The 54,482-nt window shown below is 73.7% G+C and carries 56 protein-coding genes and 1 pseudogene (1 of these 57 running past the window's edge); 31 read left to right on the top strand and 26 right to left on the bottom strand.

What is annotated here, in order from left to right; translation table 11 throughout:
* Positions 1 to 805, top strand: the 3' portion of a protein-coding gene (locus QQZ14_RS09425; protein ID WP_284534004.1) for a class I fructose-bisphosphate aldolase. It extends 209 nt beyond the left edge of the window; 805 of the gene's 1,014 nt are visible here — the last part of the coding sequence; the start codon falls outside the window, past its left edge; it ends in the stop codon at positions 803 to 805.
* Positions 806 to 815: 10 nt separating this feature from the next.
* Here QQZ14_RS09425 and QQZ14_RS09420 read toward each other — a convergent pair whose 3' ends face one another.
* Both QQZ14_RS09420 and QQZ14_RS09415 read right to left on the bottom strand, forming a co-directional pair.
* The gene (locus QQZ14_RS09420; RefSeq protein ID WP_284534003.1) at positions 816 to 1,235 is read right to left on the bottom strand and encodes a pyridoxamine 5'-phosphate oxidase family protein; all 420 of its coding nucleotides are present in this window, start codon (positions 1,233 to 1,235) and stop codon (positions 816 to 818) included.
* A 137-nt stretch (positions 1,236 to 1,372) separates the two neighbouring features.
* Positions 1,373 to 2,755 (bottom strand): MBL fold metallo-hydrolase RNA specificity domain-containing protein, encoded by a 1,383-nt coding sequence (locus QQZ14_RS09415; protein ID WP_284534002.1) that lies wholly within the window; start codon positions 2,753 to 2,755, stop codon positions 1,373 to 1,375.
* Positions 2,756 to 2,860: 105 nt separating this feature from the next.
* Between QQZ14_RS09415 and QQZ14_RS09410 the strand changes: the two genes are divergently transcribed.
* Positions 2,861 to 3,886: a zinc-dependent alcohol dehydrogenase family protein gene (locus tag QQZ14_RS09410; protein ID WP_284534001.1), complete on the top strand. Its 1,026-nt coding sequence runs from the start codon at positions 2,861 to 2,863 to the stop codon at positions 3,884 to 3,886.
* A 120-nt stretch (positions 3,887 to 4,006) separates the two neighbouring features.
* Here the strand turns inward: QQZ14_RS09410 and QQZ14_RS09405 are convergent, their stop codons facing one another.
* Together QQZ14_RS09405 and QQZ14_RS09400 are read right to left on the bottom strand one after the other, a co-directional pair.
* Complete coding sequence (locus QQZ14_RS09405) at positions 4,007 to 4,600, bottom strand: universal stress protein (RefSeq protein WP_284534000.1); 594 nt, start codon at positions 4,598 to 4,600, stop codon at positions 4,007 to 4,009.
* A complete protein-coding gene (locus QQZ14_RS09400) occupies positions 4,558 to 4,884 on the bottom strand; it encodes a hypothetical protein (RefSeq protein WP_284533999.1) in 327 nt (108 codons plus the stop codon). The genes QQZ14_RS09405 and QQZ14_RS09400 overlap by 43 nt, the downstream gene beginning before the upstream one ends.
* 178 nt (positions 4,885 to 5,062) lie before the next feature.
* On the opposite strand from QQZ14_RS09400, the gene QQZ14_RS09395 reads away from it, so the two are divergent.
* Positions 5,063 to 5,470, top strand: coding sequence for a pyridoxamine 5'-phosphate oxidase family protein (locus QQZ14_RS09395; RefSeq protein ID WP_284533998.1), 408 nt, complete (start codon positions 5,063 to 5,065; stop codon positions 5,468 to 5,470).
* Here the strand turns inward: QQZ14_RS09395 and QQZ14_RS09390 are convergent.
* From QQZ14_RS09390 to QQZ14_RS09380, 3 genes are all read right to left on the bottom strand, one after another.
* Positions 5,436 to 8,012, bottom strand: a complete 2,577-nt coding sequence (locus tag QQZ14_RS09390) for a cation-translocating P-type ATPase (protein WP_284533997.1) — start codon at positions 8,010 to 8,012, stop codon at positions 5,436 to 5,438. The two genes, QQZ14_RS09395 and QQZ14_RS09390, sit on opposite strands and share 35 nt — an antisense overlap.
* Entirely contained in the window at positions 8,009 to 8,929 is a 921-nt protein-coding gene (locus tag QQZ14_RS09385) for a universal stress protein (protein WP_284533996.1), read from the bottom strand. Before QQZ14_RS09385 ends, QQZ14_RS09390 begins: the two co-directional genes overlap by 4 nt.
* A gap of 177 nt (positions 8,930 to 9,106) precedes the next feature.
* Positions 9,107 to 9,997: a universal stress protein gene (locus QQZ14_RS09380; RefSeq protein ID WP_284533995.1), complete on the bottom strand. Its 891-nt coding sequence runs from the start codon at positions 9,995 to 9,997 to the stop codon at positions 9,107 to 9,109.
* Positions 9,998 to 10,243: 246 nt separating this feature from the next.
* Between QQZ14_RS09380 and QQZ14_RS09375 the strand changes: the two genes are divergently transcribed.
* Genes QQZ14_RS09375 through QQZ14_RS09360 form a run of 4 tightly spaced genes read left to right on the top strand, consistent with a single transcriptional unit; the run spans position 10,244 to position 12,974 of the window.
* Complete coding sequence (locus QQZ14_RS09375) at positions 10,244 to 10,837, top strand: flavodoxin domain-containing protein (RefSeq protein WP_284533994.1); 594 nt, start codon at positions 10,244 to 10,246, stop codon at positions 10,835 to 10,837.
* Between the two features lie 29 nt (positions 10,838 to 10,866).
* Positions 10,867 to 12,102: a type III sulfide quinone reductase, selenoprotein subtype gene (gene sqr, locus QQZ14_RS09370; protein WP_284533993.1), complete on the top strand. Its 1,236-nt coding sequence runs from the start codon at positions 10,867 to 10,869 to the stop codon at positions 12,100 to 12,102.
* A gap of 28 nt (positions 12,103 to 12,130) precedes the next feature.
* Positions 12,131 to 12,445 (top strand): TusE/DsrC/DsvC family sulfur relay protein, encoded by a 315-nt coding sequence (locus tag QQZ14_RS09365; protein WP_284533992.1) that lies wholly within the window; start codon positions 12,131 to 12,133, stop codon positions 12,443 to 12,445.
* A 10-nt stretch (positions 12,446 to 12,455) separates the two neighbouring features.
* A complete protein-coding gene (locus tag QQZ14_RS09360; RefSeq protein WP_284533991.1) occupies positions 12,456 to 12,974 on the top strand; it encodes a DsrE/DsrF/DrsH-like family protein in 519 nt (172 codons plus the stop codon).
* Between the two features lie 82 nt (positions 12,975 to 13,056).
* On the opposite strand, the gene QQZ14_RS09355 is transcribed toward QQZ14_RS09360, so the two are convergent.
* Entirely contained in the window at positions 13,057 to 14,790 is a 1,734-nt protein-coding gene (locus QQZ14_RS09355; protein WP_284533990.1) for a sensor histidine kinase, read from the bottom strand.
* 171 nt (positions 14,791 to 14,961) lie between these two features.
* Here QQZ14_RS09355 and QQZ14_RS09350 point away from each other — a divergent pair, with 171 nt between their 5' ends.
* Entirely contained in the window at positions 14,962 to 15,384 is a 423-nt protein-coding gene (locus tag QQZ14_RS09350; RefSeq protein WP_284533989.1) for a pyridoxamine 5'-phosphate oxidase family protein, read from the top strand.
* A 57-nt stretch (positions 15,385 to 15,441) separates the two neighbouring features.
* On the opposite strand, the gene QQZ14_RS09345 is transcribed toward QQZ14_RS09350, so the two are convergent.
* On the bottom strand, positions 15,442 to 16,101 hold the full coding sequence (locus QQZ14_RS09345) for a response regulator (protein WP_284533988.1): 660 nt from the start codon (positions 16,099 to 16,101) through the stop codon (positions 15,442 to 15,444).
* A 153-nt stretch (positions 16,102 to 16,254) separates the two neighbouring features.
* On the opposite strand from QQZ14_RS09345, the gene QQZ14_RS09340 reads away from it, so the two are divergent.
* The 3 genes from QQZ14_RS09340 to QQZ14_RS09330 all read left to right on the top strand — a co-directional run bounded on the left by QQZ14_RS09340 (position 16,255) and on the right by QQZ14_RS09330 (position 18,974).
* On the top strand, positions 16,255 to 16,845 hold the full coding sequence (locus tag QQZ14_RS09340) for a CBS domain-containing protein (protein WP_284533987.1): 591 nt from the start codon (positions 16,255 to 16,257) through the stop codon (positions 16,843 to 16,845).
* Between the two features lie 116 nt (positions 16,846 to 16,961).
* Positions 16,962 to 17,990 (top strand): Acg family FMN-binding oxidoreductase, encoded by a 1,029-nt coding sequence (locus tag QQZ14_RS09335; protein ID WP_284533986.1) that lies wholly within the window; start codon positions 16,962 to 16,964, stop codon positions 17,988 to 17,990.
* A 90-nt stretch (positions 17,991 to 18,080) separates the two neighbouring features.
* Entirely contained in the window at positions 18,081 to 18,974 is an 894-nt protein-coding gene (locus QQZ14_RS09330) for a universal stress protein (RefSeq protein ID WP_284533985.1), read from the top strand.
* A gap of 8 nt (positions 18,975 to 18,982) precedes the next feature.
* Here QQZ14_RS09330 and QQZ14_RS09325 read toward each other — a convergent pair whose 3' ends face one another.
* Positions 18,983 to 19,897, bottom strand: a complete 915-nt coding sequence (locus tag QQZ14_RS09325) for a universal stress protein (RefSeq protein ID WP_284533984.1) — start codon at positions 19,895 to 19,897, stop codon at positions 18,983 to 18,985.
* Positions 19,898 to 20,050: 153 nt separating this feature from the next.
* On the opposite strand from QQZ14_RS09325, the gene ppdK reads away from it, so the two are divergent.
* From ppdK to QQZ14_RS09300, 5 genes are all read left to right on the top strand, one after another.
* A complete protein-coding gene (ppdK, locus tag QQZ14_RS09320; protein ID WP_284533983.1) occupies positions 20,051 to 22,744 on the top strand; it encodes a pyruvate, phosphate dikinase in 2,694 nt (897 codons plus the stop codon).
* Between the two features lie 56 nt (positions 22,745 to 22,800).
* Positions 22,801 to 23,472 carry a hypothetical protein gene (locus QQZ14_RS09315; RefSeq protein ID WP_284533982.1) on the top strand — a complete coding sequence of 224 codons (672 nt, stop codon included), beginning with the start codon at positions 22,801 to 22,803 and terminating at the stop codon, positions 23,470 to 23,472.
* A gap of 210 nt (positions 23,473 to 23,682) precedes the next feature.
* Entirely contained in the window at positions 23,683 to 24,417 is a 735-nt protein-coding gene (locus QQZ14_RS09310) for a hypothetical protein (RefSeq protein ID WP_284533981.1), read from the top strand.
* A 110-nt stretch (positions 24,418 to 24,527) separates the two neighbouring features.
* Positions 24,528 to 25,433 carry a universal stress protein gene (locus QQZ14_RS09305; RefSeq protein WP_284533980.1) on the top strand — a complete coding sequence of 302 codons (906 nt, stop codon included), beginning with the start codon at positions 24,528 to 24,530 and terminating at the stop codon, positions 25,431 to 25,433.
* An 8-nt stretch (positions 25,434 to 25,441) separates the two neighbouring features.
* Entirely contained in the window at positions 25,442 to 26,044 is a 603-nt protein-coding gene (locus QQZ14_RS09300; RefSeq protein ID WP_284533979.1) for a class I SAM-dependent methyltransferase, read from the top strand.
* A 116-nt stretch (positions 26,045 to 26,160) separates the two neighbouring features.
* On the opposite strand, the gene QQZ14_RS09295 is transcribed toward QQZ14_RS09300, so the two are convergent.
* Together QQZ14_RS09295 and mca are read right to left on the bottom strand one after the other, a co-directional pair.
* Positions 26,161 to 26,400: a hypothetical protein gene (locus tag QQZ14_RS09295; RefSeq protein ID WP_284533978.1), complete on the bottom strand. Its 240-nt coding sequence runs from the start codon at positions 26,398 to 26,400 to the stop codon at positions 26,161 to 26,163.
* Positions 26,401 to 26,484: 84 nt separating this feature from the next.
* Positions 26,485 to 27,414, bottom strand: coding sequence for a mycothiol conjugate amidase Mca (gene mca / locus QQZ14_RS09290; RefSeq protein ID WP_446740485.1), 930 nt, complete (start codon positions 27,412 to 27,414; stop codon positions 26,485 to 26,487).
* A 41-nt stretch (positions 27,415 to 27,455) separates the two neighbouring features.
* Between mca and QQZ14_RS09285 the strand changes: the two genes are divergently transcribed.
* Together QQZ14_RS09285 and greA are read left to right on the top strand one after the other, a co-directional pair.
* On the top strand, positions 27,456 to 27,854 hold the full coding sequence (locus QQZ14_RS09285) for a DUF4307 domain-containing protein (RefSeq protein ID WP_284533977.1): 399 nt from the start codon (positions 27,456 to 27,458) through the stop codon (positions 27,852 to 27,854).
* 205 nt (positions 27,855 to 28,059) lie between these two features.
* On the top strand, positions 28,060 to 28,563 hold the full coding sequence (gene greA, locus QQZ14_RS09280; protein WP_284533976.1) for a transcription elongation factor GreA: 504 nt from the start codon (positions 28,060 to 28,062) through the stop codon (positions 28,561 to 28,563).
* Positions 28,564 to 28,618: 55 nt separating this feature from the next.
* Here greA and ilvA read toward each other — a convergent pair whose 3' ends face one another.
* From ilvA to QQZ14_RS09260, 4 genes are read right to left on the bottom strand one after another with little or no spacing between them, the layout of a single operon-like run.
* A complete protein-coding gene (ilvA, locus tag QQZ14_RS09275; RefSeq protein WP_284533975.1) occupies positions 28,619 to 29,833 on the bottom strand; it encodes a threonine ammonia-lyase in 1,215 nt (404 codons plus the stop codon).
* Positions 29,826 to 31,190: an AI-2E family transporter gene (locus tag QQZ14_RS09270; RefSeq protein ID WP_284533974.1), complete on the bottom strand. Its 1,365-nt coding sequence runs from the start codon at positions 31,188 to 31,190 to the stop codon at positions 29,826 to 29,828. The genes ilvA and QQZ14_RS09270 overlap by 8 nt, the downstream gene beginning before the upstream one ends.
* The gene (locus tag QQZ14_RS09265) at positions 31,187 to 32,554 is read right to left on the bottom strand and encodes a glutamate mutase L (protein ID WP_284533973.1); all 1,368 of its coding nucleotides are present in this window, start codon (positions 32,552 to 32,554) and stop codon (positions 31,187 to 31,189) included. The genes QQZ14_RS09270 and QQZ14_RS09265 overlap by 4 nt, the downstream gene beginning before the upstream one ends.
* The gene (locus QQZ14_RS09260; protein ID WP_284533972.1) at positions 32,547 to 33,710 is read right to left on the bottom strand and encodes a cystathionine gamma-synthase; all 1,164 of its coding nucleotides are present in this window, start codon (positions 33,708 to 33,710) and stop codon (positions 32,547 to 32,549) included. Before QQZ14_RS09260 ends, QQZ14_RS09265 begins: the two co-directional genes overlap by 8 nt.
* 271 nt (positions 33,711 to 33,981) lie before the next feature.
* Here QQZ14_RS09260 and msrA point away from each other — a divergent pair, with 271 nt between their 5' ends.
* From msrA to QQZ14_RS09245, 3 genes are all read left to right on the top strand, one after another.
* Positions 33,982 to 34,632, top strand: coding sequence for a peptide-methionine (S)-S-oxide reductase MsrA (gene msrA / locus QQZ14_RS09255; protein WP_284533971.1), 651 nt, complete (start codon positions 33,982 to 33,984; stop codon positions 34,630 to 34,632).
* A gap of 28 nt (positions 34,633 to 34,660) precedes the next feature.
* Positions 34,661 to 35,047: a VOC family protein gene (locus tag QQZ14_RS09250; protein WP_284533970.1), complete on the top strand. Its 387-nt coding sequence runs from the start codon at positions 34,661 to 34,663 to the stop codon at positions 35,045 to 35,047.
* 139 nt (positions 35,048 to 35,186) lie between these two features.
* On the top strand, positions 35,187 to 35,546 hold the full coding sequence (locus QQZ14_RS09245) for a YciI family protein (RefSeq protein ID WP_284533969.1): 360 nt from the start codon (positions 35,187 to 35,189) through the stop codon (positions 35,544 to 35,546).
* Positions 35,547 to 35,567: 21 nt separating this feature from the next.
* Here QQZ14_RS09245 and QQZ14_RS09240 read toward each other — a convergent pair whose 3' ends face one another.
* Positions 35,568 to 37,994: an ABC transporter permease gene (locus QQZ14_RS09240; RefSeq protein ID WP_284533968.1), complete on the bottom strand. Its 2,427-nt coding sequence runs from the start codon at positions 37,992 to 37,994 to the stop codon at positions 35,568 to 35,570.
* Between the two features lie 9 nt (positions 37,995 to 38,003).
* Positions 38,004 to 38,768, bottom strand: coding sequence for an ABC transporter ATP-binding protein (locus QQZ14_RS09235; RefSeq protein ID WP_284533967.1), 765 nt, complete (start codon positions 38,766 to 38,768; stop codon positions 38,004 to 38,006).
* Positions 38,769 to 38,991: 223 nt separating this feature from the next.
* On the opposite strand from QQZ14_RS09235, the gene QQZ14_RS09230 reads away from it, so the two are divergent.
* From QQZ14_RS09230 to QQZ14_RS09220, 3 genes are all read left to right on the top strand, one after another.
* Positions 38,992 to 39,309, top strand: coding sequence for a PspC domain-containing protein (locus QQZ14_RS09230; RefSeq protein ID WP_284533966.1), 318 nt, complete (start codon positions 38,992 to 38,994; stop codon positions 39,307 to 39,309).
* A 65-nt stretch (positions 39,310 to 39,374) separates the two neighbouring features.
* Positions 39,375 to 40,619, top strand: a complete 1,245-nt coding sequence (locus tag QQZ14_RS09225) for an IS256 family transposase (RefSeq protein WP_284533965.1) — start codon at positions 39,375 to 39,377, stop codon at positions 40,617 to 40,619.
* Positions 40,620 to 40,827: 208 nt separating this feature from the next.
* The gene (locus QQZ14_RS09220) at positions 40,828 to 41,304 is read left to right on the top strand and encodes a hypothetical protein (protein ID WP_284533964.1); all 477 of its coding nucleotides are present in this window, start codon (positions 40,828 to 40,830) and stop codon (positions 41,302 to 41,304) included.
* A 12-nt stretch (positions 41,305 to 41,316) separates the two neighbouring features.
* Here QQZ14_RS09220 and QQZ14_RS09215 read toward each other — a convergent pair whose 3' ends face one another.
* The gene (locus QQZ14_RS09215) at positions 41,317 to 42,903 is read right to left on the bottom strand and encodes a phytoene desaturase family protein (protein WP_284533963.1); all 1,587 of its coding nucleotides are present in this window, start codon (positions 42,901 to 42,903) and stop codon (positions 41,317 to 41,319) included.
* A gap of 70 nt (positions 42,904 to 42,973) precedes the next feature.
* Here QQZ14_RS09215 and QQZ14_RS09210 point away from each other — a divergent pair, with 70 nt between their 5' ends.
* On the top strand, positions 42,974 to 44,311 hold the full coding sequence (locus QQZ14_RS09210; protein WP_284533962.1) for an ABC1 kinase family protein: 1,338 nt from the start codon (positions 42,974 to 42,976) through the stop codon (positions 44,309 to 44,311).
* Here the strand turns inward: QQZ14_RS09210 and QQZ14_RS09205 are convergent.
* Positions 44,274 to 45,428 carry an MFS transporter gene (locus tag QQZ14_RS09205; RefSeq protein WP_284533961.1) on the bottom strand — a complete coding sequence of 385 codons (1,155 nt, stop codon included), beginning with the start codon at positions 45,426 to 45,428 and terminating at the stop codon, positions 44,274 to 44,276. The two genes, QQZ14_RS09210 and QQZ14_RS09205, sit on opposite strands and share 38 nt — an antisense overlap.
* 49 nt (positions 45,429 to 45,477) lie before the next feature.
* Between QQZ14_RS09205 and QQZ14_RS09200 the strand changes: the two genes are divergently transcribed.
* Positions 45,478 to 46,323, top strand: a complete 846-nt coding sequence (locus tag QQZ14_RS09200) for a winged helix-turn-helix transcriptional regulator (protein ID WP_284533960.1) — start codon at positions 45,478 to 45,480, stop codon at positions 46,321 to 46,323.
* A gap of 30 nt (positions 46,324 to 46,353) precedes the next feature.
* Here QQZ14_RS09200 and QQZ14_RS09195 read toward each other — a convergent pair whose 3' ends face one another.
* The 5 genes from QQZ14_RS09195 to QQZ14_RS09175 are packed head-to-tail and all read right to left on the bottom strand — an operon-like array spanning position 46,354 to position 49,331.
* Positions 46,354 to 46,866 (bottom strand): DinB family protein, encoded by a 513-nt coding sequence (locus QQZ14_RS09195; protein ID WP_284533959.1) that lies wholly within the window; start codon positions 46,864 to 46,866, stop codon positions 46,354 to 46,356.
* Complete coding sequence (locus QQZ14_RS09190; protein WP_284533958.1) at positions 46,863 to 47,597, bottom strand: VOC family protein; 735 nt, start codon at positions 47,595 to 47,597, stop codon at positions 46,863 to 46,865. Before QQZ14_RS09190 ends, QQZ14_RS09195 begins: the two co-directional genes overlap by 4 nt.
* Positions 47,594 to 47,908: a pyridoxamine 5'-phosphate oxidase gene (locus tag QQZ14_RS09185; RefSeq protein WP_284533957.1), complete on the bottom strand. Its 315-nt coding sequence runs from the start codon at positions 47,906 to 47,908 to the stop codon at positions 47,594 to 47,596. The genes QQZ14_RS09190 and QQZ14_RS09185 overlap by 4 nt, the downstream gene beginning before the upstream one ends.
* Positions 47,905 to 48,552: a YigZ family protein gene (locus tag QQZ14_RS09180; RefSeq protein ID WP_284533956.1), complete on the bottom strand. Its 648-nt coding sequence runs from the start codon at positions 48,550 to 48,552 to the stop codon at positions 47,905 to 47,907. Before QQZ14_RS09180 ends, QQZ14_RS09185 begins: the two co-directional genes overlap by 4 nt.
* Positions 48,549 to 49,331: a TSUP family transporter gene (locus tag QQZ14_RS09175; protein WP_284533955.1), complete on the bottom strand. Its 783-nt coding sequence runs from the start codon at positions 49,329 to 49,331 to the stop codon at positions 48,549 to 48,551. Before QQZ14_RS09175 ends, QQZ14_RS09180 begins: the two co-directional genes overlap by 4 nt.
* Positions 49,332 to 49,374: 43 nt before the next feature.
* On the opposite strand from QQZ14_RS09175, the gene QQZ14_RS09170 reads away from it, so the two are divergent.
* Positions 49,375 to 50,223 carry an ABC transporter substrate-binding protein gene (locus QQZ14_RS09170; protein WP_284533954.1) on the top strand — a complete coding sequence of 283 codons (849 nt, stop codon included), beginning with the start codon at positions 49,375 to 49,377 and terminating at the stop codon, positions 50,221 to 50,223.
* Here QQZ14_RS09170 and QQZ14_RS09165 read toward each other — a convergent pair.
* On the bottom strand, positions 50,220 to 50,804 hold the full coding sequence (locus tag QQZ14_RS09165) for a hypothetical protein (protein ID WP_284533953.1): 585 nt from the start codon (positions 50,802 to 50,804) through the stop codon (positions 50,220 to 50,222). The two genes, QQZ14_RS09170 and QQZ14_RS09165, sit on opposite strands and share 4 nt — an antisense overlap.
* Before the next feature lie 153 nt (positions 50,805 to 50,957).
* Between QQZ14_RS09165 and QQZ14_RS09160 the strand changes: the two genes are divergently transcribed.
* The 4 genes and pseudogenes from QQZ14_RS09160 to QQZ14_RS09145 all read left to right on the top strand — a co-directional run.
* Positions 50,958 to 53,198, top strand: coding sequence for a TIM-barrel domain-containing protein (locus QQZ14_RS09160; RefSeq protein ID WP_284533952.1), 2,241 nt, complete (start codon positions 50,958 to 50,960; stop codon positions 53,196 to 53,198).
* A gap of 6 nt (positions 53,199 to 53,204) precedes the next feature.
* Positions 53,205 to 53,402 (top strand): hypothetical protein, encoded by a 198-nt coding sequence (locus QQZ14_RS09155; RefSeq protein WP_284533951.1) that lies wholly within the window; start codon positions 53,205 to 53,207, stop codon positions 53,400 to 53,402.
* Positions 53,403 to 53,473: 71 nt separating this feature from the next.
* On the top strand, positions 53,474 to 53,860 hold the full coding sequence (locus tag QQZ14_RS09150) for a DUF2695 domain-containing protein (protein ID WP_284533950.1): 387 nt from the start codon (positions 53,474 to 53,476) through the stop codon (positions 53,858 to 53,860).
* 350 nt (positions 53,861 to 54,210) lie between these two features.
* Positions 54,211 to 54,482, top strand: a pseudogene (locus tag QQZ14_RS09145) (HNH endonuclease signature motif containing protein); the annotation flags it as partial.

Here is a 54,482-nt window from a genome sequence, read left to right as displayed (position 1 = left end):
CGAGACCCTGCGGCAGCGGACGACCGACGGGACGCCGTTCCCCGAGCTGATCGCCGGCGCGGGCATGATCCCGGGCATCAAGGTGGACGCGGGCACCACCGACCTGGCCGGCTTCCCCAGCGAGGTCGTCACCGAGGGCCTCGACGGCCTGCGCCGCCGGTTCGCCGAGTACGTCGAGCTCGGCGCCCGGTTCGCGAAGTGGCGTGCGGTGCTCAAGGTCGGCGAGGGACGCCCGACGCGCACCTGCATCGAGACCAACGCCCACCTGCTGGGCCGCTACGCGGCGCTGGCCCAGGAGGCGGGGCTGACGCCGATCGTCGAGCCCGAGGTCCTGATGGACGGCCCGCACACGATCGACCGCTGCGCGGAGGTCACGGTCGCCGTGCTGTGGGCGGTCTACGACCAGCTCGCCGAGCAGCGGGTGCACCTCGAGGGCACCCTGCTCAAGCCGAACATGGTGCTGCCGGGCACCGAGTGCCCCGACCGGGCCGACGACGAGACCGTCGCGGCCCGGACCGTGACCGTGATGCGGGAGTCGGTGCCGGTCGCCGTGCCCGGCATCGTGTTCCTCTCCGGCGGCCAGACCGACGAGCAGGCCACCGCCCGCCTCGACGCGATCAACCGGCACGGCTCGCAGCCGTGGCAGCTGAGCTTCTCGTTCGGGCGGGCGCTGCAGGGTCCGGTGCTGCGCGCCTGGGGCGGCGAGGACGGCAACCGGGAGGCGGCGCAGACCGCGCTGCTCCACCGGGCCGCGCTCAACGGCGCCGCGCGGTACGGCAGCTACCTCCCGGAGATGGAGACCTGACGGGCGGCGCTCAGGACCTGCGCAGCAGGAACCGGCGGCCGGTGACGGCCGTGGGGTTGAGCTCGACGTGGTCGTACTTCAGCGTCGGCACCCAGGGGTGGACGTCCAGGCCGGAGAGCCGGTGCTGCTCGCCCTCGTCGAGGTGGCGCAGGTGGCCGCGGACCAGGACCGACCAGGCGGTGTCCTCACCGAACCAGTCGATCTCGAAGGCGACCTCCGACTCCAGCTCGGCGGCCAGCAGCTTGTTGCCGGCGGCGGTGCGGAACAGGATCGCGCGCCCGTCGACCGCGTAGTTGATCGGGACCAGGTGGATCTCGTCGACGAGCCGGTATGCCAGGCGGCCGACCTCCGCCTCCGAGAGCAGGTCCCAGCACTCCTCGACGGTGAGCTCCACCGTGGGCTGGTCCTCGCTCAGCTGTTGCTGTGCCATCTGCCGCCTCCATCTGTCGCGTCGCCTGCTGGGTCAAGCACACCGGGTGGGTCGCACCGTTGGTCAGAGCACAAGGTCACCGCCGACCCGGCCGACGGTCCCCGGCCCCGTCCGATCCCGTCCAGTCTCACCTGGTTTCAGTCGAGCCGCACCCGCTCGTCCAGCCGCGGCACCACCGCCCGCCACCCGAGCTCGTCGCGGATCCGGCGGGCCAGCGCCTCCGAGCCGGCCGGCTCGCCGTGCACGACGTACACGACCTCCGGCGGCTCCGGCGCCCGGCCGAGCCAGGCGACGATCTCGCCGGCGTCGGCGTGCACCGAGAAGAACGGCACGTCGACGATCTCGGCACGCACCGGCACGTACCGCCCGTGCATCTTGACCTCGCGGGCGCCGTCGAGCAGCTGCCGGCCGCGGGTGCCGACGGCCTGGTAGCCGGTCAGCACCACGCTGTTGCGCGGGTCGGGCAGCTGGTGGGAGAGGTGGTGCACCACGCGCCCGCCGGTGGCCATCCCCGAGGCCGAGACGATGATGCAGGGCTCGCCGGGCCGGTTGAGGCGCATCGAGCCGGCGGCGTCCGGCACGCCCGTGACCCGCAGCGCGTCCAGCGCGGCCCGCACCGCGTCGAGGTCGGGTCGCAGCTGCAGGGACCCGGAGTCCAGGGCCCGGCGGTAGACCGCGAGCGCGCGCAGCGCCATCGGGCTGTCCAGGTAGATCGGCACCCGCGGCACCTCGCCCGCCTCCATCAGCCGGTGCAGCTCGAGCAGCACCAGCTCGGTGCGGTCGACGGCGAACGCCGGCACCAGCACGGTCCCGCCGCGGCCGATCGTGCGGCGCACCGCCGCGGCCAGGATCTCGGGGTCGGGGGCCGGGTGGGTGCGGTCGCCGTACGTCGACTCCACCACGACCGCGTGCGCGGCGGGCGGGTCGGCGGGGGCGCGCAGGATCGGGTGGACGCCGCGGCCGAGGTCGCCGCTGAACAGCGTGCGGCGACCGGCGGTCTCCAGCAGCACCGTCGAGGAGCCGAGGATGTGGCCGGCTGGCCGGAGCACGACCCGGACGTCCGCGGCGACGTCGACGGCGGTCGCGTAGTCGGTCGGCGCGAACAGCGGCAGGGTCCGCTCGACGTCCGCGAGGTCGTAGAGCGGGAGCGCGGGGTGGTGCTTGGAGTAGCCGCCGGCGTTGGCCTGCCGCGCGTCCTCCTCCTGCAGGTGGGCGCTGTCGCGCAGCACGATCTCGACGAGCTCGGCGGTGTCCGGGGAGCAGACGACCGGGCCGCTGAAGCCCTCCTTGACCAGCCGCGGCAGCATGCCGCAGTGGTCGAGGTGCGCGTGCGACACGACGACGGCGTCGAGCTCGGCGGCAGGCACCGGGAACGGCGTCCAGTTCCGCCGTCGCAGGTCGGCCAGGCCCTGGTAGAGGCCCGCGTCGACCAACGTGCGCGAGGTGTCGGTGTCGACCAGGAACTTGCTGCCGGTCACCGCGCCGGCCGCACCCAGGAACGTCAGGACGGGGCTGCTCATCAGCGCCACCTCCTCAGTGGTGGCCCCAGTCTCCCGTCACCCGCCGTCCACCGGCAGGGCCCAAGGGCACTTCCCTCACGGCCCGCGACGCGGCAGCGTGGACCCGTGCCCACGCGGACCACGATGCGCGCCTGGGCGGTCGAGCGGACCGGCCCGATCGCCACCCGCCCGGTCGTCGAGGTCGAGCGCGCCGTACCGACGCCGCTCCCCGGCGAGGTGCTGGTGCGGGTCGAGGCCTGCGGGGTCTGCCGCACCGACCTCCACCTCGCCGAGGGCGACCTGGTGCCGCGCCGGCCCGGGGTGGTGCCCGGCCACCAGGTCGTGGGCCGGGTCGAGGTCGTCGGCGACGACCCCGCGCCCCGGTTCGCGGTGGGCGACCGGGTCGGGATCGCCTGGCTGCGCGGCACCTGCGGGTCCTGCCGGTGGTGCCGCTCGGGCCGCGAGAACCTGTGCCCCGCCTCGACGTACACCGGCTGGGACGCCGACGGCGGCTTCGCCGAGCTCGCGGTCGTCCCCGCGGCGTACGCGTACCGGATGCCCGCCGGGCTGTCCCCCGCCGACGCCGCTCCCCTGCTCTGCGCCGGCATCATCGGCTACCGCGCGCTGCACCGGGCGAACCTGCCGCCCGGAGGCCGGCTCGGCCTCTACGGCTTCGGGTCCAGCGCCCACGTCACGGCCCAGATCGCCCTCGCCCAGGGCGCGGAGCTCTACGTGATGACCCGCGGCGAGGCGGCCCGCGCGCTCGCCCGCGAGCTCGGCGCCGCCTGGGTCGGCGACGCCTCCGACCGGTCTCCTGTGCCTCTCGACTCCGCGATCGTGTTCGCGCCCGCCGGCCCGCTCGTGCCGGTCGCCCTCGAGGCCCTCGACCGCGGCGGCACCCTCGCGCTCGCCGGCATCCACATGAGCGACGTACCGACCCTGGACTACCAGCGGCACCTGTTCCTCGAGCGCGACCTGCGCACGGTCACCTCCAACACCCGCCGGGACGGCGAGGAGCTGCTCGCTCTCGCCGACCGCCTCGGCGTCCGCGCCCACGTGCGGACCTACGGCTTCGACGAGGTCGACCGGGCCCTCTCCGACCTCGCCACCGGCGACGTCAGCGGCTCCGCGGTGGTGACGCTGCCCGGGTAGCCGCCGATCGGGACCTCCAGGTCAGCACCACCGGGCCGGCGGTGCCCCAGCAACCCTTCCCGATCCGGACTCGGTTGCCAGCCCACCGCCCACCCGGCACCAGCCCGAGCGCACCAGCGGTCAGTGCTCCCGGTCGACCACCATCACCGGGCACTCGGCGTGGTGGAGCACCGCACGGATGACCGGGCCGAGGTGCGGCGCCAGGGGGCGCGTGGCCGGGCGCCGGCTGAGGACGAGGACCGATGAGCGCTGCGTCGCCCGGACCAGGGCGTCGACCGGGCGCGCCCAGTGCACGTCGCAGGTCACGGCATCGGCCTCGGTGGTCATCCCGGACAGGGCGGTGTCGAGCTCCTGGTAGGCGTCGTCGAGCCACTGCTTGAGCGGGTAGCCGACGAAGGCGACGCCCTGGTAGGGCTCGGCGATCCAGGCGGCGTGCAGCACCACGAGCGGGCGGCCCGTCTCCCGCGCCATCTCGAGGGCGAAGGGCACCTCGTGCTTGACGTCGAGCGGCTCGTCCACCCCGACCGTGACCGGCAGGTCGGCACCGACCGCGGATGTCCAGGACCGCGGGACGACCAGCACCGGCACGTGCGCGTGGGCCGCGACGCTGGTGGACACCGAGCGGGTCACGAGCCGGCCGACCGGCCCGATCTCGCGGGCCTCGAGCACGATCAGGCGGGTCTCGTTGCCGCGCTCGACGATGCTGCGGGCCACCGGGCCGGCAACCGCCTCGGTCGTGACCGGGACCTGTCCGTCGAGAGCACCCCCAGCCGGTCCGCGGCGTCGGTGAGCACCTGGTGCCCGATCGCGGCGTGCGCACGCTCGAGGGCCTGCTCGTGCTCGGTGCGGGTCGGGAGGCCGACGTGCGAGTGCGCGACGTGCAGCAGCACGACACCGACGTCGTGTCGGACCGCCTCCGCGGCGGCCACCTCCAGCGCGCCGTCCCCGATGCCGTCCGGCCCGACGGCCACGAGCACGCCGATCCCGGTCTCGCCCATGACTGACCTCCTTCGCCACGGGGCCGAGCCCCGGTCCTGGAACCTCTGCCTTCACCATGCTCCGCGCCACGGGCGAGCGGGAGAGACGTAGGTCCTCCGCGCGGAGGGCCGTGGTACCTGACGGCCGCGCTGGCCCGATCGGGTTTACTCGGACTACACCCCGACCGCAGGAGGAGTCATGGACAAGACCGCCCGTGGACAGCTGGTGGACCTCCCGGCCGACGAGTGCTGGCAGCTGCTCACCACCACGCCGGTCGGCCGGATCGCGTGGACGACCTCGACCGGGCCGGAGGTGATCCCGGTGAACTTCGCCGTCGACGGCCGCACGATCAAGATCCGGACCGCGGCGTACTCCGCGATGGTCCAGAAGGCGGACGCCGAGCGCGTGGCCTTCCAGGTCGACCGGATCGACGAGGACACCCACACCGGTTGGAGCGTGCTCGCCCGCGGCCGCGCCGAGGTGCGGTACGGCGACCCCGAGGAGCCGACCGGTCCGGAGCCGTGGGTGCGCGGGCCGAGGTCGGCGACCGTCGTCATCGACGTCGACGAGATCACCGGCCGGTGGTTGAACCCTCCCGAGCAGTGACCTGACGGGAGCCGAGCCGGGCCGCGCCGAACCGCTGCCACAGCGCCAGCACCACTCCGGGTGCGAGGCTCAGCGCCAGCACGAGCAGCGCGTCGGCCGTCGGCACCGTGTCGGTGCGAAGCAGGTCCCGCAGCGGGGACCAGGCGACCGCGAGCACCTGGAGCGCGGCCGCCATCAGCACCGCGACCTCGAGGCCCCGCGAGCGCCACTGCAGCCCGGAGCGCGGTGCCCGCAGCGCGAGGGCGACCCCGAGCTGGGCCAGCCCGAGCGTGAGGAACACCCAGGTCTGGCGCTGGCTGTCGGGGGCCAGCAGGCCGGCGATCAGCGCCACCGTCGCGATCAGCGATCCGGCGACCAGGATCTGGCGGAGCAGGCCCTGGCCGAGCACCGACTGCTCGGGCGGGGGTGAGGGGCGCTTCATGTCGGCCGGGTCCGGCGGCTCGCCGCCGAACGCGACCCCGGGGAGGCCGTGGGTGATCATGTTGATCCACAGGATCTGGCCGGGGCCGAGCGGGATCGGGATGCCGACGAACGGGCCCGCGACGAGCACCATCACCTCGGCGAACCCGCCGGCCAGCCCGTAGCGCAGGAACCGCCGGATGTTGCTGTAGATGCGCCGGCCCTCCCCGACCGCCACGACGACCGTGCGCAGGTCGTCGTCGGCGAGCACGAGGTCGGCCGCCTGCCGCGCGACCTCGGTACCGCGGTCGCCCATGGCGATCCCGATGTCGGCGCGCCGCAGCGCGGGGGCGTCGTTGACGCCGTCGCCGGTCATCGCGACCACGGCACCGCGCTTCTGCCACGCGTCCACGATGTCGACCTTGTGCTCCGGCCGCACCCGGGCGTAGACGCCGATCCGCTCGACCCGGTCGACGTGCTCGCCGCGGCCCACCTCCGCACCCTCCGCGACCTCGGGCCCCTCCTGGGTGAGCGTCAGCTCGTCGGCGATCGCGCGCGCGGTCGCCGGGTGGTCCCCGGTGATCATCACGGTCCGGATGCCGGCGTCGCGGCAGGCCCGCACGACCTCCTCGGCGGTGGTGCGCGGCGGGTCCGCGAGCGCGGCGAGGCCTCGCAGCACCAGCCCCTGGTCGAGGTCGACGGGACGGTCGGGCGCCCGGCGGTCCGCCACCGCCAGGACCCGGAAGCCTCGCTCGGCGAGGCTGGTCGCCGCCTCCTGCGCCGCGGTCGCGGCCTGCCGGTCGGCCAGCAGCCCGATCACCGCCTCCGGCGCGCCCTTGCACACGACGAGCCAGCCGCCGCCGGCGGAGGTGGCCCGGTGGACCGTGGTCATCCGCTTGGTCTCGCTGTCGAACGGCGTCTCGTCGACCCGCTCCCAGGCTGCGGCCGACTCCAGGGCGGCCGGGTCGTGCTTGGCGACCGCGACCAGCAGCGCCGCCTCCATCGGGTCGCCCACGACCGACCACTCCGCTGCGTGGCGGCCGTCGGCGGGCTCGCCGAGGTGCGCGTCGTTGCACAGCACCAGGTCGCGGGCCAGGTCGTCGAGGTCGGCGGGTACGACGTCCCCGTCCTGCGCCACCAGCTCGCCGGCCACGGCGTACCCGGTCCCGGTCACCCGCCAGGTCCCGTTCGGCGACCACAGCTCCTGGACCACCATCCGGCCCTCGGTCAGCGTGCCGGTCTTGTCGGAGGCGAGCACGGTCACCGAGCCCAGCGTCTCGACCGCGGGCAGCCGCCGCACGAGCGCCGAGCGGCGCGCCATCCGGTAGGCACCGAGCGCGAGCGCGATCGTGACCACCGCCGGCAGGGACTCGGGGATCGCGGCGACCGCGAGGCTCACCGACAGGATCACCATGTCGTCCAGGGGCTCGCCCCGCAGCAGGCCGAGCACCAGCACCAGCAGCGCCACGGCCACGGTCAGCACGACGAGCTGCTGGGAGAGCCGGGCCAGCCGGACCTGCAGCGGCGTCGGCCGCACCCCGGAGGCCGCGATCTGCGCGGCGATCCCGCCGAGGCCGCTGTCGGCCCCGGTCCGGGAGACCACGGCGAAGCCGCGCCCCCGGGTCAGCACCGTGCCGGCGAGCACGTCCTCGCCCGGGCCGCGGATGACCGGCACCGACTCGCCCGTCATCGCGGACTCGTCGACCTGCAGCCCCGCGGCCTCGACGAGCTCGGCGTCGGCGGGTACGATGTCGCCGGCCTCCAGGCGCACCACGTCGCCGATCACCACGTCCGGCGCGGGGATCCGGGTCAGCCGCCCGTCGCGCAGCACGTTCGCCCACGGAGCGGCCATCCGGTCCAGCGCGGCCAGGGCGTTCGCCGCCCGCACCTCCTGCACCACGCCGATCGTGGTGTTGAGCACGACGACGGCCGCGATGATCGAGGCGTCCGCCAGGTCGCCGAGGGCGACGATGACGACGAACGCCCCGATCAGCAGCAGGATCATCGGGTCGCGGAGCTGGTCCATGACCCGGCCCACGAGCCGTCGGGGGCGGCCACGCGGCGGCAGGTTGGGACCCTGCTCCACGAGCCGCGTGGCGGCCTCGGCGGCGGACAGCCCGGTGATGCCCGCCGGGCCGTTCACTTCCGGATCGCCCCAGCCTGTTCGAGCACCAGACCCGGGACCGGTCCGATCGCGTCGGGCGGGACCACCCGTACGGGGCAGTGCGCCGAGCGCAGCACCGCGCGTGCCGTGCTGCCGAGGTGGGTGGCGGCCGGGACCCCGTGGGCGCGTCGGACCAGCACGACGACGTCGGCCTCGGCGGAGCCCTCGACGAGCGCGACGCTGGGGTGCTCGTGGACGACGCGGATCTCGACCTCGACGTCGGGGTAGCCGACCCGCCAGTCCTTGAGCAGCGCCTCCATCTCCTCGACCGACTGGCGCCGCCAGTCGTCGGACGCGACGCGGGACTCGATGATGTCGTCGTACCCGCTCGGCAGCTTCCAGGCGTGCAGCACCACGAGCTTGGCGCCCCGCTCGGAGGCCAGCTCGATCGCGTCACCGAGGAGGGCGGTCGAGTGCGAGGGCGACTTCACGCCGACCAGCACCACGCCGCGCGCGGGGCCGGGGGTCCAGTCGGCCGGGACCAGCACCATCGGCACCGAGCTGCGGGCGGCGACGCCCGCGGCGGTGTCGCCACGCAGCAGGCGCTCGAGCAGCGGCCGGTTGTCGCGCCCGACGACGACCACCTGGGCGTCCTCGGCGGCGTGGGCGAGCTGCACCGGCCGGGTGCCGTGGTGCAGCCAGCCCTCGACCACCAGGTCGGGGGCGAGCTCGCGGACCTGGCCCTCGGCGTGCGTGAGCACGGCGGTGCCGGTCTCGGTCAGCTCCGACGGCGTCAGCGGCATCATCGGCGAGATCGGGACGTAGTCGGGTACGACGTGCACGAGCTTCACCGTCGCGCCGGTGCGGCGGGCCTCCTCGACGCCGTAGCGCAGCGCGCCGGCATTCGCGTCGGATCCGTCGACTCCGATGACCACGGGACGTGGCTGTGTGGTCATGACCTGACCTCCTGTTGTCGAGCCTGTTGTCGAGCCTGTGTCGAGCGTCTTGTCGGGCTGTCCCGCAAGCGACGGTCGTTCCGTCTCCTCCATGGTTGCCCCGCGCCCCGCCGGGGAGCAGGGTCGAGCGCCCGCCGCGCCCGGGCCCTTCGGCCCGTGCCCGGCTCGGCCCGGTGCTCAGGCGGTGGTCGCCGGCACGGGGTCGACCACCATGACCGGGCAGGCCGACTCGCGCAGCACGGCGCGGACCACCGAGCCCAGGTGCGGGCCCCACGGCATCGAGGAGCGGTGCCGGCCCATCACCACCAGGCCCGCCGACGCCGACTCGGCGACGAGCAGGTCGGCCGGCCGGCCGTGGGCGGTGACCAGCTCGACGGGTACGCCGGGTTGCCCGGCGAGCACCGGCTCGAGGGCGGCCTCGAGCTGGCGCCGCAGCTCGGCGTCGAACTCCTGCCGGGTCGACTCGGCGAAGACCAGGTCGTCGTAGCGCTGGGAGTAGCGCCAGGCGTGCACCAGCCGGACCCGTCCGCCGCGCCGCTCCGCCTCCTCCAGGGCGGCGTGCACGACGTCCGGGGACACCTCGACCTCGCCGAGGCCGGCCACGACGAGCCGGTCCCGGTCCGGGTCGGGCTGCCAGCCCGCGGGCACGGCGACGACCGGGACGTCGGAGTGGGCCGCGACCGCGTTGGTCACCGAGAGCGTGGGGATCCGGCCCGGGTGTCCCATCCGCTGGCGCTGCAGCACCACGACCGCCGCGTGCCGGCTGGTGCCGGTGATCGCGGGCACGACCGGCCCGTTGTGCAGCTCGGTGCTGACCGGCAGCTCGCCGAGCTCGTGCTCGAGCCGGCGGGCCACCTCGCCGAGGATCCGGCCACCCTCCGCGCACAGCGCGTCGCCCTCGATCACCATCATCGACGGGTCGGCCCCGGTCGTCACGCCGGGCACCGCGTGCACCACGTGCACGCCGGTCTCACGACGCCGGGCCTCCGCGACGGCGTACGCGAGGCCGCCCTCCACATCCTCGTTCCCGACCCCGAGCAGGATCTTCGCCGGCTTCGTCTCGAGCATGTCGTCACTCCTCACCGGGGCCAGCAGTGTCTGCGTCTGCCGGCGCTGCTCCTCGAGGTGACGCTCCACCCCGGGTGCCGGCGCGGCCGGACATCGGCGACCTCCTCCTGCCAATGTCCGCGCGCGCAGCGGAGGGCAACAGGGACCTTGGGCCCGCGGCGGGTGGTCCCTCGGCCCATGCGGGGTCCGGGGGCGGGAGACACATTGACAGGTGACGCACACCACCGTCGGGCAGGAGTCACCGTCATGAGCAGCCAGGCAGAACCCGAGCAGGTCTCCCCGTCGCCCCTCCGTGCCCTCGTGGTCTACGAGTCCATGTTCGGGTCGACGCAGGACGTGGCTGCCGCGGTCGCCGAGGGCCTGCGCGCTGAGGGTGTGACCACCGAGCTGGTCGACGTCCGGCACGCGCCCGCGGCACGCGAGGCCGTCTTCGACCTGCTGGTCGTCGGCGCCCCCACGCACGCGTTCTCGCTGAGCCGGCCCTCGACCCGCCAGGACGCGGTGCGGCAGGGCGCCAACCCGGCCCTGGCGGGCACCGGCATGCGCGAGTGGATCGGCGCGATGGGACCCCGCGAGGAGGCCCACGGCCGGGCCGCCGCGGCGTTCGACACCCGGGTCACCAAGGTCCGCAACCTGCCGAAGGCCGCGTCGACCCGGGCCTCGCACCTGCTCGCCCGCCGCGGCTACCACCTGGTCTCGCGGCCCACGCCGTTCCTCGTGCACGACGTCAAGGGCCCGCTGGTCGCGGGCGAGCTCGACCACGCCGTCACCTGGGCCCGTGAGGTCGCGGTCGCGGCCCGTCGCTGGCACACCGGCGACCCCGGCGCAGCGGCCAGCTGAGAGCTGGCCGGAGAAGAGGAGGCACGGAAATGCACGAACTGCTCGTCCTCGGCGGCGGCACCGCCGGGACCATGATCGTGAACAAGCTCCGCCGCCGGCTCGACCCGACGCTGTGGAACATCACCGTCGTCGACCGTGACGACGTCCACCACTACCAGCCCGGCTACCTCCAGGTGCCGTTCGGCACCACGAGCCCGGCCCGGATCACCCGCTCCCGCCACGCCCAGATCGCCGACGGGGTCCGCTTCGTCACCGGCGAGGTCGACGTGGTCGACCCCGAACGCAACGAGGTCCGCCTCAGCGACGGGACCGAGCTCCACTACGAGCAGCTGGTGATCGCCACCGGCACCAGCCCCCGGCCCGAAGAGACTCCCGGCGTGACCGGGGCCCTGTGGCGGCGTTCCGTCCACGAGTTCTACACGCTCGAGGGCGCGACGCTCCTGCGCGACGCCCTGACCCGGTTCACGTCCGGACGGCTGGTCGTCCACATCACCGAGATGCCCATCAAGTGCCCGGTGGCGCCGCTGGAGTTCGCGTGCCTCGCCGACTCGTGGCTGCGCGAGCACGGCCGGCGCGACGACGTCGAGCTCGTCTTCGTCACGCCGCTGTCCGGTGCGTTCACGCGCCCGATCGCCGCGGAGCGGTTCGGCAGCCTGCTGCAGGAGCGCGGCATCACGGTCGAGACGGACTTCGTCGTGGAGCAGGTGGACGAGGACGCGTCCGCGCTGGTGTCGTACGACGGCCGCTCCGTCCCCTTCGACCTGCTGGTGACCGTGCCGCTCAACATGGGCGCGGACTTCGTGGGCCGCTCCGGGCTCGGGGACGACCTCAACTACGTGCCGGTCGACCCGAAGACGCTCCTGGCCCGCGGGCACGACAACATCTTCGCCCTCGGGGACGCCTCCGACATCCCCACGTCGAAGGCCGGGTCGGTCGCCCACTTCTCCGTCCACGTGTTCGTCGAGAACTTCCTCGACCACGTCGCCGGCCGGCCGATGACCCACGAGTTCGACGGCCACGCGAACTGCTTCATCGAGAGCGGGGACGGCAAGGCCCTGCTCATCGACTTCAACTACGAGGTCGAGCCGCTGCCCGGCCGGTTCCCGCTCCCCTACGTCGGCCCCCTGGGTCTGCTGCAGGAGACGCGCGCGAACCACCTCGGCAAGCAGTCGTTCGCGTGGGTCTACTGGAACGTGCTGCTCCCCGGGCGGCCGCTCCCACTACCAGCCGCGATGAGCATGACCGGCAAGCACGTCCCCGCCTGAGCGCGGGGCGAGAACGAAGGAGGTAGGGATGAGCACGACCACCATCGGCGGCCACACCCTGACCGTCGACGACGAGGGCTTCCTGACCGATCCCACCGAGTGGAGCGAGGAGGTCGCGGCCGCGCTCGCCGAGCAGATCGGGGTCACCCTCGAGAGCGAGCACTGGGCCATCCTCGGCTTCCTGCGCGCCGAGCACGCCCGCACCGGCGAGACCCCGACCCTGCGCCGGGTCAGCACCGGCATGCAGATCCCCGTGAAGCGGCTCTTCGAGCTGTTCCCCGTCAAGCCCGCCAAGAAGATGGCGTACGTCGCCGGCCTGCCCAAGCCCCGCGGCTGCGTGTGAGGAGATCACGATGACCACCGACATCGGGCCCGGCACGGCCCCGCTCGTCCCCTCGTTCGACACCCCGGCGACCGGCCGCAAGCTCGCGATCATCTGCTCCAAGGGCAGTCTCGACATGGCCTACCCCGGGCTGATCCTCGCGAACGCGGCGCTCGGCGAGGGCGTCGAGGTGCACCTGTTCTTCACGTTCTGGGGCTTCGACATCATCAACCGCAAGCACATGGCCGACCTGAAGTTCACCCCGCTCGGCAATCCGGCCACCCACATGCCGCAGGGCCTCGGCGGCCTGCCCGGCATGACCGCGATGGCCACCCACCAGATGCGCAAGGCGATCGCCGACCTCGACGTACCGGACGTCCCGGACTTCCTGGAGCAGATCACCGGGTCGGGCGGGCACCTGTGGGCGTGCCGGATGTCCGCGGACATGCAGCACCTCACCGAGGACGACCTCTACGACGGCGTGGAGGCGATCATCAGTGCGTCGGACTTCATCGAGATGACCGAGGGCGCCCAGCTGCTGTTCATCTGACGTCCCGGGTGCCGCAGCCCACGTGCCGACCGCAACCACACCGTCTGAAGATCAACCCAAGAGCGACCACCGCCGGACGCGGTCAGGAGGGGACCCACCACTCCACGGTGGTGCCCTCGCCGGGACGCGAGGTGATCGTGCAGTGCCCGCCGCGCTTCTCCGCGCGCTGGCGCATGTTCGACAGCCCGCTCTGCGGCACGTCCTCGGGCATCCCCTGACCGTCGTCGGCGACGGTCAGGCGGATGCCGTCCACGACGGCGAGCTCGACCGAGACCGACTTCGCGTGCGCGTGCCGGGCGGCGTTGGAGAGGGCCTCGGTGAGCACCGCCAGCACGTCGGGAGCCACGTCCGCGCCCACGCGCGTGCGCACCGGGCCCTCGAACCGCAGCGCCGGCCGGAACTTCAGCGTGCCGGCCGCGCGGTCGACCATCCGGGTGACCTCGGCCTGGATGTCGGAGGCGTTGTCCCCGGACCCGAGCGCGAAGATCGTGCGCCGGATGTCGCGGATCGTCGCGTCCAGGTCGTCGACGGCGGCGTCGAGCTTCTCGGCGATGTCGGGCCGGTCGGCGACCCGGGCCGTGCTCTGCAGCCCGAGCCCGACGGCGAAGAGCCGCTGGATCACGAGGTCGTGCAGGTCGCGCCCGATCCGGTCGCGATCCTCGAACAGCGCGAGCCGCTCGCGGTCCTCGCGGGCCCGGGCGACCTCGAGCGCGAGCGTCGCCTGCTCGGCGAAGCTCGCCGGGAGCGCGGGGTCGACCGCGTGGAAGGCCATGAGGTTCTCGGGCTTCCAGGCCAGCGCGAGCACGCCGGCGACGCCGGCGGTGCCGCGCAGAGGCACGATGATCGCGGGCCCGATCCGCGGCCAGCCGAGGGCACGGGGCACGTTGACCGCACGCGGGTCGGCCGAGATGTCCTCGACGGCGACCGGGGTGCCGGTGCGCACGACGCTGCTCGTCAACGACGACTCCAGCTCGACGGCCACCATCGTCGCGTGGTCCGCGGGCTCTCCCGACACGACCCGGAGCCGCAGGCCGCTCGCGTCCGGCCCGGCGGCGATCCAGGCGACGTCGGCGTCGGCGAGCTCACGGGCGTGGTCGGAGACGATCTGGAGCGCCTCGTCCTGGCCGCCCGGCCCGGCGAGCCGGGCGGTGACCTCCGCGGTCGCGGCCAGCCACCGCTCGCGGCGCGCCGCCTCCTCGTGGAGCCGGGCGTTCTCGATCGCGACACCGGCGGCGGCCGCGAGACCGACGACGAGCGCCTCGTCCTGCTCGGTGAAGTCCTCGCCTCCGACCTTCTCGGTGAGGTAGAGGTTGCCGAAGACCTTGTCGCGGATCCGGACCGGGACCCCGAGGAACGACCGCATCGGCGGGTGGTGGGGCGGGAAGCCGTACGACGCCGGGTGCTCGGCGATGTCGCGCAGTCGCAGCGGGGTCGGCTGGTCGATGATCAGGCCGAGCAGCCCGTGGCCGGTCGGCAGGTCGCCGATCGCGCGGTGCTGGGCGGGGTCGATGCCGTGGGTGACGAACGTCTGCAGGCGGTGGTCGCTCCCCGCCCCGAGCACGCCGAGAGCGGCGTACTTCGCGTCGGCCAGGTCGCTCGCGATCTCGACGATCCGGGCCAGCAGGTCGTCGAGGGACAGGTCGGCCGCCATCGTGACCACGGCGTCCAGCAGCAGCCGCCACCGTGCCCGGTCGTCGAGGACGCCGTTGACGCGGACGAGGACCTCGCGCAGCAGCTCGTCGAAGCCGGTGCCGGCGAGCTCCGAGGGGAGCCTGACGGACGGGCCGTCCGGCTCCGTGTGCGGCTGCGTCTCCATGCCAGCCTCCCTGATCGTCCGGCAGGGCAGACGCTACCAAGTCAGGGATGCACTGGGACCAAGGTCCCGGAAGACCGGGTCGCTTCGTCCTGGGAGGCGTTCGTCACAAGGGGGAGCGTGGGGGGAATCCCGCGCGGGGCCGCCCGCCGGACCCAGCAGACGGAGGACCAGATGACGACACGCCCGGAGACCGAGGGCCGGCTGGCAACCCTGCTCTCCTACGACTGCTGGAGCCTGCTCGAGACCGCCCACATCGCGCGAGTGGCCTGGGTCGGTGCCGCGGGCGTGGCCGTCGTACCGGTCAACTACACGGTCGTCGCCGGGGCGGTGTGGTTCCGCACCACCGCGGACTCCACGCTGGCCCGCGAGTGCAGCGGGCAGCGGGTCGTCGTCGAGGTCGACCAGATCGACCCGGCCACCCGGGCCGGGTGGAGCGTGGTCGTGGTCGGGACCGCCGAGCTCGTCGAGGCCAAGGACGTCCCGGACATGCTGATCGGGCTCGAGGTGTGGCCCACCGGCGCCCGCACGCTGTTCGTCCGCGTGGATGTGCACGACGTCACCGGACGCCGGCTCTACGGCACCAGCGGCGTCTGACCGCCCGGGCGTCTCGGGGCCGCGGTCCCGCTCGACCTCGACCTGGCTCGACGCCGGTCAGACGCCGAGGTGCTTGGTCGCGAAGATCGCGGCCTGGGTGCGGCTCTCGAGGCCCAGCTTGGCCAGCATCGAGGACACGTAGTTCTTCACGGTCTTCTCGGCCAGGCACAGGTGGGCGGCGATCTGCCGGTTGGTCATGCCCTGGCCGATCAGCTCGAGGATCCGCTGCTCCTGGGCGGTCAGCTGCTCGATGGAGGGGTCCATCCGCGGGCCCGCGCGCAGCCGGTCGAGCACGTGCGCGGTGACGGCGGGGTCGAGCATCGACTGCCCGGCGGCGACCCGGCGGACCGTCTCGACGAAGTCGGTGCCCTTGACCTGCTTGAGGATGTAGCCGGCCGCGCCGGCCATGATCGCGGAGAACAGCGCCTCGTCGTCGTCGTAGGACGTGAGGATCAGCGCGGCGATGCCCGGGTCGACCGAGCGGACGTCGCGGCACACGTCGATGCCGGATCCGTCGGGCAGCCGCCCGTCCAGGATCGCGACGTCGGGCCGGAGCGCGGGGATCCTCCGGGCGGCCTCGACGGCCAGGCCGGACTCGCCGATGACGACGATGTCGCCCTCGCTCTCCAGCAGCTCCCGGATGCCGCGGCGCACCAGCTCGTGGTCGTCGAGCAGGTAGACCGTGATCTTCCCGCTCGTACGCTGTGCCTCCTCCATGCTCTTCAACCTAGGTGCCGGGGCCGGTTGTTGTTGCCTGTCGATCGCCCCCGGTTCGCGGGACCTTTGTCCCTGGGTCCGGAGCCCCTGGCACCGGAGGCTGGAGCCAGGACCGGCGACCGCGTCGGCACTGACCGAAGGAGGGAGAGCACGATGCTGGTGCAGGACCTGATGACCCCCGAGCCCATGACGGTGCGCCCCTCGACCACCGTCAAGGAGGCGCTCTCGCGGCTCGCGCAGTACGGCATCACCTGCATGCCGGTCGTCGACGGCAGCGGTCGTCTCCAGGGGGTCGTCAGCGAGGCCGACCTGATCCGCGACATCGTCGCTCCCGACCCCCGCGCACAGGAGCGCCCGGTCTCGGTCGAGCCGGTCTTCCCGCCGCGCACGGTCGAGGAGGTCTACACCCGCCACCCCGTGTCGGTGCGCATGCAAGACGACCTCGCACGCGCCGTGGACGTGATGACCTCGACCGCCGTGAAGAGCCTGCCCGTGGTCGACGACGAGGGTCACCTGGTCGGGGTCGTCAGCCGCAGCGACGTCGTGCAGGTGCTGGCCCGCGCCGACGACACGATCGCCGCCGACGTGGACGAGCTGCTGGCCTCCCTGGGCCACACCGACTGGCTGGTGGAGGTCTCCGACGGCATCGTGAACGTCTCCGGGCCCGCGGGCGAGCCCGAGCGCGCCCTCGCCCAGGTCGTCGCGCACACCGTCCCCGGTGTCATCGAGGTCCGTGTCGACTGAGCGTCGACTGAGCGTCGACTGATCGCTCTTGGTCACCAGGTCTCGGGACCAATTGCCCTGGTCTGAGGCCCTGGGCGCCCCGCATCGTGGACCGATCGATCGGAGGGGGTGCCCGCATGTCCAGAACCAGGGAGGCCGACGTGGCGTCAGGTGCGACGGGCTTCGCACGCCCGGACACCGCTCCCGGCCGCCGGGTCGTGGAGTACGCACTGCGCGCGCCCAGCGTCCACAACACCCAGCCGTGGCTGTGGCGGGTGCGTGCGGACCGGGTCGAGCTGCACGCCGATCGCGGCCGCCAGCTCACCGTCGCCGACCCGTCCGGCCGCAACCTCGCCATCAGCTGCGGTGCGGCCCTGCACCAGGCCGGGCTCGCCGCGCAGGCGCTCGGCTGGCCGGCCGAGGTGACGCGGATGCCCGACCCCGGCAACCCCGACCACCTGGCGACGTTGCAGCTGCGCAGCGGGGCCCGGCCCCCGCACGCCGTCGAGGACCTCCAGGCGCTCCAGGAGCGGCGTACGGACCGCCGGCGCTTCACCTCCTGGCCGATCCCGCCCGAGCGGCTGGCCCGCCTGGCCGCGTCGGTCGACGTCGACCACGTCAGCGTGGTGCCGGTGACCGCGGCGCCCGACCGGGTCCGCGTCGAGCTGCTGGTGAGCCGGGCGACGACCATCGAGAAGGCCGACCGCCGGTTCGCCTCCGAGCAGCGGTCGTGGCTCGACCACAGCGACGTCGACGGGATCCCCAGCGAGCTGCTGCCCGAGCCCGGGGCGCGCACCCCGAGCCGGGTCTCCCGGTTCGTGGAGGAGGCGCCCGAGGAGGACGCGCGCGGCTCGATCGAGAACTCCGACGGGCTGCTGATCATCGGCACCGAGACCGACGGCCCGGAGGCATGGTTGCGCGCCGGCGAGGCGCTCAGCCAGCTGTGGCTGCACGCGATGAACGACGGGCTGTCGGTCGTGCCGCTCAGCCAGGTGATCGAGGTCGACGAGACCCGCGCGTCGCTCCACCACGAGGTCCTCGGCGGGCTGCTGCACCCGCAGCTGCTGGTGCGGACCGGGTGGCAGGAGATCTCCCGCAGCTCGCTCCCCCGGACCCCGCGCCGGCCACTCGACGAGGTCCTGCTGCCGGGAGCGCGCAGGCATTGAGCGGCAGGTCGCCGGGCCCGGGCCCTAGGTCCCGAGCCGCGGAGCCCTCCGGCCGTGGCCGGTGGTGACCGGTCAGCCGATGGTGAAGGCATGACCACCAGCGTGCCCGCCGGGTCCATCGTCGTCGGTGTCGACGGCTCCGCGTCCGCGTCCCACGCCGTCGCCTGGGCCGCCGCGCAGGCGGCCGCCGAACGCCGTCCGCTCGTGCTCGTGCACGCCGGCGGCACGCCCGCACCCGCCGGGACGGGGTGGATGGAGGCGGCCGGTGTCGACCGCCGCCGTGTGTGCCTGCTGCTCAAGGAGGACGCCCGCGCACTGCTGTCCGAGGCGGCGGAGCCGATCCGGGGGGCACACCCCGACGTCGAGATCCACGAGGTCGTGCGGCTCGGCGACCCCCGCGAGACCCTGCTCGAGGCGTCCGCGGAGGCAGGGCTGCTCGTGGTCGGCACCCGCGGTCTCGGTCCGCTGCGCCACCTCCTGCTCGGCTCGGTCAGCACCGCGATGGTCAAGCACGCCACGTGCCCGGTGGTCGTGGTGCGTCCCGAGGCCGGCACCCGTGGCGGCGGCGTCCTGGCGGGAGTCGCGGGCGAGCCCGCCGACGCCGCGGTGCTCGAGCTGGCCTTCCGCCTCGCCGACACCCGGCAGCTGCCGCTGCGGGTCTTCCACTGCTTCTGGGACGCGGTCAAGATCGCCGAGGGCGCCCGCGACGTCGCGCCCGACGAGCCCGGGCTGGAGGACGAGTGGCGGGTGCTCGCCGAGGCGATCCGCCCGCACGCCGAGGCGCACCCCGGCGTCGAGGTGCACCCCCAGCTGACCCGCGGCATGGTCGACGAGCGGCTGCTCCGCGCGTCCCACGACGCCTCGCTGGTCGTGCTCGGCCACCGGCGCAAGCCGTTCCTCAACGAGCTCGTCTACGGCTCGGTCGCCCCGGTCGTGGTCGAGCGGGCCGCGTGCACCGTCGCGGTCGTGCCGCTGGTCGGCTGACCGGCAGGTCAGGCGGGCTGCGGGTCGAGGTGGATCGCGCGGCGGATCCCGCTGGGCCGGCGCGGGGTGGTCAGCAGCACCGGGCAGGCGGCCGCGGCGAGCACCGACCGGGCGATCGGGCCCAGGTGGGAGTCGCGCGGCAGCACCGGGTCGTGGCGGCCCAGCACCAGCAGGCAGGCGTGCCGGGAGGCGTCGATCAGCACTTCGCCGGGCCGGCTCTTGCGGACGTGCAGCTCGACCGGGACGTCGGGGTACTCCGCCCGCAGGTCCGGCAGCACCTCGTCGATGCCGGCGCGCAGCCGCTCGGGCCAGGTGGGGTCCCGCTCGAACGCGGCGGGGTCGTGCACGTAGGCGGTGGGGTCCCACCAGCTGCTCACCACGGTCAGCAGGGCCTTGCGGTCGCCGGCGGCCTGGAAGGCCTCGTGCAGGACGGGCACGCTCTGCTGAGGATGGTCGACCCCGACCACCACGTGCGCGGGCGCCTCGCCGGCGTCCCAGTCGTCGGGGACCGAGACCACCGGCACGTGCACCCGGGCCGCGACGCCGCCGGTGACCGTCCGCACGTAGGGATGGGTGAGTCGCGACCGCGCGCAGCGGCCCACCACGACCAGGGGCGCGTCGTGCGCTGAGGCGTAGACCGCGGCGACCGCAGGGACCTGGGACAGCGACGAGGTCACCGGCACCAAGCCGCCGACGACGGCGACCGCGTGGCGTACGGCGGCGCTGAGCACCTCGCCCGCCTCCTCCTCGAGGAGGGCCAGGTCGACGCCGATGACGGACGACACGGCGGGCCCGACATCGAGGCCGTGCACGAGATGGAGGCCGCGGTGCTGGCGCAGCGCCTCGGTGGCCGCGAAGTCGATCGCCGCGAGCGAGCCCTTGCTGCCGACCGCCACGACGATCGGCGCGGGAGTGGTGTGCATCGGGTCTCCGATCTCTCGCCTCCACCGTCGGGCACCCTCGGGACCCGGTCCTAGGGACCAATGGCCCGGTGCCGCAGGACACCCGTCACGTCCGTTATGGCCCAGGACCTTCGCCCCTCGCTTTACCTTGGCGCGCAGGTCCACCCTCGGTCCATGACAACGTTCGTCTTCGACTTCGCAGAGGGAAACAAGGAACTCAAGGACCTGCTGGGTGGCAAGGGCGCCAACCTGGCCGAGATGACCAACCTCGGTCTGCCCGTTCCCCCCGGGTTCACGATCTCGACGGAGGCCTGCCGGGCCTTCCTCGTCGAGGGCAAGGAACCAGACCAGCTGGCGACCGAGATCGCCGAGCATCTGCGAGCTCTCGAGGACAAGATGGGCCGGCGGCTCGGTGACCCCACCGACCCGCTGCTCGTCTCGGTCCGCTCCGGCGCCAAGTTCTCGATGCCCGGCATGATGGAGACCGTGCTCGACGTCGGGCTCAACGACGAGTCCGTCGTGGGCCTGGCCAACCAGAGCGGGGACGAGCGGTTCGCCGCCGACTCCTACCGCCGGCTGCTGCAGATGTTCGGCGGCACCGTGCTCGGCATCGAGCACGACGCGTTCGCCGACCGGCTCGACGCGCTCAAGAAGCGCCGCGGGGTCATCGCCGACACCGAGCTCGGCGTGGAGGACCTCCGCGAGCTGATCGCCGAGTACAAGGTCGTCATCCGCGAGCACACCGGAGAGGACTTCCCGCAGGAGCCGGCCGAGCAGCTGCGCCTGTGCGTCCTCGCCGTCTTCAAGTCCTGGAACACCCCGCGCGCGGCGCTCTACCGCCGCCAGGAGCGGATCGCCGACGACCTCGGCACCGCCGTCAACATCCAGGCGATGGTGTTCGGCAACCGCGGCGCCACCTCCGGCTCCGGCGTCGCCTTCACCCGTGACCCCGCCAGCGGCGCCCCGGGCGTGTACGGCGACTACCTGACCAACGCGCAGGGCGAGGACGTCGTCGCCGGCATCCGCAACACGGTCCCGCTCGCGGACCTCGAGCAGATCGACCCCCCGTCGTACCGCCAGCTGATGGACATCATGGCCAAGCTCGAGAAGCACTACCGCGACATGTGCGACATCGAGTTCACCATCGAGGAGGGCAAGCTCTGGATGCTGCAGACGCGCGTCGGCAAGCGCACCCCGGAGGCCGCGGTGCGGATCGCCGTGCACATGGCCGAGGAGCTCCTCATCGACCGGGACGAGGCGATGCTGCGGGTGACCGGTCACCAGCTCGCTGCCCTGATGTTCCCGCGGTTCGCGCCTGACCCCGAGCGGCGCTCGGTCGCCACCGGCATGAACGCGTCCCCGGGCGCGGCCGTCGGTCGGGTCGTCCTCGACTCCGCAACGGCCGTCGAGTGGGCGGGCCGGGGCGAGAAGGTGATCCTGGTCCGCAAGGAGACCAACCCCGACGACCTGCACGGCATGGTCGTCTCCCAGGGCATCCTCACCAGCCGAGGCGGCAAGACCTCCCACGCCGCCGTCGTCGCGCGCGGCATGGGCCGCACCTGCGTGTGCGGCGCCGAGGCGCTGGACGTCGACCCGGAGAACCGCAGGTTCATCGTCCGCAACGGCCCCGTCGTCAACGAGGGCGACGTGATCTCGATCGACGGCAGCACCGGCGAGGTGTTCCTCGGCGAGGTGCCGGTCAGCGACTCCGCCGTCGTGCGCAAGCTCGAGGGCGAGGACGTCGACGACCCGGTCGCGCACGCCGTCGCGCGGCTGCTGATGCACGCCGACGAGGTACGCCGCCTCGACGTGCGGGCGAACGCGGACACCCCTGAGGACGCCCAGCGGTCGCGCCGGTTCGGCGCCTCCGGCATCGGCCTGTGCCGCACCGAGCACATGTTCCTGGGCGACCGGCGCGAGCTGGTCGAGCACCTGATCGTCGCCGAGGACGAGGCCGGCCAGGCCGCTGCTCTCGACAAGCTCCTGCCGCTCCAGCGCCAGGACTTCACCGAGATCTTCGAGGCGATGGACGGCCTGCCGGTCACGATCCGGCTGATCGACCCGCCGCTGCACGAGTTCCTGCCCGACCTCACCGAGCTCGCGGTCCACGTCGCGCTCGCGGACGAGCGGCACATCGAGGACGAGCACGACCGCAAGCTCCTCCAGGCCGTGAAGCGCCTGCACGAGCAGAACCCGATGCTCGGCCTGCGCGGCGTACGGCTCGGCATCACGATCCCCGGCCTGTTCCTGATGCAGGCCCGGGCGATCGCTGAGGCCGCGGCGGCGCGGGTGCTCGCGGGCGGGGACCCGCGGCCCGAGATCATGGTGCCGCTGGTGTCGACCGAGCGTGAGCTCGCCCTCGTGCGCGCCCAGCTCGAGGAGGTCGTCGCGGCGGTGCTGGACGAGCAGGGTGTCGAGCTGCACATCCCGATCGGCACGATGATCGAGATCCCGCGCGCCGCGGTGACGGCGGACAAGATCGCCCACTGGGCGGACTTCTTCTCCTTCGGCACCAACGACCTGACCCAGATGACGTGGGGCTTCTCGCGCGACGACGTGGAGTCGGAGTTCTTCGCGGCCTACCTGGAGAAGGGCGTCTTCACCGCCTCGCCGTTCGAGTCCATCGACGTCGAGGGCGTCGGCGCGCTGGTGCGGACGGCGGCAGAGCTGGGCCGCAAGGCCAAGCCGGGCCTCCACCTCGGTGTGTGCGGGGAGCACGGGGGCGACCCCGAGTCGATCCACTTCTTCGACTCGGTCGGCCTCGACTACGTGTCCTGCTCGCCGTTCCGGGTGCCGGTCGCGCGCTGGGAGGCCGCCCGCTCGGTGCTCGCCGCGCGGGCGTCGGGACCCGGGTCCGACGTGAGGTGACCAAGACGTGACTTAGTGCTCTGATCGTCCGCGCCGGGACCGGGTGGAATGAGGCCGTGCTCACCTCCCGGCCCGGCGCGGGCGCGCGAACGCCGTACCCCGCGTGGGTGCTGGCGTGCGCGCTCGCTGAAGCCGTCGGCATGACCGCGGCCGCCGGTGCGGCCCGGTTGGCCGACGGTTTCGGTGTCGTGGCCGGGTTGAGCGTCGTGGTCGCCGGCGGCCTGGTCGAGGGCACCGCCCTGGGCTGGGCGCAGTCGCACGTGCTGGCACGCGTGGCCCCGGCCCTGGTCCGGGGCCGCTACCTGGCCGCGACCGTCCTGGTCGCCGGCCTGGGCTGGGCGGCCGCGTCGGCCCCCGCGGCCGTCGGGGACGGTTCCGACGGCAGCCAGCCGCCCCTCGCGCTCGTCCTGCTCGGCGCCGCCGGGCTCGGGCTCGTGATGGGCCCGGTGCTCGGTGCCGCCCAGGCGGCGGCGCTCCGCGGTGCGGTGGCCGACCCGTGGCGGTGGGTCACGGCGAACACAGCGGCCTGGCCGGTGGCCATGGTCGTGATCTTCCTCGGCGCCACCACGCCGGAGGCGTCCTGGCCGGTCTGGTCGGTCCTGGTCCTCGGGACCGTGACAGGGGGCGTCGCCGGTGGCCTGTTGGGCGTGGTGTCGGGGTGGTTCCTCCCGTTGCTGGCCGGGGCGACGGGAGGGAACCGGAGCGGACGGCACTGGCGCACCGCCTGACGCGCCGGCCGACCGGGTCAGCGGCTCGTGGTCGGCGGGGTGCGTTCCGGAGCGCCGGTGCCGTCTGACCGGTGCGCCGCGCACCGGCGCCCGGCTCCGAGGCCAAGTCCTCTGGCGCGCTGGGACCTTCTGCCCTGCTCCGTCCCGCTCCACCTGAGCACGCTGGAGGACGAGGGAGCACCTGTTCGCCCGCGAAGGTCGTGTCCACGTATGACCGTGTCCGTCCCCCCGTCGGTCCCGCCGCCGGTCCCGGAGATCCACGTCGCCCCGCGCCGCCCCTGGGGAGCCGGTCGGGTGGTGGCCGCGGTCACCGCGGCGATCCTCCTGATGCTCGGGGTGGGCATGGTGGTCGGCGGCGGCGCGCTGCGGCTGGCCGACGCCACGCTGCGCAACGACGACGGGTTCGTGATGGGCAGCACCCACGCCTGGCAGTCGCCCGGCTACGCAGTGCAGTCCGAGAGCGCCGAGATCCACACCGACTCCACCTCGTTCGACCTGCCCGCCCGGTTCCTCGGCACGATGACCGCGACCGCCGACCCGGCCACCCCGAACGGCGTGTTCCTCGGAGTCGCGCGCACCGCCGACGTCGAGCGCTACCTCGCCGACGTGGCGCACTCGACCGTCCTCGACCCGTTCTCCGAGGACGGCGGGCCGACGCTCACGTTCGTGGACGGCGGCTCGCCGGACGTGCCGCCCACGGAGGCGGCGTTCTGGGCCAGCTCGGCCAGCGGCCGCGGCCCGCAGTCGATCACCTGGGAGCCCGAGGACGGCCACTGGACGCTGGTCGTGATGAACGGCGAGGGCACCACCCCGGTCTCCGCGGACGTGGCGGTCGGTGCCGAGGTGCCGGTCCTCGACACGGTCGGCGCGGTGCTGCTGGTCGTGGGCCTGGTGATCGTCGGGGGGAGCGGCATCGGGCTGTGGCTGGTGGTCCGCCAGCGCTGAGCGCCGGGCTCCGCGGGCACGACCGCGGGCAAGGGACCTCCGGCCCTGCCGGTTCCGAGGCATCCTGGGGGAGTCTCGAGAGAGCACGGCCACACTCGGAGGAGGCCACGATGAGACCAACCCTGAGCTCAGACCCGATCGTCGTCAGCGTCCCGCGGGGCGATCTCGACGCGGCGCTCCGCTTCGCCGCGTCCGAGGCCGCGATCCATCACTGCCCGGTCCGGCTCGTGCACGCCTACGAGCCGGGGCCTTCGTTGTCGGGTCCCCCGGTGACCCAGGCCGGTGCCGCCGGGCTGCTCCAGGACGCGGTGCGGCATGCCGAGCAGATGCTCGGTCCCGACGTCGAGGTGACCGGCATGCTCGTGCGCGGGCCGTGCGTGGAGAGCGTGCTCGACGCGAGTGCCGAGGCCCGCGTGGTCGTCCTGCAGCGCCGCGACCTGCTGCACCTGATCCGCGCGCTGACCCGCTCACTGGACGGCGCCGCCGTACGCCGCGCGCCGATCCCCCTGGTCTGCGTGCCGCCCGGGTGGGACGCCCCCGACCCCGACGATCGCCCGATCACCGTGGGCGTCGACGCCCCGGAGCACAGCACGGACCTGCTGCGCGCCAGCGTCGCGCTCGCCCACGAGCGCGGCGCGCCGCTGCGGGTGCTGCACACCTGGTCGTTCCCCAAGCCCTACGACGACACGGTGCTGCTCCGCGTCGGGCGCGAGTGGGAGGCCTGGGCCCGCGAGGACATCGAGAACGTGCTGCGTCCGCTCCACCCGGGGCTCGGGGTGTCGGTCGACATCGACGTGCGCCACGGCCCGCCGCTGCCCGCGCTGCTCGAGGCCGCGGCCACCTCGCGGCTCATCGTGCTCGGCCGGCACGGCATCCACCGGGCGCTCGGGTCGCGGCTCGGACCGGTGACCCGGGCGGTGCTGCACGACGCACCGTGCCCCGTGGTGCTGCTGCCCACCGCGGCCCACGCCGTCGACCCGGCAGCGGCCGAGCTGGCCAGCGCCGGGCGTGCTTGAATCGGATCGTGGACGCCGAGGACTGGGACGAGCGGTACGCCGCCAGCGAGCTGGTGTGGTCGGCCGAGCCCAACGAGTTCGTCGCCGCCGAGCTCTCGGACCTCGCCCCGGGCCGGGCTCTCGACCTGGCCGCGGGCGAGGGGCGCAATGCGATCTGGCTGGCCCGGCGCGGCTGGCAGGTGACCGCCGCGGACTTCTCCCAGGTGGCGCTCGACAAGGGCCGCCGGCTGGCCGGGGACACCCCCGTCCGCTGGGTCTGCGCGGACGCCACCACCTGGCACGAGCCCGCGGCGTACGACCTCGTGCTGCTCGCCTATCTCCAGCTGCCCGCGGCGCAGCGCCGCGCGGCCGTGCGGGCGGCGTACGACTCGCTGGTCGTCGGCGGCACGCTGCTGCTGGTCGCCCATGACTCGAGCAACCTCACCGAGGGCACCGGTGGGCCTCAGGACCCCGCGGTGCTGATGACCCCCGAGGACGTGCTGGGCGACCTCGCCGGCCGGGCGTACGACGTGCAGCACGCCGAGCGGGTCCCCCGGATCGTCGGCGACGGGCACGGCGAGGAGCCGGCGCGCACCGCCTGGGACTGCCTGGTGCGGGTGGTGCGGCGCTAGCCTCTGCCCCGCTGTACGCCGTGTTACCCGCTGTTCCCGCCGGCGTCGCAGCCTGGTGGGAAGGTGGGGTGAACGGGCGTGACAGCCGGCGGCCGCGGCGCTGACCGAGCCCCGGGCTAGGCCTGGTGCCGAGGCGGGGTGGCGTCGCTCGGGTCGTAGACGCCGGCGTCCTTGGCCGCCTGGGCCTTGCGCAGCTGCTTGACCAGGCTGAACCCGAGGAACGCCACCGCGAGGATCAGCCCGATGAAGATCGCGAACGCGAGCCACCCGGCCTTCACGTCGTCGTCCTTGGGCACCTGGTCGGCGAACGAGACCACGTACGTCAGCAGGTCCGGGGCCAGGGTGAGCAGCTGCATGGGTCCGATCCTCTCAGACGCTGGTTCGGGTGGGGCTCACGTGGGGCCTCAGGTGGGGCCTCAGGTGGGGCCTCAGGTGGGGCCTCAGGTGGGGTCGGTGATGCCGGCGAACAGGTCGTCCTCCGGGGTCGGGGAGTCGACATGGCTGACCACGAGCTCGAAGTCCTCGGTGGGCCAGACCTTCTGCTGGATCTCGTGCGGCACCGCGAACCAGAAGCCGTCGGGGTCGATCTGGGTCGCATGGGCGAGCAGCGCCTGGTCGCGCACCCCGAAGTAGTCGGCGCACGGCACCCGGGTGGTGATCCGTGCGTCCCACTCCGGCTCCGGCACCCACTCCTTGAGGCGCTCGGCGTACGGCGACTCCAGGCCGTGCTCGAGCATCGCCTCGTGGATCGCGGTCATCCGCGGCCGGTTGAACGAGTGGTGGTAGTACAGCTTGAGCACCTGCCAGGGCTCGCCCAGCTCGGGGAAGCGCTCCGGGTCGGCGGCGGCCTCGAACGCCGCCACGCTGACCTCGTGGCACTTCACGTGGTCGGGGTGCGGGTAGCCGCCGCGCTCGTCGTACGTCGTCATCACGTGCGGGCGGAACTGCCGGATGAGCCGCACCAGCGGGACGATGGCCTCCTCCAGCGGCACCAGCGCGAAGCAGCCCTCCGGCAGCGGCGGCTTGGGGTCGCCCTCGGGCCAGCCGGAGTCGACGAAGCCCAGCCAGTCCTGCCGGATGCCGAGGATGTCGCGGGCCCGCTCCATCTCCTGGCGCCGGATCTCGGAGATGTTCGCCAGGATGTCGGGCCGCTCCATCTTGGGGTTGAGGATCGAGCCGCGCTCCCCGCCCGTGCAGGTGGCGACGTGGACGTCGACCCCCTGGGCGACGTACATCGCGGTGCTCGCGGCGCCCTTGGACGACTCGTCGTCAGGGTGGGCGTGCACGTGCATCAGGCGGAGGCCTGCGCGGGACCGGCCGGACGGCTGCTCGGGCTGGTGGCCGGCATGGTGGGTGGGGTGCTGCGTCACCCGGCAATCCTAGGCGCGAGGTGGGGTGGGACGATGCGGGCGTGACGACGACCGACCTCGCCGACCGGTACGGCGCTCCCGCGCCGTGGCGGCGCAAGGCGCTGCTGGTCGCCAGCGTGGCGCTGGCCGCGGCGTTCCTCGGCTGGCTGGGCTGGACGGTCTGGGCCCAGTCGACCCCCGAGGTCGAGTCCGCGATGATCGGCTACGACCTGGTCGGCGAGCACGAGGCGACCGCGACGGTGCACATCGACCTCGCCGACGACGACGTCGAGGCCACCTGCCTGCTGCGGGCCTACGCCAAGGACCACTCGGTGGTCGGGGAGCTCTCGTTCACCCCGACCGGCAGCGGCCGCACCGAGCAGACCGTGCGCACCGAGCGCCGGGCCACGTCGGTGGAGCTGATCGGCTGCACGGCCCCGGGCCAGAACCGGCCCCGCTGACCCCGCGCCGGCCCCGGCTCGGGGCCGTCCGACCTGCGCTCTCGTGGGTCAGTTGTTACAGTGGAAGTTCTGACCGTCCCGCAGGGCCGTCCAGGGAGAGGCCCCGCGCGTACTCGCACACCTCCGTCCCCTGGCGTCCGGGTGGGGCGCCACCGACGAACCGGCGGTCACACCGTCGTACCTCGAAGCAAAGCAGGAGTACCCGATGACACAGGCAGCACAGCCGGGCACCGTGTGGCTGACCCAGGACGCCTTCGACAAGCTCCAGGCGGAGCTGGAGAGCCTCAAGGGCCCCGTCCGCCAGGAGATCGTCGCGCGCATCAGCGCCGCTCGCGACGAGGGCGACCTCAAGGAGAACGGCGCCTACCACGCCGCCCGCGAGGAGCAGGGCAAGCTCGAGGGCCGCATCCGCCAGCTCGAGGACGTGCTGCGTCGCGCCGAGGTCGGCGAGACGCCGCCCAACGACGGTGTCGTCGAGCCCGGCATGGTCGTGACCTACAAGTTCGTGGGCGACGCCGACGACGAGGTCGAGACGTTCCTGCTCGGCGCGCGTGAGATCGAGCCCGAGGGGCTCACCGTCTACTCCCCGCAGTCCCCGCTGGGCGCGGCCATCAACGGCCACCAGAAGGGCGACACGGTCGCCTACGAGGCGCCCAACGGCAAGGAGCTCCAGGTCGTGATCGTGGACGCGGTCCCCTACGAGGGCTGAGCGTCTCCCACGTCGACCCGCCCGAGACTCTCGGGCGGGTCAACGTGGTTCCGGGCTACTCGGCCACGCGGTAGCCGCGCTCGCGCAGGCGCGCCAGCACCTGGGCGGTGTGCGGCTCGCCGCGGGTCTCCAGCTGCAGGTGCACCTCGACCTCGTCGAGGTTCAGCGTCGGAGAGATCCTCTCGTGCGCGACCTCGAGCACGTTGGCGCCGGCCGCGGAGATGTCCGTGAGCAGCTGGGCGAGGCCGCCGGGCAGGTCGGGGATGCAGACGTGCAGGTTGACGTAGCGCCCGGCGGCGGCCATGCCGTGCCGGATCACCTTGCCGAGCAGCAGCGGGTCGATGTTGCCGCCGGAGAGCACCGCCACCGCGGGGGTCCCGATCGACTCGGGGTACTCCATCACGGCGGCGACCGCGGCCGCGCCGGCGGGCTCGACCAGCATCTTCGCGCGCTCGAGCACGGCGAGCACCGCGCGGGACAGCGCGTTCTCCGACACCGTGACGATCTCGTCGACGTGGTCGCGGACCGCGTCGAAGGTGACCTGCCCGGGCAGGCCCACGGCGATGCCGTCGGCCATGGTCTTCATCGAGGTCAGCGCGACCGGGTGGCCCTCGGCGAGCGAGGCGGGGTACGCCGCGGCACCGGCCGCCTGGACTCCGATCACCCGGACGTCCGGGCGCAGCGCCTTGACGGCGATCGCCACCCCGGCGAGCAGCCCGCCGCCGCCGGTCGGGACGAGCACGGTCTGCAGCTCGGGCGACTGCTCGAGGATCTCCAGGCCGGCGGTGCCCTGGCCGGCGACGATGTCGACGTGGTCGAAGGGGTGGATGAGGACCGCCCCGGTGCGCTCGGCGAACTCCCGCGCGGCCCCCATCGCGTCCTCGAGGTAGCGGCCGTGGAACAGCACGTCCGCGCCGTACCCGCGGGTGGCCTTCTCCTTGGGGATCGGCGCCCCCTCGGGCATGAACACGGTGGCCTTGATGCCGAGCAGCTGGGCGGCCAGCGCCACGCCCTGCGCGTGGTTGCCCGCGGACGCCGCCACCACGCCGCGGGCGCGCTCCTCGGCCGAGAGCCGGGAGATCCGGACGTAGGCGCCGCGGGGCTTGAACGAGCCGGTGCGCTGGAGGTTCTCGCACTTGAGCGAGACCGGGCCGCCCGCGACCGCGGAGAGCCAGCGGGACTCCTCCATCGGCGTCCGGATCGCGACCCCGGCCAGCACCCGGCGGGCCTCCTCGATGTCGGCCAGGCCGACGGCCGGTGCGTCACTCACCGCGATCACCCTCCTCGGGGGCGTCCACGGACGCCCCCATCTCCTCGTAGTCCTCCTCGAGCTCCTCCACCGGATCGTCGCCGGGGTCGGTGCTGACCGCCAGGTGCTGCACGACCGCGTTGAGGGCGGCGGCCAGCGGTACGGCGACCAGCGCGCCGGCGATCCCGGCGACCAGCACGCCGCAGCCGATCGCGACGATCACGCCCAGCGGGTGCAGCGACACCCACCGGCCCATGAGGAACGGCTGCAGGATGTGGCCCTCGATCTGCTGCACCAGGATCACGCCGCCGAGCATGAACAGCGCGGTGATCGGGCCCTGGTCGACGAGCGCGACCAGGATCGCGACGGTGCCCGCGACGGTCGCGCCGACCATCGGCACGAACGAGCCGAGGAACACCAGCACGCCGATCGCGAGCACGAACGGCACGCCGAGGATCGCGGCCACGATCATGATCCCGGCGGCGTCGACCGCCGCGACGATCACGGTGGCGCGGACGAACTGGGTCAGCGAGATCCAGGCGACCCGGCCGGAGCTGTCGACGTGCTGGCGGGCCGCGCGGGGCGCGAGCCGTACGAGCCAGGCCCAGATCCGCTCGCCGTCGGCGAGGAAGAAGTACGTCGAGAACAGCACGATGAAGAAGCCCGCGACGATGTGGCCGACCGCTGTCCCGACCTCCGTCACGCTGCCGAGGTCGAACCCCTTGCCCTTGTTCTCGAGGCTGTCCTGGGCGCGCTGGATGTAGTCGTTGATCTGCGAGTCGCTCGCGTGCAGCGGTCCGTCGCGCAGCCAGTCCTTGATCTCGCCGAGGCCGGCCGCGGACTGGTCGGCGAGGTCCTGGGCGCCGTTGGCGACCTGCTGGCCCGCGAAGGTGAGCATGGCGACCACGAACGCGATGCCGGCCACCACGACGAGCAGCGCGGCCAGGCCCCGCGGGAGCCCGCGCGACAGCCCGTCGACCACGGGCACGACGAGCGCGGAGATCAGCAGCGCGACCACCAGCGGGATCGTGACCACCGCGAAGAACGCGACCAGCCACAGCAGCACGTAGCCGGCCGCGGCGATCACCAGGAACCGCCACCCCCAGGCGGCGGCCAGGTCCAGGCCCCACGGCACCTGCGCACGGCTGAAGTTCGAGGTGCCGGCGGTGACCGGCGCCGGCTGGGCGCGCCGCTCGTCGCGCATCGCGGCCCACTGGTTGGCCAGCCGGGAGGCGATACCGTCCTCGACGTCGGCGGGGCGCTGTCGCAGATGGATCGTGGGCAGCCGGCGCCGCCCCTGGGGGCGCGACGCGGGGGCGTCCGCACCCGGACCCGCGCCCGCGCCCTCGCCGCCCTGGTCGTCAGCCTCGTTGCTCACGGCGACAGGCTACGGCCCGGCAGCGCCGGCGAGGGTCCGGCGAGCGTCGTGGCGAGGCGGTACGCCGCTTCCGGGTGCTCGTCGGCCAGCAGCCCGACCGCCGCGAGGACGTAGTCGGTGTCGACCACCACGCGGGGCGCCCGGGGCAGCTGCCAGCCGCCCTCGACCTCCCCGGTGCTCCCGGCGAGCACCCGCTGGGCCACCCCCGGCCGGCCGTGCCGCAGCACCCCGCCGGACCCGACCAGCAGGCCGGCCCGGCGCAGGTCCTTGCCGGTGCGCTCAACGACGCGCCCCTCCGGGCTCACCACGACCTTCGACCGACCGGCGTGTCGGCGCAGCGCCAGCCCCACCGCGGCCCGGGCGATCGCCTCGTCGGCGTCCCGCTCGGCGTCGGTCCCGGGCAGGAACCCCGGGTCGTCGTGGCGCCGCTGCGCCGCCGCGGCGAGCTCGGGCAGGTCGGCCACGGTGGTCAGCGCCGACCAGCGCATGCCGAGGTCGCCCTCGACGGTGCGGGCGACCCGGGTGGTGGCGACCACCTCGCGGCCCACCGAGTCGGGATCGAGCTCGACGACCGAGTGCACGTCGGTGGTGGCACCGCCGACGTCGACCACCACCACGTCGCCGACGCTCCGGGCGAGCACCTCGACGCCGGTGAGCACCACGTCGGGGGTGGCGCCGCGGACCATCGCGGCGAAGTCCGTGCGCCGGCTCAGGTGCTTGCCGCCGATCACGTGGGCCAGGAACATCTCGCGGACGGCGGCGCGCGCCGACTCGGGTGCCAGCTCGCCGATGCGGGGCACGACGTTGGCGGCCAGCACGTGCGGCACGTCGCCCAGCATCGCGCTGACCTCCGCCTGTGCCTCCACGTTGCCAGCGACGACGACCGGACCCCGCCAGCTGCCGGCGACCAGCCCGCGTGCCGCACTCAGGAGCACCTCGCTGTTGCCGCCGTCGGTGCCGCCGGTCAGCAGCACCACGTCCGGCCGGGTCGGGTGCCCCCCGCCCCCCCCCGCCGCGTCCTCAGGCACACGACCCGCGGCCGCGACCACCGAGACCACCTTGCCGCCGCTGGAGAGCGCGACCCGGCGCCCGGCCTCGGCGGTGACCAGCTCCTCGTTGCCCACGACGGCGATCCGCAGCCCGCCGCCGGCACTGGAGCAGGCCAGCACCGGGGCGTCGCCGGCCCGCGGGTCCTCGGCGACCAGGGCGGCCAGGCAGACGTCGTACCCGTCGAGGACGTCGGTGTCGATGGTCGTCGGGTGCGACGCCGCGGCGACGACTCGGCCCGCGGCGAGGTCGACCAGCGTCGCCTTCGTGAATGTGGACCCGAAGTCCACGCACACCGCGACGCCGGGCTCAGTCAAGGGCGCGCTCGAGGTCCGCGACCAGGTCGTCGGCGGTCTCGATGCCGACGCTGATCCGGACCAGGTCGGCGGGCACCTCGAGGTCGGTGCCGGCCACGCTCGCGTGGGTCATCCGGCCCGGGTGCTCGATCAGCGACTCGACGCCGCCCAGCGACTCGCCCAGCGTGAAGACCTCGGTGCGCTCACAGACCTGCAGTGCGTGCTGCTCGCCGCCGGTGACCCGGAAGGACACCATGCCGCCGAACCGGCGCATCTGCCGCTGCGCGACCTCGTGCCCGGGGTGGGTCTCGAGACCGGGGTAGATCACGTCACCGACCTTCGGGTGGCTGGTGAGGAAGTCGACCACGCGCTCGGCGTTGTCGCAGTGCCGCTCCATGCGGAGCGCGAGCGTCTTGAGACCGCGCAGGGTCAGCCACGCGTCGAACGGCCCGGCCACCGCGCCCATGGCGTTCTGGTGGAACGCGATCCGCTCCGCGAGGTCGAGGTCGCGCGCGACGAGCGCGCCACCGACGACGTCGGAGTGCCCGCCGCAGTACTTCGTGGTCGAGTGCACGACGACGTCGGCACCGAGGGTCAGCGGCTGCTGGAGGTACGGCGAGGCGAAGGTGTTGTCGACGACGAGCAGCGCGCCCGCGTGGTGGGCGACGGCGGCGAGCGCCTCGATGTCGCCGATGTTCAGCAGCGGGTTGGTGGGGGTCTCGACCCAGACCAGCTTGGTCTCTCCCGGCCGGATCGCCGCGGCGACCGCCTCGGGGTCGGACACCGGCGCCGGGCTGTGCGCCAGACCCCACGCCTGCTCGACCTTGTCGAAGAGCCGGAACGTGCCGCCGTACGCGTCGTCGGGGATCACCACGTGGTCGCCGGGCCGGCACAGCGCCCGCACCAGGGTGTCCTCGGCGGCGAGACCGGAGGCGAACGCGAACCCGCGCTCCCCCTCCTCCAGCGCCGCGATGTTGGCCTCGAGGGCGGTGCGGGTCGGGTTGGCGGAGCGGCTGTACTCGTAGCCGCCGCGCAGGCCGCCGACACCGTCCTGCTTGTAGGTGCTGGTCGCGTAGATGGGCGGGATCACCGCGCCGGTCGTCGGGTCGGGCTCGTACCCCGCGTGGATCGCACGCGTCTCGAAGCCTGCCTTGTGGAGGTGCTCCTGGCTGGTCATGCGGTCGAGGCTAGCGCTGCCGGCCGCCGGTCCTCGTTGGCGGTGGTTTCGAGGCTCAGGCCTGGCGGCCTTCGCACCTCAACCACCGTGCGACCGGTGGTTGAGGTGCGAGCGAAGCGAGCCGTCACGGTGGTTGAGGTGCGAGCGAAGCGAGCCGTCACGGTGGTTGAGGTGCGAGCGAAGCGAGCCTCGAAACCACCGGTGCGGGAACGCCACGGTCACCACCGGTGTTGGAGACTGTGCAACGTCCCTCCGACCCGTAGGAGTGCCCGTGTTCCTCACCCGCAAGGCCCAGCTGGTCGCCCCCGAGCAGACCCTGCCGGGCCGCAGCGAGCGCACCTTCCCGATCTCCGGGCGGCACCGCGTTCTGGATGCGCCCGTCGTGACCGACGAGGTCCCCGAGGGCCTCGAGGTCGCGGTCTTCGGCCTGGGCTGCTTCTGGGGCGCCGAGGAGATCTACTGGCAGGTGCCGGGTGTCTGGTCGACCTCGGTCGGGTACGCCGGCGGCACCACCCCGAACCCCTCCTACGAGGAGGTCTGCTCCGGCGCGACCAACCACACCGAGGCCGTGCGGATCGTGTTCGACCCCAGCAAGGTGTCGTACGCCGACCTGGTGAAGACGTTCTTCGAGGTGCACGACCCGACCCAGGGCTTCCGCCAGGGCAACGACATCGGCACGCAGTATCGCTCCGCGATCTACTACACGAGCCCCGAGCAGGAGAAGGTCGCCCGCGAGCTGACCGCGGTCTACGGCGCGGAGCTCGAGCGGCGCCGGCTCGGCCAGATCACCACCGAGATCCGGCCGGCGAGCGAGACGACGTACTACTACGCCGAGGACCAGCACCAGCAGTACCTCGCGAAGAACCCGAACGGCTACCGCTGCCACGCCAACACCGGCGTGAAGTTCCCAGCCACTGCCTGATTCCGCAGCGCGCCGCTAGCCTGACCCGGTGATCTCCTCGGGTCTGGTCAACGTGTTCACGCACGACATGCAGGCGGCGCTGGGCTTCTACCAAGGCGTCCTGGCGCTGCCCGAGACGTTCCGGACGCCGCAGGACGGTGTGCCCGAGCACGTCGAGATGTCGGCGGGCGGGTTCGTCCTCGCGATCAGCAGCGCCGAGGCCGCACAGCGCGTGTTCGGACTGACCCCCGAGGTCGGGCGGCCCGCGATGTCCCTGGTGTTCTGGGTCGACGACGTCGACGCGACCTTCGGTGCGGTCACCGCGGCCGGTGCGCCCTCGGTGGCGGCGCCGCACGACACCGGGAACGACAACCGCAATGCCGTCGTCCGAGACCCGGACGGCACCCTCGTCGAGCTGGTCGCGAAGCGGTCGTGAGCGCCGACCGCGGACGGTCGGCTGCCGTGTCTCGGCGACCGCCGCGAAGCTCGCTGCCCCGAGGGTGTCGTACCGGCCACTCACCGTTCGTAGCGTAGGTGGCGGCGGACACCGGGTCCGCCCGAGCAAGGGAGCAGACGTGGCCGAGTACCTCATGTTCTTCAACCAGCAGTGGGTCGGCGACCACCCCGAGGAGTGGTTCGTCGACCGCGGGCCGCGCGCCATGGCCGTCGTCCACGAGATGGAGGAGGCCGGGGTGCACGTGTTCTCCGGCGGGCTGGTGGAGGAGGTCGAGGAGGCCTTCAGCGCCGACCCGACCAGCGGCACCACGATCGTCACCGACGGGCCGTTCGCCGAGACCAAGGAGTGGCTGGGCGGGTTCGCGGTAGTCGACGTCGGCACCGAGGACGAGGCCAGGATGTGGGCCGCCAAGATCGCGGAGGCGTGCGGCTGGCCCCACGAGGTACGCCGGTTCAAGCCGAGGCCCGACGCCTCCTGACCCGTCCGCGGCGGCGCCGGCTCACTCCATGACGCGCAGCGCGGACGGGATGTCGGTACGCCGCATCCGGCGCAGCGTGAACAGCGGGGCCAGGCCGACGGTGGCGATCCCGAGCAGGAGCGCGCCCACCACCGTGGTCGCCGACAGCGAGGCGGTCACGCCGACCTCGGGCAGCACGTCGGAGATCGTGGTCGCGGACATCCAGCGCAGCACGAGGTAGCCGCCGCCGATGCCGCCGAGGGTGCCGAGCGCGCCGACGATCACGGTCTCCACCGCGGTCATCCCGAGCACGGTGCGCACGGGCAGCCCGAACGCGAGCATCGTGGCGTGCTCCCGCGAGCGCTCGTCGACCGCGATGCTGGTGGTGTTGAAGGCGATCAGGAGCGCCAGCAGCAGCGTGATCAGCGCGGCGACGTTGAGGATCCCCACGAACTCGTCCAGCGTCGTGCGCATGCCGTCGATCGCGGCCTGCGGCGTCTGGGCGGACGCCACGTGCGGCACCTCGAGGAGCGCGCGGCGCACGTCGTCCGCGCTGCGTCCCTCGGCCGGCGTCACGCTCATCACGTTCGCCGTGCCCGCAAGCCCGAGCGCGTCGGCCGCGGCCGGGTCGAGGTAGGCGAACACCCGCATCGGGTTCGGGTGCAGGCCGGCCACGACCATCGTCGTCCGGACGGTGCGCAGCCCGGTGGCCGTCGCCTGCGGGTGCTCGACGGTCACGGCGTCGCCGACGCCGACGCCCAGGTCGGCGGCCGCCTCCTCGGCCAGCAGCAGTCCGCCGTCGGGCTGCCCGTCCACCAGGGTCGGCTGCCAGCGGGCTCCGGCCGGCAGGACGTCGACCAGCAGGTCGACGCCCTCACCGTCGGGGTCGGCGACCGCCGGGATCCGCAGGCCCGCCTCGAGGCTGCCGACCTCGGGGAGCTGCTCGACGGTCCGCACCACGTCGCCGTCGAGCGGCTGGAAGGTGTCCAGGGCGACGCTGACCCGGTCCGGTGCGGTGTGCAGCATCTCGGCCTCGGCCCGGTCGAGCGTGGCGCCGAACGTGTCGAGCAGCCCGACCGTGGTCACCAGCGTGGTGATCGCCGAGGCGATGCCGAACGCCGTGAGCAGGGTACGGCGGGGGGTGCGGAGCACGTTGCGGACCGGGATCTGCCGGTAGCCGCGACCGGGCACCCGCAGCCTGCTCAGCAGTGGTGCCAGGCCGCTCCCCCGGGCGGCGAGGTGGCCGACCCGGATCGCCTCGACCGGCTGAACCAGCAGCGCCCGCCACACCGGCCAGGCGATCGCCACGAACGGGAGCAGCAGGCCGAGGACGGCAGCCTGGGCGAACACGTCCGCCTGCAGGGGCGTGCGCCAGATCGGCAGCGGGATCATCCCGACGAACACGTCGCGCAGCGGGATCGACACCGCCCACCCGACGCCGAGCCCCAGCAGGACGCCGAGCACCGCGATCTGGGCACCGAAGAGCAACGGCCGGACGGCGAGCCTCCACGTCGGCACGCCGAGCGCCATGCCGATGCCGATCTCGCGGCGCTGCGCCTCCACGACGCGGGTGGTGAGGTTCATCGACGCGAACGCCGCGCCCACGAGGACCAGCAGCGCGACGATCCTCCAGAGCTGCTCGTCGCCGTCGATGTCGTCGTACAGGACCCGGTAGGCGTCGATGTCGTCGCGGGTGGTCAGGTCCGCCGCGAGCGGCGGCTGCGCGATCTCGAGCGCCCGGGACAGCTCCGCGGCGACCCGGGCACGGTCCGCCCCCGGACGTAGCGTGAGCACGAGGTCGTTGACCTGCCCGTCCGCGCCGGCCGCCCGCTGCACCGTGTGCAGGGACGCGAAGAGCACGCCGTACCCCTTCTGCGTCAGGAACGGGAGGCCGCCCTGGCCGCCGGTGACGATGAAGTACTCCGGTGACTGCCCGCGCCCCACGACCTCGAGCCGCGCGCCGCCCGAGACGGTCAGCTCGCTGCCGACGGTGAGGTGGTTCTTGTCCGCGAACGACTCGTCGGCGACCACCGCGCCGGCGCCGTCGTCGGCCGCGCCGAGCGCCCGACCCCGGGTGACGTGGACCCCGTCCACGGCGGCACCCGGGAGGGTGTCCGTGCCGACCAGCTCGCCGGTCACCAGCAGGTCGCCGGGCCCCGCGATCTGCGTCGGTACGACGAGCCGCTCGCGCGCCGCCGCCACGTCGCCGGCGTGCTCGAGGCTCGCCACGACCGCCGCCAGCCGCCCCTCCTCGGTGGTGCTGCCGCTGGGCAGCGCCACCCGCAGGTCGTGGGTGTTGAGCAGCGCGAAGCTCGCGTCGTTGGACTGCGTGCGCCACGCCGAGGTGCTGAGCAGGCCGGCGTACGTGCCGGTGCCGAGCGCGATCACCAGCGCGATCGCGGTCACGACCGGCCAGCGCCGGCGCAGGTCGCGCCACGACCAGCGGAGCCAGAGCCCGGTCTGCGCCATGGTCGACGCCTACCAGTGCAGGTCCGCGATGGCGGCCGGGCCGCCGACCGGCCGGTGGTCGGCGACGATCCGACCGCTGGAGAGCTCGATCACCCGGTCGGCGACGCGCGAGATCTCACGGTTGTGGGTCACGACGATCACCGTCTTGCCCGCCTCGGCCTGCGCGCGCAGCAGCTCCAGGATCTGCACGCCGGTGTGGAAGTCGAGCTCGCCGGTGGGCTCGTCGGCCAGCAGGATCGGGTTGCCGGTGGCCAGCGCGCGGGCGATCGCCACCCGCTGCTGCTCTCCGCCGGAGAGCTGGTGGGCGAAGTGGCGCGCCCGGTCGCCGAGCCCCACGCTCTCGAGGACCTGGCGCGCCACCGTCTCGGGTGCGTCCCGCCCGGCGACGTCGGCGCCGAACTGGACGTTCTCCAGGGCCGTGAGCCCCGGGAACAGGTTGAAGCTCTGGAAGATGAAGCTGACCGTGCTGCGCCGGGCGCGGGTGCGCTCGGCCCGGGACGCGGTGGTCAGCTCGACCCCGGCGAGCCGGACCGTCCCGGCCGTGGGCGCGTCCAGGGAGCCGATCAGGTTCAACAGCGTGGTCTTGCCCGAGCCCGACGCTCCGAGCGCCACCACGAACGCGGACTCGTCGACGTGCAGGTTCACGTCGTCGAGCGCCTTGACCACCGTGTCGCCGACCTGGAAGTACCGGCACACGCCGTCCAGGTCGATCCTGGTCCCCTCGCTGCCCGCTCGCGCGTCGACCGCTGGGCGGGGCTCCGCCACCCCTTCCATCCCTCGAACCTGTCCCGTGACCCGCCCGGTGCGCCAGAGGACAAGTGCCCGGCGGGCCGGGGTCGCGGGTCCCGGGCGCCCCACCCCGAGCCGGGCGGGCGACGAGGTCAGGGTCGGGGCAGGGTGGCACCCGATGTGCCGATCGCTGTCGCCGGCGCACAGTGGAGGTAGCGGGGCGAACCCCCGGAACCCACCAGAGTCACACCAGAGGAAGTGCACCACGATGAACGACATCCACCAGACCTTCGCCGGCAACGGGCTGATCCGGCCGCGGGACGGGCGGGTCCTGGGCGGCGTCTGCGCCGGTCTGGGCCGCCGTTTCGGCCTCGACCCGTGGCCGGCCCGGATCCTGTTCGTGCTGGTGCTGATGGTGCTGCCCGGCAGCCAGCTGCTGATCTACCCGATCCTGTGGATCCTGATGCCGTCGGAGGAGTACGTGACCTACGGGCCGCCGAACCAGTACACCCCGCCCAGCCCGCCGACAGTGGAGTCCAGCAGAGTGGTGTACGACGACCTGAGTGAGCGCGTGCCTCCAACGTAGGCGCGGCCACCGGGTGGATCCTTCGAGTGATCTGCGAAAACCGACTCGAAGAAGGAACCACGACGATGACCGCTGTACCCAGTATCGACCCTGCCCGCTTCCTCGACGAGCAGCTGTCCCAGGCGAGCCCTGACCTGATGCGGGATCTGCTCACCACGTTCGTCAACGCGCTGCTCTCTGCCCAGGCCGACGCGGTGTGCGGTGCCGGGTTCGGCGAGCGGAGCCCGGAGCGGGTCAACTCCCGCAACGGCTACCGCCACCGCGACCTCGACACCCGCGTCGGCACCCTCGACGTCGCCGTGCCGAAGCTGCGGACCGGGTCGCTGTATCCCGAGTGGCTGCTCGAGCGCCGCAAGCGTGCCGAACGGGCGCTGACGTCGGTGGTGGCGACCTGCTACCTGCTCGGTGTCTCGACGCGTCGGATGGACAAGCTGGTCCAGACGCTGGGGATCACGGGACTGTCCAAGTCGCAGGTCTCGGTGATGGCACGTGAACTCGACGAGCACGTCGAAGAGTTCCGCACCCGCCGCCTGGAGGAGGCCGGCCCGTTCACGTTCGTCGCCGCCGACGCGTTGGTGCTCAAGGTCCGCGAAGGCGGCCGGGTGGTGCCGGTGCACGTGCTCGTGGCGACAGGTGTCAACGCTGACGGGCACCGCGAGATCCTCGGCGTGCAGGTCACCACCAGCGAGGACGGCGCCGGCTGGCTCGCGTTCTTCCGCGACCTGACCGCCCGCGGCCTGGCCGGGGTCAAGCTCGTCACCTCAGATGCCCACGCCGGCCTGGTCGCCGCCATCGCAGCCACGATCCCGGGCGCGGGCTGGCAGCGCTGCAGGACCCACTACGCAGCGAACCTGATGTCAGCGACCCCGAAGAGCTCGTGGCCGTGGGTCAAGGCGCTGCTGCACTCGATCTACGACCAACCCGACGCCGAGGCGGTGCACGCCCAGTTCGACCGGGTCGTCGACGCCCTGACCGAGAAGCTGCCCGCCGTGGCCGAGCACCTCGACGGCGCTCGTGCGGACATCCTCGCGTTCACGCCGTTCCCCAAGGAGATCTGGCGCCAGATCTGGTCCAACAACCCCAACGAGCGCCTCAACCGCGAGATCCGCCGCCGCACCGACGTGGTCGGCATCTTCCCCGACCGCGCCAGCATCATCCGCCTCGTCGGCGCCGTCCTGGCCGAGCAGCACGACGAATGGACCGAGGGCCGCCGCTACCTCGGACTCGACGTCCTCACCCGAGCACAGGCCCTCGACACCGACCACACCGAGGAGGTGCCCGAGCACGAACTCCAGGCCCTCACGGCCTGACCGACACACCCAACCGAGGGATCACCTCGTACACCACCCCAGCGGACTTGACCCCGCCGACCTCACCCAGCGCCTGAGCCTTGCCCCAGGGGACCTGCCCGATCGGGCAGGTCCCCTGCCCCTCAAGTAGACCCGTCCCCTGGCCGAAGCGCTCAGTGTGTGCCACGGAGGCACACCGTGTCGGGGGACATCTGCAGAAGGGCACCACATGGGACACATCACACGCACCGTCGCGGCCGCGGCCACCACCGTCGTGCTCACCGCAGGCGCTGCCGGCGCGGTGGCCGTCGCGAGCGCCGGCGACGGCGGCAACCCGGCCGCCTCGTGCGCCCGGCAGACCGCCCAGGTCGCCAAGGCGGAGGACGCGCTGGCCCGGGTCGCCGCGGTCTTCGAGCGCAAGCACGCGGCTGCCGTGGAGGCCGCCGCGGACCTGGCCGAGGCCACCGGCCGCGAGAAGGGAGCCGCGGCTCGTGCCCTGGCGAAGGCGAAGGCGGCCGAGGCCAAGGCCGCGCACGTGAAGAAGGCCCAGCGGCAGCGCCTCACCAAGGCCCAGGCTCGGCTCGACGCGTGCCAGGGCACGACCACCGAGACACCGACCCCGACGGACACCCCGATGGACACCCCGACGGACACCCCGACGGACACCCCGACGGACACCCCGACGGACACCCCGACCGGGGTCTGACGGAACCTGGGCTCAGCGGCGCACGAGGAACCGCGCGCGGCGGTGGGCGACCGCGGCGCGCGCGGCGTTCGTGCCGGGCGCGCCGTGCACCCCACCACCGGGGTGCGCGGCCGCCGAGCCCAGGTAGAGACCGCGCACGGGGGTCTCGGCCCGGCCCAGGCCGGGCACGGGGCGGAACACCAGCTGCTGGTGCAGCTGCGCCGTACCGCCGTTGAGGCCGCCGCCGACCAGGTTGGCGTCGCGCGCCTCCAGCTCGCGCGGCCCGAGCACCCGCCGGGCGAGCACCCGGGAGCCGAACCCCGGCGCCAGCCGCTCCAGGCGCGCCTGGATGCGGTCGGCGAACCGCTCGCAGTCGGCCTCGTCCCAGACGCCGCGCACCGTGCCGTCGCCGGCGTCGCGCGCGGTGTCCTGCGGGACGTGCGTGTAGGCCCACAGCGACTCCGTGCCCGCCGGTGAGCGGGACGGGTCGGTCGTGGTCATCTGCCCGGCGAGCAGGAACGGCGACGCCGGGATGGTCCGCGACCCCACCTGCTGCATCGCCTCGGCGATCTCCTCGACGGAGTCGGCGACGTGGAGCGTGCCCGGGGCGTACGGCGGGGCGTCCCGCCACGGCACCGGCCCGGAGAGGGCCCAGTCCACCTTGACCGTCCCGGGGTCCATCTCGAAGGACCGCATCGCCTCCCGCGTGCGCCGGGGCAGGGCGTCCGCGGGGAGCAGCCGGCCGTAGAGGCTGGTCGCGGCGACGTCCGCGATCACCGCGTGCCGGGCGGCGTACCGCTCGCCGGTCGCGGTGCGCACCGCGACCGCCCGGCCGCTCGCGACCTCGATCGCGGTGACCTCGCTGTCGCAGTGGAGGTCCGCCCCCGCCGTCCGCAGCCGGCGCGCGAGCGCCTGCGCCAGCTCGCCCGCGCCGCCGACCGGCACCGGGAAGCCGACCGTCTGGCCGAGCATGCTCATCATCAGCGCCATCAGCCCCGAGCCCGGGGCGCTCAGCGGGATGTCGGCGTGGCCGGCGTTGCCCGCCAGCAGGATCCGGGCGGCCTCGCCGCCGAACCGGTGCCGGCCCAGCTCCGCGGCCGGGGTCAGCAGCTCGCGGACGAAGCGCAGGCCGCCGACCGAGCGCAGCCGGGGCAGCGCCGCGAGAGCGGGTCGGACCGGCGGGAACGGCGTCAGCAGGCCGGCGACGACCGCGTCCCCGATCCGGTCCCAGTCGGCACACAGCGCGAGCCAGGCCTCGCCGTCGCCGGGGTGCTGGGCGTCCAGGAGCCCGGCGGTCACCTCGCGGTCGCGGTGCAGGATCGCCCACGCACCGGAGGGGAGGTGGTGGCCGAGCACGGCCGGGGCGTGCGTCCAGCGCAGGCCGTGGCGCTCGAGGCCGAAGCCCTGGATCGCCGGGGACACCGCCGCGAGGGGGTAGAACGCGCTGAACGTGTCGTGCACGAAGTCGGGGTGCACGGCGCGGTCGCTGGCGACCGCGCCACCGACGTCCGGCTGCGCCTCGAGCACCAGGACCGACCAGCCCCGGTCGACGAGATGGTTGGCGGCGACCAGCCCGTTGGGCCCGGCGCCGACGACGACGGCGTCGTACTCCCGGCTCACCGGGGGACCGTACCCCGGCGCGCCGCGCCCATGCCGCTCGCGGGTTTCGCTCGTCGGGGACAATGACCGGGTGACCGAGCTCCCCCGCAAGGCAGTGGCCCGGACGGCGAGGCTCGCCGCCCTGCCGCTGGGGTACGCCGGGCGGAGCGCGGTCGGCCTCGGCCGGCGGATCGGCGGCGCGTCGGCCGACGCGGTGATGACCGACATCCAGCAGCGCACCGCCGAGCAGCTGTTCCGCACGCTCGGCGAGCTCAAGGGCGGCGCGATGAAGGTCGGGCAGATGCTCTCGATCATGGAGTCGGCGCTCCCCGAGGCGGTCGCGGGCCCCTACCGGGAGCACCTCACCCGGCTCCAGGACGCCGCACCCCCGATGCCCACCCAGACCGTCCGCGACATCCTGGAGCACGACCTCGGACCCGACTGGCGCGAGCAGCTGGTCTGGCTCGACGGCGGGCCGACCGCCGCGGCCTCGATCGGCCAGGTCCACCAGGGCCGCTGGCACGACGGCCGCGAGGTGGCCGTGAAGGTGCAGTACCCCGGCGCGGCCGACGCGCTGCACGCCGACCTGCGCGCGCTCTCCCGGGTCGCCCGCACCGCCGCGCCGCTGGTGCCGGGCCTCGACCTCAAGCCGCTGGTCGCCGAGCTGCAGGCGCGCGCCGAGGACGAGCTCGACTACCAGCTCGAGGCGCAGGCGCAGGCGGCGTTCGCCGCGGCGTTCCGCGACGACCCCGAGATCGTGGTGCCCGACGTGGTGGCCGTCGGCGACACCGTGCTGGTCACCGAGTGGCTGGAGAGCCCCGCCTCCCTGGCCTCGATCATCGCCGGCGGCACCCAGGAGGAGCGCGACCACTACGGCGAGCTGCTGGTGAAGTTCCTGTTCTCGGGGCCGGCCCGCACCGGCATGCTGCACGCCGACCCGCACCCCGGCAACTACCGGGTCCTGCCGCGGCCCGACGGCTCACCCGGCCGGCTCGGCGTGCTCGACTTCGGCGCGGTCGCGCGGCTGCCCGAGCAGGGGCTGCCCGAGGCGATGGGCCGGCTGCTGCGCGTCGCGGCGATCGAGGACCCCGACGAGCTGCTCGACGGGCTGCGCCGCGAGGGGTTCATCAAGGACCGGATCAAGGTCGACCCCCACCAGCTGCTGGACTACCTGGCGCCGTTCGTGGAGCCCACCAAGGTCGAGCGGTTCCGGTTCTCGCGGGAGTGGATGCGCAGCCAGTTCGCCCGCATCAACGACCCCCGTGACCCGTCGTACACCGTCGGCATGAAGATCAACCTGCCGCCGTCGTACCTGCTCATCCACCGCACCTGGCTCGCCGGCGTCGGCGTGCTGTGCCAGCTGGAGTGCGAGGCGCCGTTCCGGCAGATCCTCACCGAGTCGCTGCCGGGGTTCGCCGAGCCGAGCTGAGCACCAGCCCCGCGGCCGCCAGGCACAGCACGCCGCACAGGGGCCAAAGCACGTCCGGAGCCAGGGCGTACACCGCGCCGCCGACCGGCCCGGCGAGCAGCGAGCCGCTGGTCGAGGCACCGGTGTAGAGGCCCTGGTACTGGCCGACCAGATGGTCGGGCGCCGAGTCCAGGACATGCGCGGTCGCGGTCGTCTTGTAGAGGATCTCGCCCCCGGTGAGGACGACCATGGCGAGCAGGGCGCCGGCCACGGTGACTGGGAGGGCGAACATGGCGGCGCCGACCCCGACCAGCGCGTAGCCGGCCGCGATGATGGGGTACGCCGAGCGGTTCCGGAGCGCCAACGCGACCGGGACCTCGAGCAGCAGGATCAACCCCGACCCGACCGCGAGCAGCGTCGTGTAGAGGGCGACCGGCCGGCCGGCGTCGTGCAGGTGCACCGGCAGCGTCGTGTAGAGCTGCCGGTAGACCAGGTCGACCAGGACGACCGCGGTCAGCAGCGTCACCAGCGCGCGGTCGGCGCGGAGCGCACTCCACAGACCTGGGCCCCCGTCTGCCGCCGCGACGGGCTCGTCGCGGGGCAGCGCGGCCGTCACCGCGACCGCGACCACCGCCGTCAGCACACCGTCGACGACGAACAGTGCGTCGTAGCTGTGCGCCACGAGCAGGGCGCCCAGCGGCGGGCCGAGCACGAAGCCGGCGTTGGAGGCGGCCCGTCCGATCGCCACCGACGTACGCCGGTCCCCGCGCGGGACAGCCAGCGCGACCAGCGCGCCGGTCGACACCCCCGCCACCGCGGAGAGGTAGGTGCTGCAGGGCAGCGTCACCACCAGCGCCGCCAGCGGCAGCCACGGTACCGCCGTCACCACCAGTCCCGAGAGGATCGACGTGCTCAGGAGCACGCGTCGGTGACCGTGCCGGTCACCCCACCGGCCCCCGGTGAAGTTCCCGACGAGGAAGCCGAGCCCGGAGGCACCGGCGAGCAGGCCCGCGCCGGTGATCGGCAGGTCACGCGGCCCGGTGAGGTAGAGCGTCAAGAACAGCATCACGTAGGAGCTGCTCGAGCTCACGAAGCGCGCCACCGCGAGCGCCCACACCACCCTTGGCACGTGCCGCACGGCCGCCTCCCAGTCAGTTTCGATGAGAAACGCACTCTAGGATGTCGGCATGGCGGCGCGCATCCCCGATGACGACTGCGGGGTGGCCCACGCCCTCGCCGTCCTCGGGGACGCCTGGTCGGTCCTCGTCCTGCGGGACGTCGCCCGCGGCCGCGGCCGGTTCGAGCGACTGCTCGCCGAGAGCGGCATCTCCCGCAAGGTGCTCGCGCAACGACTGGTCGCACTGGTCGAGGCCCAGGTCCTCGAGCGGGTCCGCTACCAGGAGCGACCTGACCGATTCGAGTACCGGCTCACCGAGCGCGGCCGCGCGACCTTGCCGGTGCTTGCCGCCCTCCAGGAATGGGGCGACACCTGGCTGCTCGGCGACGGTACGACGACGGCCACCGCCCCGGCCGACAGCGCCGAGTCGCACCGTGTCGCAGGACTGGTCGGCACCCGGGTCCCGCCGCTGAGCGACGACCCGATCACCGATGCGGCGTACACCGTCGTCTACTGCTACCCGGGATCCTCGCTGCCGGCGATCGACGCCGTGACGGGAGGACCCGGCTGCACGCTCGAGTCCTGCACCTTCCGCGACCGGCTGGGCGAATTCGCCGAGCTCGGCGCCGCCGTCGTCGGCGTCAGCACCCAGCGGCCCGAGGAGCAGGCGAGGTTCGCCGAGGAGAACCGGATCCAGTTCCCGCTGGTCTCCGACGCCGACCTCGGCCTCGCGACCGCCCTGCGGCTCCCGACCTTCCGCCACGCGGGCGCCACCCGCCTCAAGCGGCTGACGCTGGTCGTCGACGCGGACCGGGTGGTGCGCGCCACCCTGTTCCCGATCCGCGACGTCACCGGCAGCGTCGAGGACGCGCTGGCGCTGGTGCGGGCCGTCGGCTCCCGTCCCGCCGGGGGGTGAGCATCGCCCGGGTACGCGCGCGGGTCCGGCTCACTCCCCCGTGACGCCGTCGATCGACTCGCGGATCAGGTCGGCGTGGCCGTTGTGGCGGGCGTACTCCTCGACCAGGTGCAGCACGATCCAGCGCAGCGAGCCGTGCTCGCCGCGCCTGTCGGGCCGCGCCGCGAGGTCGTCCAGGCTCGCGCCGGCGAGCACCCCGTCGGAGTCGGCGACGGTCTCGTCGAACAGCGTCCGGAGCTGCTCGGGGGTGTCGTCGACGGCGCTGTGCCAGTCCCAGTCCCAGTCGGCGTCCCAGTCCGCCGACGCCCACGGCTCCGCGAACTCCTCCCCGAGGAACACTCGGCGCAGCCAGGAGTGCTCGACGAGCGCGAGGTGCTTGAGCATCCCGCCGAGCGTCATCTCCGACGGCGGCAGCGTCGCGGCGAGCTGGGCGGCGTCGAGGCCGGCGGTCTTCAGCCGCAGCGTGTCGCGGTGGTAGTCGAGGAACCCCAGCAGCGTCGTCTTCTCGTCGGCCGCGAGCGGCGGGTCGATGCGCTCGGTCACGGCTTCCTCCCGGTGATGCAGTACGTCGTCCCCACGGGGTCGGTCAGCACGGTCCAGTGCTCGTGCACCCGTGCCACCGTCGCGCCGAGCCCGACGTGCCGGGCCGCCTCGGCCTCCCGGTCGTCGGCGGCCAGGTCGAGGTGCGCGGTGACCGCGCCGCCGTGGTCGTCGAGGCGCTGGAGCAGCCACCGCAGCGGTTGGTCGTCCGGCGGGTGGAGCCGGGAGAACTCCGGCGACACCGAGTCGGTGAAGTCCCAGCCGGTCAACGCCTGCCAGAACGCCACCTCGGCCGCGTGGTGCTCGGGCGGCAGGTCGAGGCACACCTGGTCGACGTACGACCGGTTGCCGTCCGGCCAGGTCGCCGGCGCGGGCCGTCGCGACGCGTGGTGGCGCACGAAGCAGAACTCGAAGCCGCCGGGCGAGCGCAGCACGACGTACCCCTGCTCGTGCCGCATCAGCACGTGGGCGCCGAGCTCGATCGCGGCCTCGGCGGCCGTCGCCGGGCTCTCGACGTGCAGGTCGAGGTGCACCCGGCCGTCGCCGTCGCCGAGCCGCTGGACGCGCAGGTAGTCGTCGCCGTCGGGCGGCACCAGCGTCGCGAACGCGCCGTCGACGCCGCGCCGCTCGGAGAGCTCGTAGCCGGTGACGCCCTGCCAGAACCCCACGCCCCGCCCGAAGTCGTCGGCGGCGAAGTCGAGGAACGCGCTGACCCAGAACGGCGAGGTGCTCATGCGACCGCCTTGTGCAGCACGGCACCGCTGGGCGTGAGGACGACGTCGTCGCCGTCGACGTCTGCCGACCCGTCCACGAGCAGCGTGAAGCCGCCGGCCTGGAGCGGCGGGAACAGCAGGGTGGCGACGGGGTTGGCCGCGACGTTGGCGACCGAGCCGCGCCCGGGGGTCGCGACCCGCAGCGCGTCGCCCGCGGGCTCGGCGCGCACCGACACCGCCTTGACCCGATCGTCGGAGGTCGTCAGCAGGTAGCCGCGGTCGAAGTCCGCGAGGGTCGTCGGGAGATCCGCGAGATCCACGGGAATGCTCATGTGGGGAGGCTATCGACCCAGCGCTCGCCGGCCGCAGTGGTTTCCGCGGCGCCCGCGGTGAGCTCGGCGAGCAGCGCGGCCAGCCGCGCCTCTCCCTCGGGCGGCACGCCGAGCCGGAGGGTGACCCGGGCGGCGTACGCGGAGTCCAGCACGGCCACGCCCCGCGACCGCAGCTCGCTCTCGACCCGGCCGGCGTCGGCGTGGTCGAGCTCGAGGACGTGCTCGCGCACCAGCGTCCGCCGCAGGGTGCCGGCCCGGTCGAGGCCGGCGCGTACGGCGTCGCCGTACGCCCGCACCAGTCCGCCGGCACCGAGCAGCGTGCCGCCGAACCACCGGGTGACGACCGCGACCACGTCGCTGACCTCCCGGCCCCGGAGCACCTCGAGCATCGGTGCGCCCGCGGTGCCGGCCGGCTCGCCGTCGTCGGAGGAGCGCTCGAGCTGACCGGACGGGCCCAGGATGCTCGGCCGGATCCTGAAGGCGGAGCAGTGGTGCCGGGCGTCCCAGTGCTCGCGGCGGAGCCGGTCGACGACCGCGCGCGCGGCATCCTCGTCCTCGACCCGCACCAGCGTGCACCGGAAGCGCGAGCGCTTGACCTCGATCTCGGCCTCGGCGTCGCGGGCGACGGTGAGGTAGCTGCTCACGACCAGACCCCCAGCACGTCGCCGCCGATGCGGACCACGAACGCCGCGACCACCACCACGAAGAACGCCCGCACGAAGCCGGCGCCGCGCGCGACCGCCGTCCGGGCCCCGAGGTAGCCACCGACCAGATTGCAGCCGCCCATCACGATCCCCACGTGCCACACCACCGCACCCTGCGGCACGAACACGCACAGCGCGGCGAGGTTGGTCGCCCAGTTGGCCAGCCGTGCCTTCGCGGAGGCCTCGAGGAAGCTGTAGCCCAGGAGGCCGACCAGCGTGATCACGAAGAAGCTGCCGGTGCCGGGGCCGAGCGCGCCGTCGTAGAACCCGATCACCAGCCCGGTCAGCATCGCCACCGTGGTGTGCCGGTGGCCGGCGAACCGCAGCAGCGTCTCGTCCCCGAGCGCCGGCCGGAGCAGCACCCACGCGCCGACGACGAGGAGGGCCACCAGCACGATCGGCTTGAAGGCGTCGCCCGGGATGTGGCTCGCGACGACCGCACCGCCGGCCGACCCGGCGAACGCGAAGAGCATCAGCGGCCCGAACGTGCGCGGGTCGGGCCGGATCCGGCGGTAGTACGTCGCGCTGCTCATCGTGGTGCCGCAGATCGAGGCGAGCTTGTTGGTGGCGAGCACCTGCACCGGGCTGGCACCCGGGAGGCCCAGCAGCAGCGCGGGCAGCTGGATCAGCCCGCCGCCGCCCACGACCGCGTCGACGAACCCCGCCGCGAGCCCCGCGAGGCCGAGCAGGGCGAGCACGGCGAGCGTCGGGTCGTCCATCGCCGCCCATTGTCCACGCACGCCCGGGGCCTAGTGTCGAGGCGTGCGGATCGTCTCGTTGCTGCCCTCCACCACGGAGATCCTGTTCGCGATCGGCGCCGGCGACGACGTCGTCGGTGTGACGTTCGAGTGCGACTTCCCGCCCGAGGCGCGGACCCGGACCGTGGTCTCGACCTCGGCGATGCCGCCCGGACTGATGCCCGCGGAGATCGACGCGTACGTCGTGGGTGCGATGGCCCGCGGCGAGGACCTCTACCACCTGGCCGAGGACGCGCTCGCCGGCCTCGACGCCGACCTCGTCGTCACCCAGGACCTGTGTGCGGTCTGCGCGGTCGACGTCTCCGTGGTCGACGACGCCCTCGCCCACCTCGGCTGCACCGCGGAGGTCCTCACGATCGACCCGCACACGCTCGACGAGGTGCTGGACTCGATCCTGCTGCTGGGCCGGGTGACCGGGCACGACGCCGAGGCTCGCGCGCTGGTCGCGTCGCAGCGGGCCCGGCTCGCCGCCGTCGCCGACCGCGTCGCCGACCGGGACCGGCCGCGGGTGATGCTGCTGGAGTGGACGGACCCGCCGTACGCCCCCGGCCACTGGGTGCCGGAGATGATCGAGGCCGCCGGCGGCGTACCGCTGCTCGGCAAGGCGGGCGCCAGGTCCGAGCGGGTGCTCTGGGAGACCGTGCACGGGGCCGCGCCCGACGTCGTCGTGGTGGCGCCGTGCGGCTACGACCTGGCCGGCGCGACGGCGCTGGCCGCGGAGCTCGTGGCCTCGTCCGTGCTGCCTGACGGCGTGCCGGTGCACCCGGTCGACGCCAACGCCTCCTGGGCGCGCCCGGGCACCCGTCTCGTCGATGGCGTCGAGGAGCTCGCCGGGATCCTGCACGGGACCTAGGCGGCGACCTCGTCCCAGGTGCGCACCAGCCGCAGCCCGGCGTCCCAACCGGGCGCCCGCCCGCCGGGCGGAGGCCGCAGGCCGTCGATGTCGTGGCCGCTGCCGGCGAGCAGCCACGCGACCAGCGAGTTGGAGTTCCACATCTCCCCGAGATGGAGCTCGTCGCGGCCCCAGGTGAGCTCGGGGACCAGCGGCACCAGCGCGAGCAGGTGGATCGCGCGCATCGAGTCCGTGAGCACGGGCACCGCGCCGCCGACCGCGCTGTCCCGGTCGGGGATCACGCCGTCGCGCCAGCGACGTACCTCGTAGCGGAACAGGCGGGAGGCGCCCAGCCACCGCATGCCGACGGGACCGGTCGCGACCACGCCACGGTCCGGCGCCGCGCGGCTCCAGGCCGGCGCCATCTCGATGACGTAGTTCGCCTCACAGATCTGCACCTCGAGCGCGGCGTGGTAGAGGTCGCACGGCTCGCGCCGCCCGCGGCGCGCGGCCCAGGCCTCGAAGGCCCGGCCGTTGCGCGCCACGACCCGCCCGCCTGCCCCGAGCGGCAGCCAGTAGACGCGGACGCGCGCGTGCTCCACCGCCCCATGGTCGCCCCGTCCCCGCGACCGCCCCAGGGTCCTAGGTCCCGCACTGCGGGTGGCCCGTGCCGGCACGGCACCGCGGGGCGGGATCCGAGGTCGGGTGGAGCGACGTGCCCGCAGCCCGACGTCCCTGATGGCAGCATGCCTCCCATGCGCCTTCACCGTCTGCTCGTCCGGTTCACAGGTCTGGCCGTGGCGGGCGGCCTGCTGGTGCCGTCCGCACCCGCCGCCTCGGCCCCCGACGGCTCCGGCTCGGCTCCGGACGACGGGCCACGAGGTGGGATGCACGCCGTGGTGACCGCTCCGGTGGGCGGGGACTGGTCGGTGCGGTTCGTCGACGGCACCAGCACGGTCCTGGCCACCGTCGCCCAGGACGCGATCGCCGTCGTCACCACGACCGGCAGCGTGCCCGCCACCCACGTGGTCGCGGTGCACGACGAGGTCGTCGAGCTCGGCACCGCCGACCCCACCGTGTCCGCGAGCGTGCGGGTCAGCCCCGCCGCCGACGGTGCGTACGCCGTGTCGGTGGCGAGCCACGGCGACGCGGTCACCGGGGTGTCGATGGACTTCCGGGCAGGTCCCGCCGAGCGCTACCTGGGTCTGGGCGAACGCTCCGACGCCGTCGACCACCGCGGCCGCGAGGTGCAGAACCGGGTCCTCGACGGGCCGTACACCACGAGCCAGTCGCTGCTCGTGGCCGGGTTCGTCCCACCGCCCGGATTCAGCAACCGCGCGGACGCGACGTACTTCCCGGTGCCGTGGGTGCTCTCGACGGCGGGCTACGGGGTGCTGGTCGACAACGACGAGGACAGCTCCTTCGAGCTGGCCACCCCTCAGCACCCGGACGTGACGCGCGTGGTCGTGCAGTCCGACCGCCTCGACCTTCGAGTGCTCCCCGGCCCCACCCCGGCCCGGGCCCTGGCCCGGATGACCCGGGCGGTGGGCCGACAGCCGGCCCCGGCCGGCCCCCTGGTGCACGGAGCCTGGTGGCAGCCGGTCGGCGACGCCGCGGCCGGGCTCGCGGACCAGCGCCGGCGCGACGTGCCGGTCACGGTCGCGCAGACCTACACGCACTACCTGCCGTGCGGTGACCAGGACCCGGTGCGGGAGCGGGCACTGACCGAGGCGCTGCACGACCAGGGCGCCGCGGTGACGACGTACGTCAACCCGATGGTGTGCACGACCTACCCGGCGGTGTACGACGAGGGCGTCGCGACGGGTGCCTTCACCCGCGACGCCGACGGGTCCCCGCTGGTCTACCGCTACTCCACGGCCACCAACTTCCGGGTCTCGCAGTTCGACTTCTCCGCGCCGGCAGGGCGCGGCCTCTTCCAGCGGCTGCTCGGCGAGGCGGTCGCGGACGGCTACGACGGCTGGATGGAGGACTTCGGCGAGTACACGCCCGCGAGCGCGGTGTCGGCCGACGGCACGCCCGGGCCGACGATGCACAACCGGTACGTCGAGCAGTACCACGCCGCGGCGCGGGACTTCGAGACCCGGGCGCCGAGGCCGTTGCTGCGGTTCAACCGCTCGGGGTGGACCGACGCGATCAAGGAGTCGTCGATCGTGTGGGGCGGCGACCCGACCACCACGTGGGGATTCGACGGGCTGACCTCCTCGGTGCGTCAGGGCCTGACCATGGGCACGTCCGGGGTGTCGTTCTGGGGGCCGGACGTCGGAGGCTTCTTCACGCTGTTCTCCGACCCCGTGCTGTCCCCCGAGCTGCTGGCGCGATGGATCGAGTTCGGCGCCTTCACCGGGGTGATGCGCCTGCAGTCGGGCGGCATCGCGATCGGCGCGACCGGCGATCGGGCCCAGGTCACCGACCCGGCCGTGGCACCGGTCTGGAAGCGCTACACGCGGCTGCGGACGATGCTGTACCCGTACGTCGCCGGCAGTCAGGACGCCTACCTGCAACGGGGCATGCCGCTGATGCGCCACCTCGCACTGGCCTACCCCGGCGACCACCGCGCCGCGAGCACCGACGACGAGTACCTCTTCGGCCGCGACCTCCTGGTCGCCCCGGTCTCGACCAAGGGCGCCGACTCCCGGCAGACCTACCTGCCCCGTGGTCAGTGGGTGGAGCTCGCCCGCGCCTGGCGGCTGCGCGACGACGGTCGGTTCAACCTGCGGCACGCCGAGGTCACCCGCGGCCGGCAGACCGTGACCGTGCAAGCACCGCTCCAGACGATCCCGTTGTTCCTGCGAGCCGGTGCCGTGGTGCCGCTGCTGCCGCGATCCGTCGACACCCTCAGCGAGTACGGCGACGGCATCGTCCGGCTGGCCGATCGGGCCGGCCGCCGTACGCTCCTCTCGGCTCCGCGGGTCGGAGCGTGGCGCGGCACCCTCGGACCGGGCGAGACCCTGCGGTCGCGGGTCGGCCCGAGATAGTGGACGATGCGGCTCACCGCGGAGCGGGCGCGGACCTACGACGTCCGGGCGACGCTCTCCGGGCTCGGCACGTCATGGGAGCCGTGCCGGGTGGAGGCCGACGGGCGGCGGGTCGGGTTCGCGTACGGCGAGAGCCGGCGGGTGCTGAGGTTCACCGCGCCCGTCGCCTCCGCGGGTGAGGTGCGGGTGACCGCCTGCCGGTAGCGCCGTGGCGATCCCCACCGCGACTCTCCGCGCCGGCCGGGTTGTCGGTGGGCCGCACTACAACGGTCCCCATGAGCGAGACGTCGCTGGCCGCGGAGGCCGAGCACTACCTTGCGGCCGTGGTCGAGCGGGAGCCGCAGGAGCGCGAGTGCCTGGTCTGCTTCGTGGCGCGCATGCTCGACGAGTTCGGGTGCGACGGCTCCCTGCTGTGGACCCGGCGGTTCCGTGACCTGCGCTCCCCGACCGCCACAGCGGTCGAGCGCCGGTACGGCGAGCAGCTCGTCCCGTGCGACTGCCTGGTCGTCCACAAGGCGCACCAGCCGACCCGCGAGCTGATGGTCCGCGACGTCCACACGGACGAGCTCGAGTGGCCCGACCGGATGCCGCCGTGCGCCGGCGTGCGCCGCACCAACACCCGGGCGTGTGCCAACTGGGAGCGGATGGTGCCGGGGGTCTGAGGCGCTGCCGGCGGTCGGTGGTCGAGTCTGTCGAGACCACGGCCCCTCGGTGGTCGAGGGACGTCGGTGGTCGAGGGACGTCGGTGGTCGAGGGACGTCGGTGGTCGAGGGACGTCGGTGGTCGAGGGACGTCGGTGGTCGAGCTTGTCGAGACCACACGCTGGTGGTCGTTGGCCTGCGGGCCTCCTGTGGTCGCGGGCCTTGGCAGCGAAGCGGGCCGGACCCGCTTCGCGTCGCTGTCCGCGGCCGGCTTCCCCGTCCGCTACCTCAAGAACCCTCTCGATTTGCTGTTGCCTTTTCGAACTGGTGCTTGATAGACTGTCGCCGCGAACTTCTTCTCGGGAGTGGCGATGACCGCACAGACCAACCCACGACACCAGGTCTCGCGCGCCGTCACGGCCGTCCACGCCCTCCTCGATGAGATCTCGGATGCGTCCCTGTGGTCGATGGGCACCGAGGAGACCGCCCACACCCTGGCCGAGCTCACCCGCGCCGCCGCGCGGCTCGCCGAGGTCGAGGCCCGCGTCGCCGCCCACGCCGACACCGTGGGGGTCGCCGAGCAGGTCGGCGCCACGTCGGTGGCGAACTGGTGGGCCCATGAGACCCGGATGACCCGCACCGA

This window comes from Nocardioides sp. T2.26MG-1 (assembly GCF_950101795.1).
In the GTDB taxonomy this organism is placed as follows: Bacteria; Actinomycetota; Actinomycetes; order Propionibacteriales; family Nocardioidaceae; genus Nocardioides.
Note: the sequence above shows the minus strand (reverse complement) of the source record. Positions and strands in the feature narration are given on the sequence as shown.

What these genes read in the sequence shown, in the direction of transcription:
- QQZ14_RS09420 (WP_284534003.1), bottom strand. Translation starts at nt 1,235, where the DNA reads ATGGCACAGCAACAGCTGAGCGAGGACCAGCCCACGGTGGAGCTCACC.
- QQZ14_RS09415 (WP_284534002.1), bottom strand. Translation starts at nt 2,755, where the DNA reads ATGAGCAGCCCCGTCCTGACGTTCCTGGGTGCGGCCGGCGCGGTGACC.
- QQZ14_RS09400 (WP_284533999.1), bottom strand. Translation starts at nt 4,884, where the DNA reads ATGGGCGAGACCGGGATCGGCGTGCTCGTGGCCGTCGGGCCGGACGGC.
- QQZ14_RS09395 (WP_284533998.1), top strand. Translation starts at nt 5,063, where the DNA reads ATGGACAAGACCGCCCGTGGACAGCTGGTGGACCTCCCGGCCGACGAG.
- QQZ14_RS09385 (WP_284533996.1), bottom strand. Translation starts at nt 8,929, where the DNA reads ATGACCACACAGCCACGTCCCGTGGTCATCGGAGTCGACGGATCCGAC.
- QQZ14_RS09380 (WP_284533995.1), bottom strand. Translation starts at nt 9,997, where the DNA reads ATGCTCGAGACGAAGCCGGCGAAGATCCTGCTCGGGGTCGGGAACGAG.
- QQZ14_RS09375 (WP_284533994.1), top strand. Translation starts at nt 10,244, where the DNA reads ATGAGCAGCCAGGCAGAACCCGAGCAGGTCTCCCCGTCGCCCCTCCGT.
- sqr (WP_284533993.1), top strand. Translation starts at nt 10,867, where the DNA reads ATGCACGAACTGCTCGTCCTCGGCGGCGGCACCGCCGGGACCATGATC.
- QQZ14_RS09365 (WP_284533992.1), top strand. Translation starts at nt 12,131, where the DNA reads ATGAGCACGACCACCATCGGCGGCCACACCCTGACCGTCGACGACGAG.
- QQZ14_RS09360 (WP_284533991.1), top strand. Translation starts at nt 12,456, where the DNA reads ATGACCACCGACATCGGGCCCGGCACGGCCCCGCTCGTCCCCTCGTTC.
- QQZ14_RS09355 (WP_284533990.1), bottom strand. Translation starts at nt 14,790, where the DNA reads ATGGAGACGCAGCCGCACACGGAGCCGGACGGCCCGTCCGTCAGGCTC.
- QQZ14_RS09350 (WP_284533989.1), top strand. Translation starts at nt 14,962, where the DNA reads ATGACGACACGCCCGGAGACCGAGGGCCGGCTGGCAACCCTGCTCTCC.
- QQZ14_RS09345 (WP_284533988.1), bottom strand. Translation starts at nt 16,101, where the DNA reads ATGGAGGAGGCACAGCGTACGAGCGGGAAGATCACGGTCTACCTGCTC.
- QQZ14_RS09340 (WP_284533987.1), top strand. Translation starts at nt 16,255, where the DNA reads ATGCTGGTGCAGGACCTGATGACCCCCGAGCCCATGACGGTGCGCCCC.
- QQZ14_RS09335 (WP_284533986.1), top strand. Translation starts at nt 16,962, where the DNA reads ATGTCCAGAACCAGGGAGGCCGACGTGGCGTCAGGTGCGACGGGCTTC.
- QQZ14_RS09330 (WP_284533985.1), top strand. Translation starts at nt 18,081, where the DNA reads ATGACCACCAGCGTGCCCGCCGGGTCCATCGTCGTCGGTGTCGACGGC.
- QQZ14_RS09325 (WP_284533984.1), bottom strand. Translation starts at nt 19,897, where the DNA reads ATGCACACCACTCCCGCGCCGATCGTCGTGGCGGTCGGCAGCAAGGGC.
- ppdK (WP_284533983.1), top strand. Translation starts at nt 20,051, where the DNA reads ATGACAACGTTCGTCTTCGACTTCGCAGAGGGAAACAAGGAACTCAAG.
- QQZ14_RS09310 (WP_284533981.1), top strand. Translation starts at nt 23,683, where the DNA reads ATGACCGTGTCCGTCCCCCCGTCGGTCCCGCCGCCGGTCCCGGAGATC.
- QQZ14_RS09305 (WP_284533980.1), top strand. Translation starts at nt 24,528, where the DNA reads ATGAGACCAACCCTGAGCTCAGACCCGATCGTCGTCAGCGTCCCGCGG.
- QQZ14_RS09295 (WP_284533978.1), bottom strand. Translation starts at nt 26,400, where the DNA reads ATGCAGCTGCTCACCCTGGCCCCGGACCTGCTGACGTACGTGGTCTCG.
- greA (WP_284533976.1), top strand. Translation starts at nt 28,060, where the DNA reads ATGACACAGGCAGCACAGCCGGGCACCGTGTGGCTGACCCAGGACGCC.
- QQZ14_RS09260 (WP_284533972.1), bottom strand. Translation starts at nt 33,710, where the DNA reads ATGACCAGCCAGGAGCACCTCCACAAGGCAGGCTTCGAGACGCGTGCG.
- QQZ14_RS09240 (WP_284533968.1), bottom strand. Translation starts at nt 37,994, where the DNA reads ATGGCGCAGACCGGGCTCTGGCTCCGCTGGTCGTGGCGCGACCTGCGC.
- QQZ14_RS09235 (WP_284533967.1), bottom strand. Translation starts at nt 38,768, where the DNA reads ATGGAAGGGGTGGCGGAGCCCCGCCCAGCGGTCGACGCGCGAGCGGGC.
- QQZ14_RS09230 (WP_284533966.1), top strand. Translation starts at nt 38,992, where the DNA reads ATGAACGACATCCACCAGACCTTCGCCGGCAACGGGCTGATCCGGCCG.
- QQZ14_RS09225 (WP_284533965.1), top strand. Translation starts at nt 39,375, where the DNA reads ATGACCGCTGTACCCAGTATCGACCCTGCCCGCTTCCTCGACGAGCAG.
- QQZ14_RS09220 (WP_284533964.1), top strand. Translation starts at nt 40,828, where the DNA reads ATGGGACACATCACACGCACCGTCGCGGCCGCGGCCACCACCGTCGTG.
- QQZ14_RS09200 (WP_284533960.1), top strand. Translation starts at nt 45,478, where the DNA reads ATGGCGGCGCGCATCCCCGATGACGACTGCGGGGTGGCCCACGCCCTC.
- QQZ14_RS09190 (WP_284533958.1), bottom strand. Translation starts at nt 47,597, where the DNA reads ATGAGCACCTCGCCGTTCTGGGTCAGCGCGTTCCTCGACTTCGCCGCC.
- QQZ14_RS09185 (WP_284533957.1), bottom strand. Translation starts at nt 47,908, where the DNA reads ATGAGCATTCCCGTGGATCTCGCGGATCTCCCGACGACCCTCGCGGAC.
- QQZ14_RS09175 (WP_284533955.1), bottom strand. Translation starts at nt 49,331, where the DNA reads ATGGACGACCCGACGCTCGCCGTGCTCGCCCTGCTCGGCCTCGCGGGG.
- QQZ14_RS09160 (WP_284533952.1), top strand. Translation starts at nt 50,958, where the DNA reads ATGCGCCTTCACCGTCTGCTCGTCCGGTTCACAGGTCTGGCCGTGGCG.
- QQZ14_RS09155 (WP_284533951.1), top strand. Translation starts at nt 53,205, where the DNA reads ATGCGGCTCACCGCGGAGCGGGCGCGGACCTACGACGTCCGGGCGACG.
- QQZ14_RS09150 (WP_284533950.1), top strand. Translation starts at nt 53,474, where the DNA reads ATGAGCGAGACGTCGCTGGCCGCGGAGGCCGAGCACTACCTTGCGGCC.